Source organism: Paraburkholderia sp. XV (assembly GCF_020177535.1).
GTDB lineage: Bacteria > Pseudomonadota > Gammaproteobacteria > Burkholderiales > Burkholderiaceae > Paraburkholderia > Paraburkholderia caribensis.
Genome location: NZ_JAGUUD010000039.1, coordinates 1 through 57,671, shown reverse-complemented (window position 1 = coordinate 57,671; position 57,671 = coordinate 1). Strand labels below are relative to the sequence as shown.

General features: G+C 63.7%; 49 protein-coding genes (1 of these 49 running past the window's edge). 34 read left to right on the top strand and 15 right to left on the bottom strand.

Annotation, left to right across the window (positions count from 1 at the left end; all coding sequences use genetic code 11):
• Window positions 1–171, top strand: partial view of a septal ring lytic transglycosylase RlpA family protein gene (locus tag KFO72_RS19715; protein WP_225032807.1) — the end only. The gene continues 498 nt to the left of window position 1, outside the view; 171 of the gene's 669 nt are visible here — the last part of the coding sequence; its start codon lies beyond the left edge, outside the window; it ends in the stop codon at window positions 169–171.
• Window positions 172–204: 33 nt separating this feature from the next.
• Here the strand turns inward: KFO72_RS19715 and KFO72_RS19710 are convergent, their stop codons facing one another.
• Window positions 205–1,773, bottom strand: a complete 1,569-nt coding sequence (locus tag KFO72_RS19710) for a PLP-dependent aminotransferase family protein (RefSeq protein WP_054933404.1) — start codon at window positions 1,771–1,773, stop codon at window positions 205–207.
• A 152-nt stretch (window positions 1,774–1,925) separates the two neighbouring features.
• Between KFO72_RS19710 and KFO72_RS19705 the strand changes: the two genes are divergently transcribed.
• From KFO72_RS19705 to KFO72_RS19680, 6 genes are all read left to right on the top strand, one after another.
• Complete coding sequence (locus tag KFO72_RS19705; protein WP_062917473.1) at window positions 1,926–3,026, top strand: ABC transporter ATP-binding protein; 1,101 nt, start codon at window positions 1,926–1,928, stop codon at window positions 3,024–3,026.
• Between the two features lie 58 nt (window positions 3,027–3,084).
• Window positions 3,085–4,137 (top strand): ABC transporter substrate-binding protein, encoded by a 1,053-nt coding sequence (locus tag KFO72_RS19700; protein WP_035999232.1) that lies wholly within the window; start codon window positions 3,085–3,087, stop codon window positions 4,135–4,137.
• Between the two features lie 80 nt (window positions 4,138–4,217).
• Complete coding sequence (locus KFO72_RS19695; RefSeq protein WP_225032806.1) at window positions 4,218–5,489, top strand: ABC transporter permease; 1,272 nt, start codon at window positions 4,218–4,220, stop codon at window positions 5,487–5,489.
• 11 nt (window positions 5,490–5,500) lie between these two features.
• On the top strand, window positions 5,501–6,340 hold the full coding sequence (locus tag KFO72_RS19690) for an ABC transporter permease (RefSeq protein WP_035999235.1): 840 nt from the start codon (window positions 5,501–5,503) through the stop codon (window positions 6,338–6,340).
• 170 nt (window positions 6,341–6,510) lie between these two features.
• Window positions 6,511–7,044: a GNAT family N-acetyltransferase gene (locus KFO72_RS19685; RefSeq protein ID WP_225032805.1), complete on the top strand. Its 534-nt coding sequence runs from the start codon at window positions 6,511–6,513 to the stop codon at window positions 7,042–7,044.
• 106 nt (window positions 7,045–7,150) lie between these two features.
• Window positions 7,151–7,402, top strand: a complete 252-nt coding sequence (locus KFO72_RS19680; protein ID WP_060604927.1) for a GlsB/YeaQ/YmgE family stress response membrane protein — start codon at window positions 7,151–7,153, stop codon at window positions 7,400–7,402.
• 57 nt (window positions 7,403–7,459) lie between these two features.
• On the opposite strand, the gene KFO72_RS19675 is transcribed toward KFO72_RS19680, so the two are convergent.
• From KFO72_RS19675 to KFO72_RS19655, 5 genes are read right to left on the bottom strand one after another with little or no spacing between them, the layout of a single operon-like run.
• Window positions 7,460–8,914, bottom strand: coding sequence for an efflux transporter outer membrane subunit (locus KFO72_RS19675; protein ID WP_225032804.1), 1,455 nt, complete (start codon window positions 8,912–8,914; stop codon window positions 7,460–7,462).
• Between the two features lie 11 nt (window positions 8,915–8,925).
• Window positions 8,926–10,062 (bottom strand): ABC transporter permease, encoded by a 1,137-nt coding sequence (locus KFO72_RS19670; protein ID WP_060604932.1) that lies wholly within the window; start codon window positions 10,060–10,062, stop codon window positions 8,926–8,928.
• Window positions 10,059–11,024, bottom strand: a complete 966-nt coding sequence (locus KFO72_RS19665; protein ID WP_062917217.1) for an ABC transporter ATP-binding protein — start codon at window positions 11,022–11,024, stop codon at window positions 10,059–10,061. Before KFO72_RS19665 ends, KFO72_RS19670 begins: the two co-directional genes overlap by 4 nt.
• Window positions 11,021–11,995, bottom strand: coding sequence for an HlyD family secretion protein (locus tag KFO72_RS19660; protein ID WP_225032803.1), 975 nt, complete (start codon window positions 11,993–11,995; stop codon window positions 11,021–11,023). The genes KFO72_RS19665 and KFO72_RS19660 overlap by 4 nt, the downstream gene beginning before the upstream one ends.
• Window positions 11,992–12,723, bottom strand: coding sequence for a TetR/AcrR family transcriptional regulator (locus KFO72_RS19655; protein WP_225032802.1), 732 nt, complete (start codon window positions 12,721–12,723; stop codon window positions 11,992–11,994). Before KFO72_RS19655 ends, KFO72_RS19660 begins: the two co-directional genes overlap by 4 nt.
• Window positions 12,724–13,084: 361 nt before the next feature.
• Here KFO72_RS19655 and KFO72_RS19650 point away from each other — a divergent pair, with 361 nt between their 5' ends.
• Window positions 13,085–13,726 (top strand): response regulator transcription factor, encoded by a 642-nt coding sequence (locus tag KFO72_RS19650; protein WP_054933414.1) that lies wholly within the window; start codon window positions 13,085–13,087, stop codon window positions 13,724–13,726.
• Window positions 13,723–14,100 (top strand): Hpt domain-containing protein, encoded by a 378-nt coding sequence (locus tag KFO72_RS19645; protein WP_060604944.1) that lies wholly within the window; start codon window positions 13,723–13,725, stop codon window positions 14,098–14,100. Before KFO72_RS19650 ends, KFO72_RS19645 begins: the two co-directional genes overlap by 4 nt.
• Window positions 14,101–14,268: 168 nt before the next feature.
• On the opposite strand, the gene KFO72_RS19640 is transcribed toward KFO72_RS19645, so the two are convergent.
• Both KFO72_RS19640 and KFO72_RS19635 read right to left on the bottom strand, forming a co-directional pair.
• Window positions 14,269–16,446, bottom strand: a complete 2,178-nt coding sequence (locus tag KFO72_RS19640) for a hybrid sensor histidine kinase/response regulator (RefSeq protein ID WP_225032801.1) — start codon at window positions 16,444–16,446, stop codon at window positions 14,269–14,271.
• Window positions 16,447–16,455: 9 nt separating this feature from the next.
• Window positions 16,456–17,064, bottom strand: a complete 609-nt coding sequence (locus KFO72_RS19635) for a response regulator transcription factor (protein WP_054933416.1) — start codon at window positions 17,062–17,064, stop codon at window positions 16,456–16,458.
• 212 nt (window positions 17,065–17,276) lie between these two features.
• On the opposite strand from KFO72_RS19635, the gene KFO72_RS19630 reads away from it, so the two are divergent.
• Complete coding sequence (locus tag KFO72_RS19630; protein ID WP_225032800.1) at window positions 17,277–17,858, top strand: response regulator; 582 nt, start codon at window positions 17,277–17,279, stop codon at window positions 17,856–17,858.
• Between the two features lie 16 nt (window positions 17,859–17,874).
• Complete coding sequence (locus KFO72_RS19625; protein WP_054933418.1) at window positions 17,875–18,189, top strand: Hpt domain-containing protein; 315 nt, start codon at window positions 17,875–17,877, stop codon at window positions 18,187–18,189.
• A gap of 28 nt (window positions 18,190–18,217) precedes the next feature.
• On the opposite strand, the gene KFO72_RS19620 is transcribed toward KFO72_RS19625, so the two are convergent.
• Both KFO72_RS19620 and KFO72_RS19615 read right to left on the bottom strand, forming a co-directional pair.
• Window positions 18,218–19,294, bottom strand: a complete 1,077-nt coding sequence (locus KFO72_RS19620) for an OmpA family protein (protein WP_225032799.1) — start codon at window positions 19,292–19,294, stop codon at window positions 18,218–18,220.
• A gap of 68 nt (window positions 19,295–19,362) precedes the next feature.
• Window positions 19,363–28,734 carry an ESPR-type extended signal peptide-containing protein gene (locus KFO72_RS19615; protein WP_225032798.1) on the bottom strand — a complete coding sequence of 3,124 codons (9,372 nt, stop codon included), beginning with the start codon at window positions 28,732–28,734 and terminating at the stop codon, window positions 19,363–19,365.
• A gap of 432 nt (window positions 28,735–29,166) precedes the next feature.
• Between KFO72_RS19615 and KFO72_RS19610 the strand changes: the two genes are divergently transcribed.
• The 13 genes from KFO72_RS19610 to KFO72_RS19550 are packed head-to-tail and all read left to right on the top strand — an operon-like array spanning window position 29,167 to window position 40,380.
• On the top strand, window positions 29,167–29,457 hold the full coding sequence (locus KFO72_RS19610) for a Flp family type IVb pilin (protein WP_062917211.1): 291 nt from the start codon (window positions 29,167–29,169) through the stop codon (window positions 29,455–29,457).
• 22 nt (window positions 29,458–29,479) lie between these two features.
• On the top strand, window positions 29,480–31,000 hold the full coding sequence (locus KFO72_RS19605; RefSeq protein WP_225032797.1) for a pilus assembly protein TadG-related protein: 1,521 nt from the start codon (window positions 29,480–29,482) through the stop codon (window positions 30,998–31,000).
• Entirely contained in the window at window positions 30,997–31,860 is an 864-nt protein-coding gene (locus KFO72_RS19600) for a hypothetical protein (RefSeq protein ID WP_225032796.1), read from the top strand. The genes KFO72_RS19605 and KFO72_RS19600 overlap by 4 nt, the downstream gene beginning before the upstream one ends.
• On the top strand, window positions 31,857–32,561 hold the full coding sequence (locus KFO72_RS19595; protein WP_225032795.1) for a hypothetical protein: 705 nt from the start codon (window positions 31,857–31,859) through the stop codon (window positions 32,559–32,561). Before KFO72_RS19600 ends, KFO72_RS19595 begins: the two co-directional genes overlap by 4 nt.
• Complete coding sequence (locus KFO72_RS19590) at window positions 32,542–32,763, top strand: hypothetical protein (protein ID WP_156516716.1); 222 nt, start codon at window positions 32,542–32,544, stop codon at window positions 32,761–32,763. The genes KFO72_RS19595 and KFO72_RS19590 overlap by 20 nt, the downstream gene beginning before the upstream one ends.
• A 19-nt stretch (window positions 32,764–32,782) precedes the next feature.
• A complete protein-coding gene (gene cpaB, locus KFO72_RS19585) occupies window positions 32,783–33,841 on the top strand; it encodes a Flp pilus assembly protein CpaB (protein WP_225032794.1) in 1,059 nt (352 codons plus the stop codon).
• Window positions 33,842–33,866: 25 nt separating this feature from the next.
• Complete coding sequence (locus KFO72_RS19580) at window positions 33,867–35,249, top strand: type II and III secretion system protein family protein (protein ID WP_225032793.1); 1,383 nt, start codon at window positions 33,867–33,869, stop codon at window positions 35,247–35,249.
• Window positions 35,250–35,254: 5 nt separating this feature from the next.
• Window positions 35,255–36,937 (top strand): ATPase, T2SS/T4P/T4SS family, encoded by a 1,683-nt coding sequence (locus KFO72_RS19575; RefSeq protein ID WP_062917206.1) that lies wholly within the window; start codon window positions 35,255–35,257, stop codon window positions 36,935–36,937.
• A 10-nt stretch (window positions 36,938–36,947) separates the two neighbouring features.
• Window positions 36,948–37,790: a type II secretion system F family protein gene (locus KFO72_RS19570; RefSeq protein ID WP_225032792.1), complete on the top strand. Its 843-nt coding sequence runs from the start codon at window positions 36,948–36,950 to the stop codon at window positions 37,788–37,790.
• 7 nt (window positions 37,791–37,797) lie between these two features.
• A complete protein-coding gene (locus tag KFO72_RS19565; protein WP_225032791.1) occupies window positions 37,798–38,679 on the top strand; it encodes a type II secretion system F family protein in 882 nt (293 codons plus the stop codon).
• Window positions 38,676–39,026: a DUF192 domain-containing protein gene (locus KFO72_RS19560; RefSeq protein ID WP_060604945.1), complete on the top strand. Its 351-nt coding sequence runs from the start codon at window positions 38,676–38,678 to the stop codon at window positions 39,024–39,026. Before KFO72_RS19565 ends, KFO72_RS19560 begins: the two co-directional genes overlap by 4 nt.
• Window positions 39,008–39,805, top strand: coding sequence for a TadE family protein (locus KFO72_RS19555; protein ID WP_176055350.1), 798 nt, complete (start codon window positions 39,008–39,010; stop codon window positions 39,803–39,805). The genes KFO72_RS19560 and KFO72_RS19555 overlap by 19 nt, the downstream gene beginning before the upstream one ends.
• The gene (locus KFO72_RS19550; RefSeq protein WP_225032790.1) at window positions 39,805–40,380 is read left to right on the top strand and encodes a lytic transglycosylase domain-containing protein; all 576 of its coding nucleotides are present in this window, start codon (window positions 39,805–39,807) and stop codon (window positions 40,378–40,380) included. Before KFO72_RS19555 ends, KFO72_RS19550 begins: the two co-directional genes overlap by 1 nt.
• Before the next feature lie 166 nt (window positions 40,381–40,546).
• On the opposite strand, the gene KFO72_RS19545 is transcribed toward KFO72_RS19550, so the two are convergent.
• Window positions 40,547–41,272 carry an IclR family transcriptional regulator gene (locus KFO72_RS19545; RefSeq protein ID WP_054933445.1) on the bottom strand — a complete coding sequence of 242 codons (726 nt, stop codon included), beginning with the start codon at window positions 41,270–41,272 and terminating at the stop codon, window positions 40,547–40,549.
• 165 nt (window positions 41,273–41,437) lie between these two features.
• Between KFO72_RS19545 and KFO72_RS19540 the strand changes: the two genes are divergently transcribed.
• The 10 genes from KFO72_RS19540 (at window position 41,438) to KFO72_RS19495 (ending at window position 52,520) form a co-directional block, all read left to right on the top strand.
• On the top strand, window positions 41,438–42,136 hold the full coding sequence (locus KFO72_RS19540; protein WP_054933431.1) for an RraA family protein: 699 nt from the start codon (window positions 41,438–41,440) through the stop codon (window positions 42,134–42,136).
• Window positions 42,136–43,083: an NAD(P)-dependent oxidoreductase gene (locus KFO72_RS19535; protein ID WP_062917200.1), complete on the top strand. Its 948-nt coding sequence runs from the start codon at window positions 42,136–42,138 to the stop codon at window positions 43,081–43,083. Before KFO72_RS19540 ends, KFO72_RS19535 begins: the two co-directional genes overlap by 1 nt.
• Window positions 43,084–43,105: 22 nt before the next feature.
• On the top strand, window positions 43,106–44,035 hold the full coding sequence (locus KFO72_RS19530; RefSeq protein WP_225032789.1) for an SMP-30/gluconolactonase/LRE family protein: 930 nt from the start codon (window positions 43,106–43,108) through the stop codon (window positions 44,033–44,035).
• A 71-nt stretch (window positions 44,036–44,106) separates the two neighbouring features.
• Window positions 44,107–45,486 (top strand): MFS transporter, encoded by a 1,380-nt coding sequence (locus KFO72_RS19525; protein WP_107203461.1) that lies wholly within the window; start codon window positions 44,107–44,109, stop codon window positions 45,484–45,486.
• Window positions 45,487–45,530: 44 nt separating this feature from the next.
• Window positions 45,531–46,682 carry a porin gene (locus KFO72_RS19520; protein WP_062917198.1) on the top strand — a complete coding sequence of 384 codons (1,152 nt, stop codon included), beginning with the start codon at window positions 45,531–45,533 and terminating at the stop codon, window positions 46,680–46,682.
• A gap of 9 nt (window positions 46,683–46,691) precedes the next feature.
• The gene (locus KFO72_RS19515; protein ID WP_225032788.1) at window positions 46,692–47,738 is read left to right on the top strand and encodes an amidohydrolase family protein; all 1,047 of its coding nucleotides are present in this window, start codon (window positions 46,692–46,694) and stop codon (window positions 47,736–47,738) included.
• Entirely contained in the window at window positions 47,735–49,015 is a 1,281-nt protein-coding gene (locus KFO72_RS19510; protein WP_225032787.1) for an MFS transporter, read from the top strand. The genes KFO72_RS19515 and KFO72_RS19510 overlap by 4 nt, the downstream gene beginning before the upstream one ends.
• A 2-nt stretch (window positions 49,016–49,017) precedes the next feature.
• Window positions 49,018–50,250 carry an MFS transporter gene (locus KFO72_RS19505; RefSeq protein WP_176055356.1) on the top strand — a complete coding sequence of 411 codons (1,233 nt, stop codon included), beginning with the start codon at window positions 49,018–49,020 and terminating at the stop codon, window positions 50,248–50,250.
• A 12-nt stretch (window positions 50,251–50,262) separates the two neighbouring features.
• A complete protein-coding gene (locus KFO72_RS19500; RefSeq protein WP_225032786.1) occupies window positions 50,263–51,585 on the top strand; it encodes an MFS transporter in 1,323 nt (440 codons plus the stop codon).
• 2 nt (window positions 51,586–51,587) lie between these two features.
• Window positions 51,588–52,520, top strand: coding sequence for an amidohydrolase family protein (locus tag KFO72_RS19495; protein ID WP_107203457.1), 933 nt, complete (start codon window positions 51,588–51,590; stop codon window positions 52,518–52,520).
• A 176-nt stretch (window positions 52,521–52,696) separates the two neighbouring features.
• Here KFO72_RS19495 and acnA read toward each other — a convergent pair whose 3' ends face one another.
• From acnA to KFO72_RS19475, 4 genes are all read right to left on the bottom strand, one after another.
• Window positions 52,697–55,414, bottom strand: coding sequence for an aconitate hydratase AcnA (gene acnA / locus KFO72_RS19490; RefSeq protein WP_054933440.1), 2,718 nt, complete (start codon window positions 55,412–55,414; stop codon window positions 52,697–52,699).
• Between the two features lie 50 nt (window positions 55,415–55,464).
• Window positions 55,465–56,916 carry a bifunctional 2-methylcitrate dehydratase/aconitate hydratase gene (locus KFO72_RS19485; protein ID WP_062917193.1) on the bottom strand — a complete coding sequence of 484 codons (1,452 nt, stop codon included), beginning with the start codon at window positions 56,914–56,916 and terminating at the stop codon, window positions 55,465–55,467.
• A gap of 24 nt (window positions 56,917–56,940) precedes the next feature.
• The gene (locus KFO72_RS19480) at window positions 56,941–57,426 is read right to left on the bottom strand and encodes a hypothetical protein (RefSeq protein WP_054933442.1); all 486 of its coding nucleotides are present in this window, start codon (window positions 57,424–57,426) and stop codon (window positions 56,941–56,943) included.
• A gap of 102 nt (window positions 57,427–57,528) precedes the next feature.
• The coding region (locus KFO72_RS19475; RefSeq protein WP_318248510.1) for a citrate/2-methylcitrate synthase at window positions 57,529–57,671 on the bottom strand (143 nt) is incomplete at its 5' end.

Genomic DNA, 57,671 nt, shown 5'->3' with positions numbered 1-57,671 from the left:
AACGACCGTGGACCCTACGCGCGCGGTCGCGTGATCGATCTGTCGTATCTCGCCGCGTCGGCGCTCGGCATGCATCGCGCGGGCGTGGCGAAGGTGTCGATCGAGCGGGTGGAGAAGCCCGAAGCGGAGCGCATCGCGCATCGCCCGATGCATCTGACGACGAACGGCTAGCAACGCCTTCGACGCGCCGCGCGAAGTGTGGCGCTAAGCCGCCCGCGTAGGCGCGGCCGTCGTCTTCAACGCAGTCCTTTCGATCACGTTCGCAAGCGTATCGAACGCCGGCCCGATGCGCTCGTTCGGCACGCATGCGTAGCCGAGCAGCAGGCCGCGCCGCGCCGGCGTCTCGCTGTTGTAGTACGCGGCGAGCGGCCGCACGATCACGCCCGCGTCGTACGAGGCGGCCGTCACTTCGCGGTCGTTTGCATGATCGGGCAGGCCGAGCACCAGATGCAGGCCCGCTTCGTCGCCCATCACGGGCAGCGCGTCGCCGAAACGCGCGGTGATCGCGTCGATCAGAATCTGGCGGCGCTCGCCGTACAACGCCCGCATGCGCCGCACGTGCGAGGTCAGATAGCCGTCCATGATGAACTCGGTCAGCACGGCCTGCTGCATCAGTTGTCCTTCGCGATACAACTCGGCCACGCCCGTACGAAACGTGTCGACGAGATGTTCCGGCGCGATCATGTAGCCGATCCGCAAACCCGGAAACAGCATCTTTCCGAGACTGCCCACATAGATCACCTGGCCCGCATCGTCGAGCCCTTGCAGCGATGCGAGCGGCCGGCTGCCGTAGCGGAACTCGCTGTCGTAGTCGTCCTCGATGATCCACACGCCATGTTGGCGCGCGTATTCGAGCAGCGTGCGGCGGCGCGCGAGGCTCATCACCATGCCGAGCGGATACTGATGCGACGGCGTGACGAGCGCGATGCGCGGCGGCGCCTGCAAGTCGGATTCGCGCGGATTGAGGCCTTCTTCATCGACGGGCACGGGCGCGAGCGTCAGCCCCGACGACTGCAGCACGCTGCGCGCGCCCCAATAGCAGGGTTCCTCGACCCAAGCGCGGTCGCCGACGTCCGTGAGCAGCCGCACGGCGAGGTCGATCGACTGATGAATGCCCGTTGTGATGATGATCTGATCCGGCGTGCACTTCACCGAACGCGCGACGCGCAGATAGTCCGAGAGCGCACGCCGCAGCGGTCGATAGCCGCCGCCCGGCGCGTACGTCAGCAGATCGGGATTCGCTTCCTTCCAGAGCTTGGCCTGCAGGCGGCTCCATGTGCGCGCCGGAAACTCCGCGACATCCGGCACGCCGGGCATGAACGCGCCCCACTGCCGCGCCGATACGCCCGCCTGGCGAATCAGACGCGCGCCGCGCGTCGACAGGCTGCCGCGCGCGGGCACGGCGGGCGGCGCGACATTCGCGCCTGGCCCAGCGCCGCCGATCGCGCCGATAGGGCCACTCGCGGCGGGTGGCGCCTTGCGTGCGTTGACGGCGGCCGTATCCGGCCGCGTGTCGGCGACATAGGTGCCGCTGCCCGTGGTCGATAGCACATAGCCTTCCGCCGTGAGCTGGTCGTAGACGTGCAGCACCGTGTTGCGCGCAATGCCGAGGTCCGACGCGAGCGTGCGCGAACTGGGCAGCTTGGCGCCGGGCAGCAACTGGCCCGTCAGAATGGCCTGCTGCATCAGCCCGAGTACTTGTCGATAGACGGGTTCGCCAGCCGTCCGGTCGAGCCGCGCGGCGAGCCAGTCCGACAGGATCACCGTATCCAAGTGGTTCTATCCGGAATTATGAAATGGTTCCCTATTGTAGAACCGTAACGGGCTATAGTGGATCACGCAATCGATGCAAATCTTCGAAACGGGTGGAACCAAATGTGCGTAGAAACCCCTAGAGATGCATTCAAAGCATGGAGACCCACGCGATGAAAACCGAAGACGTAATCGTCAGCTTTCGGGGTGTGCGCAAGACGTATGACGGCGAAACGCTGGTCGTCAAGCAACTCGATCTCGACATCTATCAAGGCGAATTCCTCACGCTGCTCGGGCCTTCCGGCTCCGGCAAGACGACTTGCCTGATGATGCTCGCAGGCTTCGAATTTCCGACGGGCGGCGAGATCTGGCTCGATGGACAACTGCTCAACAACGTGCCGCCGCACAAGCGCAACATCGGCATGGTGTTTCAGAACTACGCGCTGTTTCCGCATCTCACGGTCGAGCAGAACGTCGCGTATCCGCTGACGGTGCGCAAGCTCCCCGCCGACGAACGCGCGCACAAGGTCAACAACGCGCTGAAGATGGTGCGCATGGAAGGCTTTGCGAAGCGCTACCCGGCGCAACTGTCGGGCGGCCAGCAGCAGCGCATCGCGCTGGCGCGCGCGCTCGTGTTCGAACCCAAGCTCGTGCTGATGGACGAGCCGCTTGGCGCGCTCGACAAGCAGTTGCGCGAGCACATGCAATACGAACTCAAATCGCTGCACGAAAAGCTCGGCGTCACCTTCGTCTACGTGACGCACGATCAGGGCGAAGCGCTGACCATGTCAGACCGCGTGGCGGTATTCGACAAGGGCATCGTGCAGCAGCTCGATACCGTCGACAGCCTCTACGAGGCGCCGTGCAACGAGTTCGTCGCGAACTTCATCGGCGACAGCAACCGGCTGCGCGGCACGATCGCGAATGTCGACGGCGACTACTGCGAGTTTCACCTGATCGACGGCACGCGCCTGGTCGGGCGGAATATCGGTGGGGCGCAAGCGGGCGCGCAAGGCGTCGCGTGCATCCGGCCGGAGCGGATGAAGCTCGCGGCGGGCGCGGCAGGCGGCGCGCGGCCCGGCGCGAATGCGGTGGCGGGCGAAGCGCGCGGGCTCATCTATTTCGGCGATCACGTGCGCATGCGCTGTGGTTTGCCGCAACAGGACGAGTGCTTCGTGAAGGTGCCGCTCGGCACGGAAGCACTCGAAGGCTTCGCGCCGGGCGCGCCCGTCGCACTCGAATTCGCGCCGGAGCATCTGCGCGTGTTCGCGTGAGCAGAAACACAACAACGTCCACGTCGTAAGCAGTTCATCACACCAAAGAGGAACCATCATGAAGAAGATCGTGCAATCGCGCTGTGCCGTGGCTGTCGGCGCTGTCGTCCTCGCGCTCAGCGCCGTTGCTCAGGCGAACGCGGCGGAACTGACGGTCGTGAACTTCGGCGGCGCGAATGGCGACGCGCAGAAGGCCGCATTCAACCAGCCGTTCGAGGCGCAAAGCGGCTCGAAAGTGACGGCTGTCGAATACAACGGCGAGCAGGCCAAAGTGAAGGCGATGGTCGAAGCGAAGCATGTGAACTGGGATGTCGTCGAAGTCGAATCGGGCGACCTCGGCCGAGGCTGCGACGAAGGCCTGTACGAAAAGCTCGACTGGTCGAAGCTCGGCAAGAAGTCGGATCTGATTCCCGAAGCGCCGCAAACGTGCGGCGTCGGTATTTTCGTGTGGTCGACGGCGATGGCATACAACGCCGACAAGCTCAAGACGGCGCCCGCCAGCTGGGCCGACTTCTGGGACACGAAGAAATTCCCGGGCAAGCGCGGCATGCGCAAGGGCGCGCGCTACAACCTGGAATTCGCGCTGATGGCCGACGGCGTCGCGCCGAAGGACGTCTACAAGGTGCTCGGCACGAAGGAAGGCCAGGACCGCGCGTTCAAGAAACTCGACGAGCTGAAGCCGAATATCCAGTGGTGGGAAGCGGGCGCACAGCCGCCGCAATTCCTCGTCGCGGGCGACGTGGTGATGTCGACGGCGTATAACGGCCGTATCGATGCCGCGCAGAAGGAAGGCAAGAACCTGAAGGTCGTGTGGAACGGCAGCATCTACGACCTCGACTACTGGGCAATGCCGAAGGGCACGCCGAACAAGGCGCTGGCCGAGAAGTACATCGCGTACACGATCTCGTCGAAGCCGCAGCAGGAATACGCGAAGCACATCGCGTACGGCCCGGTGAATGAATCGGCGATCAAGTCGCTCGATGCGAAGACGCTCGCCAACCTGCCGAACTCCCCCGCCAACGGCAAGAACGCAGTGCTGCAGAACCTGACGTTCTGGACCGATCACGGCGACGAGCTGGAGCAACGCTTCTCGTCGTGGGCGTCGAAGTAAGTGTGAGGTGAATGCGATGCGGTTTCCGCACCGGGAAGCCGCATCGCTGTAGCAAGGCTGCATTGACGCAGGAGAAACCCGTGACGACGATCACGATCGCCGCCGACCCGGCCCCCGAGTCGACCAACAAACTCAAGCGCGAGCTGAAGGCCGCCGAAGCGAAGAAGCGCGCGATGGCGCTGCTGCTGATTGCGCCGCTCGCGCTGTTTCTGCTGATGATTTTCGTCGTGCCGATCGGCGCGCTGTTGACGCGCGCGGTGCAGAACCCGGAGATCGCGACGGCGCTGCCGCATACGGTCACGGCCCTGCGCGACTGGGATCGCAAGTCGGCGCCGACAGACGCCGCGTACGCCGCGCTCGCCACGGATCTCACCGCCGTCGCCGACGGCGAAGCCATGGGCGCGCTTGCACGGCGCCTGAATACGGAGATTCCCGGCTATCGCTCGCTCGTCGCGAAGACGGCGCGCGCAATGCCGCTCAACGACGATGCGGGTCACGCGCTGCCGCCCGCCCAGGTGAAGGCAAAGATTCTCGAAATCGACGAACGTTGGGGCGATGCGAAGTACTGGCAGGCGATCGCGAAGAACGGCAGCACGGTTTCGCCTTTTTATCTGCTCGCCTCGCTCGATCACAAGCAGGATGCATTCGGCCACATCATTCCGACCGATCCCGAGCAGCAGATCTATCTCGCCGTGTTCAGCCGCACGTTCGTGATCGGTTTCGCGGTAACGGTCTTTGCGCTGCTGCTCGGCTATCCGCTCGCATACTGGATTTCGACGTTGAACGAACGGCGCGCGAATCTCGTGATGATCCTCGTGCTGATTCCGTTCTGGACGTCGGTCCTCGTACGCGTCGCCGCGTGGATCGTGATTTTGCAGAGCGAAGGTCTCGTCAACAAGGCGCTGATCGGCTCGGGGCTGATACACGATCCGCTGGCTTTGCTGTTCAATCGCGTCGGCGTGTATATCTCGATGACGCACATTCTGCTGCCGTTCATGATCCTGCCGCTTTACAGCGTGATGAAGTCGATTCCGCCGACCTACCAGCGCGCGGCCGTTTCGCTCGGCTCGCATCCGTTCGCGGCGTTCTGGCGCGTGTATGTGCCGCAGACTTATCCGGGCATCGGCGCGGGCGCGCTGCTCGTATTCATTCTTGCGATCGGTTACTACATCACGCCGGCGCTGCTCGGCGGACCGAACGACCAGATGGTCAGCTACTACGTCGCGTACTTCACCAACGTGACGATCAACTGGGGCATGACGTGCGCGCTCGGCGGGCTGCTGCTCGCGGCGACGCTCGTGCTGTATGTGATCTACGGACGCTTCACGCGTTCGAACGTGAGCCTCGGTTGAGGAGCGACGCGATGAAATTTGCCAAACCCATGTTCGCGCCGCACACGTCGATGATCGAGCGCGTGTGGTACTTCACGCTGCGCGGACTTGCCGTGCTGACGCTGCTGTATCTGATCCTGCCCGTGCTCGCGATCGTGCCGCTGTCGTTTTCGTCGAGCACGTTTCTCGTTTATCCGATTCCCGGCTGGTCGTTGCGCTGGTATCAGAACCTGATTGCCTCCGACGAATGGCGGATGGCTGCGAAGAACAGCTTTATCGTCGCACCGTCGGCGACCGTGCTGGCGACGGTGCTCGGCACGCTCGCGGCGATCGGTTTGACGAAGGCGAACTTCAAGGGCAAAGCGCTGCTAATGGCGATCCTGATCTCGCCGATGATCGTGCCCGTCGTCGTGGTCGGTGTCGGCATGTATCTGTTTTTTGCGCCGCTCGGACTGGCCAACACGTATATCGGCCTGATCATGGCGCATGCGTCGCTGGGCGTGCCGTTCGTCGTGACGACGGTGGCGGCTACGTTGCAGGGCTTCAATTACAACCTCGTGCGAGCGAGCCTGTCGCTCGGCGCGAACCCTGTGAAGACGTTTTTCAGCATCACGCTGCCGGTGATCGCGCCGGGCGTGATCTCGGGTGCGCTGTTCGCATTCGCGACGTCGTTCGACGAAGTGGTCGTCACGCTGTTTCTCGCGGGCGCCGATCAGACCACTTTGCCCCGGCAGATGTTCACGGGCATTCGCGAGAACATCAGCCCGACCATTGCCGCGCTGGCGACGATTCTTATCGTGTTCTCGACTTGCCTGCTGCTCGCGCTCGAATGGCTGCGTGGAAGGAATGCGGCGCGGGCGGTGGCGGCGTAGGCGGGTTTGTTTGCGCTATCTCGTTGCGGTCACACGTTTATCTGCCCTGTGACCGTTCGCGCGATGACGTTTTATTGCGCGCATCTGTCATAAATTGTCACGGCTTCATTAGTTAACCTGAAAGTTCCTGTATAGCTCGCTTTCTGGAAACTTTCTGGAAACATGAAGCAATGCTTTGCGAGGCTCTAACACTTCGGCCTTTGAACGAAAACGACGCCGCTGCGTTTGCGAAACTGCGGCTCAAGGCCATCGACGATTCCCCGTCTGCAATCTGGCCGACTCTCGACGAGGAGCGCGCACGCCCGCTCGACATCGTTGCCGCACAAATACGGCCGACGCCTGAACAGATCGTGTTTGGCGTGTTTGATCAGCACATGCTGATTGGAATCGCCGGTCTCAAACAGGAACCATACGCGCAGTTGCGGCATAAGGGCATGCTGTGGGGTGTGTTCGTTCATCCTCTGTATCGGAATGTGGGCGTCGCGCGCGAGTTGCTCGGGGCTGCGTTGACGCATGCGCGCAATATGCAGCTGCGGCAGGTTCATCTTCGCGTCAATACCGAAAACCATCGCGCGCGGCAGCTCTATGTGACGAGCGGCTTTACGGGCTATGGCACCGAACGCCGCGCGATGTGCGTGAATGGCCGCTACTTCGACGAAGAGAACATGGTGCTGTATCTGGATGGTGAGCGTGCCGCTCCATAGTCTCGATACTCGCCCGCTCCCACCTTTGACAAACCTTGACAACTCAAGTCGCCCACTGCGTTAAAACTACAGCCCTCTTAATTCACAGTGAAGACCTGAGAAAACTATGGAACACGGAATCATCGCCTGGCTGATCATCGGCTGTATCGCGGGTTGGCTTGCGAGCGTGCTGGTGTCGGGCAGCGGCTACGGGGTGCTGCTCGATATCGTCGTCGGCATTGCGGGCGCGTTTATCGGCGGCTGGCTGTCGGGCGTGCTGCATGTCTCGCCTGGCAGCGGATGGATCGGCTCGACAATCACGGCGTTCGTCGGCGCTGTGATCCTGCTGTTCGTCATCCGGCTTTTCAGGCGCGCTTGACCCGGCTTCGACGCGCAACGAACAACCCGGCTACGGCCGGGTTTTTCGTTTCCGCGACTATCGCTTCGCTGTCTGATCGGCCGACGTCCCCGGCGTCATCCCACCCAGCGCCTGAAATAGCGCCGCCGTATCCGCGAGACGATCGGCCTGCGCGCGCGTCCTGTCGAGCGCAGTCTGCAACGCCTGGCGCTGCGTATCGATCAGGCTGAACTGACTGACGCCGCCCGCCGCATACTGCGCCTGCGCGATCGTCACGCTTGCTTGCGCTTCCGACGCCGCGTCATCGCGAGCCTGCAATTCGCGCGCGTCATCATTCAATGCGTGCAGCGTATCGGCGACTTGCTGAAGCGCCTGCAATACCGTCTGCCGATACGACGCGAACGCCGCATCATAGGCAGCCTGCGCAGCGCGCTTCTTCGCGCGCAGTTCGCCGCCGTGAAAGATCGGCTGCGTCAGATTCAGACCGAGGTTCCAGACGTTCAGGCTGTTGACGACATCTTGGATGCGCGTGCGCTCCGAGCCGATTCCCGCCGACACGCTGAACTGCGGATACAGGTTCGCCGTCGCGACGCCGACGTTCGCGCTCGCCCGATGCAACAGCGCCTCCGATGCGCGAATGTCGGGCCGCTCGCGCGCGAGTGTCGACGGCAGCGTGACGGGCACGGTGTCGGGCAGATGCAGTGCATCGAGCGTGATGTCGTTGAAGTCGGCTTGCGACGGCGCGACGCCGAGCAGAATTGCAAGCTGATGGTCGGCTTGCGCGAGTTGCGTCGTCAGCGGCGGAATTTGCGCGCGCGTCTGCGCGAGGAGCGTGCGCTGCGTGCGCACATCGAGTTGCGCCACGCCGCCCGCCGCGTAGCGTCCTTCGACGATCGTCAGTTGATGCGCCTGTGCGTCCGCGAGTTGCTGTGTCAGCGCGAGCTGCTGTTGCAGCGACGCGCGCCGGATCGCCGTCGACACCACATTGCCCGCCAGCGACAGGCGCGCGGCATCGAGCTCGTAGGTCTGGTAATCGGTTTGCGCGAGCAAGGCTTCGAGCGCGCGCCGGTTGCCGCCGAAAACATCGAGCGCATACGACACGCTCACCGACGCATTGAACAGCGTGAACGGCCCCGGGTTCGGCACGTTCGGAATGCCGAACGCGGCGGGGTTCACCTTTTGCCGCGTGCCGGACAGCTTGGCATCGATGGCGGGAAACTCGGTCGCGCCGGCTTGCGCGATGTAGTTCTCGCGCGCCTCGACGAGTTTCGCGCGTGCTTCGTCGAGTGTCGGGCTGTGTTGCAGCGCCGTGTCGACGAGACGGTTCAGCGCGTCGGAGCGAAACTGCGTCCACCATGCGGGCAGCGCGGCGCTTGCGGCGACGAGCGTTTGCGTGACGCCTGCGGCCTGCGTCGCGGCGGGCAGCGCTTCCCGCGTGTAGGACGGCGCATCGGGTGCGGCGGGCGAGTGAAAGTCAGGGCCGACGGCGCAGCCGCACAGCGCGAGCGCGGACAACAGCACGGAGTGGTTCATCGTCGAGCCTCCTAATCCAGCGTGCGCCGATAGAAGCGCACGGCAATGGCTAACACGACGGCGGTGAAGATCGCGACGGGCCACACCGACGGCCACAGTTCGACCCAGCCATTGCCCTTGAGCAGAATGCCGCGCACGAGCCGGTTGAAGTACGTGAGCGGCAGCAGATTGCCGATCCATTGCGCCCACACGGGCATGCCCGCGAACGGAAACATGAAGCCCGACAGCAGCAGGCTCGGCAGAAAGTAGAAGATGGTGAGCTGCATTGCCTGCAACTGGTTCTGCGCAATCGACGACAACGTGATGCCGACCGTCAGGTTCGCCGCGATGAAGAGCAGCGCAGCGACATACAGCGCGATCAGACTGCCGACGAACGGCACATTGAAGACATAGCGCGCCGCCGCCAGAATGATCGACGACTGCACGAGCCCGATCGCGATATACGGCACCAGCTTGCCCGCGATCACCTCGATCGGCAGCACGGGGGTGGCGAGCAGGTTTTCCATCGTGCCGCGCTCGCGTTCGCGGGTCATCGCGAGGCCCGTCATCATGACCATCGTCAGTGTGAGGATCGTGCCCATCAGGCCCGGCACGACGTTGTATTGGGTGATGCCTTCGGGGTTGTACAGCTTGTGGATCTGCACCTCGAACGCGGCGGGCGCGCCGTTCAGATGCTTGAGCGGCCCGGTGATGTCCTTGTCCGCCACCGCTTGCACGAGGCCGGGCAGCGCGGCGAGCGGTGCCTGCGTCGCGGTCGGATCGGTGGCGTCGGCTTCGACCAGCAGCGCGGGCCGTTCGCCGCGCAAGAGCCGCCGCGAAAAATCGACGGGAATCGACACGACGAAGGTCACGTCGCCGCGCGCCAGCGCCTCGCGGGCCGCGTTGTCGTCGGGCAGCGTGTCGACGATATGAAAATAGTCCGAGTTCTTCATCGCCGCGACGAAGCTGCGCGAGAACTGGCTCTGCTCGCTGATGACGACGGCCGTGCGCAGATGCTTCGGGTCAGTATTGATCGCGAAGCCGAACAGCGCAAGCTGAAGAATCGGCAGACCGACGATCATGCCGAACGTGATGCGGTCGCGCCGCAACTGGATGAACTCCTTGAGGACGATGCCCCACCAGCGCGTCACGGAGAATAGACGACTCACGATGGCTTTCCGTAGTTGTCGGCCGAGCCGCTCATCATGTAGATGAAGACGTCCTCGAGGCCGGTTTCGATCCGCTCGATTCGCACGGGCAGGCCGGACGTGACCTGTCTGATCGCCTTTTCGAGCGCGTGGTGATCGTGGCCGCTCGCGTGCAGCGCGGAGCCGAATACGACGGTTTGATCGACGCCCGGCGTCTTGCGCAACTGTTCGGACAGTTGCGTCAGACGCTCGCCGTGAATGGACCATGTGGCGAGCGCCTGCGACTCGATCACCTGTTGCGCGGTGCCTTGCGCCAGCAGCTTGCCGTACGCGATGTACGCGAGCTTGTGGCAGCGCTCCGCTTCGTCCATGTAGTGCGTGCTGACCAGCACCGAAATGCCTTGCGCGGCGAGCCGGTGCAGCTCTTCCCAGAAGTCGCGGCGCGCCGTGGGATCGACGCCCGCAGTCGGCTCGTCGAGCAGCAGCAGCTTCGGCTCGTGCAGCATGCACGCGGCAAGCGCGAGCCGCTGCTTCCAGCCGCCCGACAGCGCGCCCGTCAACTGGTCGGCGCGCGTCTGCAAGCCGAGCGTTTCGAGCGCGCGATCCACCTTTTCCTTGCGGTCGCGCATCTGATAGATGCGCGCGACGAAATCGAGATTCTCGCGGATCGTCATGTCTTCCCAGTACGAGAAGCGCTGCGTCATGTAGCCGACGTTGCGCTTGATCTGCGCGCTGTCACGCACGATGTCGTAGCCGAGGCACGTGCCGCTGCCGGAATCGGGCGTGAGCAGGCCGCACATCAGGCGGATCGACGTCGTCTTGCCGCTGCCGTTCGGGCCGAGAAAGCCGAAAATCTCGCCATGCGCGACCTGCAGCGTGACGTCGTTGACGACGTGCTTGTCGCCGAAATGCTTGTTGAGGTTGTGCACGTCGATGGCAAGCGAACCTTGCGCCGGATTGTGCCCGCCGTTCTGCGTGCTCATCGCAAGGTCACCGAAACAGGCTGGCCGGGATGCAGGCGCGGCGCGTCGCCGACGGAAGGATGCGCTTCGACCATGAAGACGAGCTTCGCGCGGCTCTCGTTGCTATAAATGACGGGTGGCGTGTATTCCGCCGAGTTCGACACGTAGGTGATCTTCGCCTCGATAGCCGACGCGCAGCCGTCGCAATGGACCGTCAGTGCGCGGCCGGGGGCGAGCGCGCCGACCACGGTCTCGGGCACGAAGAAGCGCACCTTCACGTTTTGCGGCGGCAGCATCTGCACGACGGGGCTACCCGCCTGCACCCATTCGCCGACGCGGTACAGCGTGTCGTAGACGCGGCCCCTGGCGGGCGCGTTCACGCGCTTCTGGTCGAGCTTCCATTGCGCCTGCGCCACGGCTGCCTGCGCTGCTTCGACCTGCGCGGTCTGCGCGAGCAGTTGCTGCGAACGGCCGGGCAGACGCGCGACCTGGACTTCGTGCGTCAACTCGCGCACCTGCGCATTGGCGGCATCGGCGGCGGCGCGCGTGTCGTCGAGTTGTCCCTTCGGAATGCCGCCCGCGCGATACTGCGCTTCGTCGCGCGTCAATTGCAGCGCGGCCTTGCGCGCGTTCGCCACGGCCTGCGCGAGCTGCGCCCTCGTCACGTCGATTTCCGGCGGGCGCTTGCCTGTCTGGATGTCCGCCAGTTGCGCGCGGGCGGCGGCGAGCTGTTGTTGCGCCTGTTGCAGCGCGGCCGTTTCGTCGACGGATTCGAGCGCGAAAACGGGTGCATTCGCCGTGAGCTGATCGCCGCGCGCGACGTCGAGTTGCGTCAGCTTGCCCGATTGCGACGAGCCGAGATACACGAATTCGCCTTCGACGTAGCCTTGCCACGTATTGTCGGCGCGATGCGAGCACGCGCCGAGCACGCCGCATGCAAGGAGCGCGGCAACAATCCGTACGGCGCGCGCCGATGAAGGTGAATGGTTCATGAACTGGACCTCGTGGATGGGCGGCGCGTCGCGTTGGCCGTTTTTTTCGCAGCCGGCCTGCGCGCGGCGCGCCCCGCTGGCGGATTCATGCCGCCGAGCAGCAGGGCCGTGACGTGCCGCTGCAACGTCTCACGTTCGATAGCCGGAAAGCCGCGAATGCTCTGCCACATCCTGGCGGCCGCTTGCGGCAGCATTACCAGCGCGAAGAGCGAGTTGAACATCAACAGCGCATCGAGCTCCGGATTCACTGCGCCTGCGTGTTGCGCTTTCTTGATACGGGCGCCGAACCGCTTGATGTTGTCGAACGGAATGCGCGTGACCATGCGCTCGCGCAGCATCCCGCCTTCGTTGACGACCTCGCGCAGCCAGAGCGGCGGCAGCCACGGCATGCGTCCCGTCACGTCGAACAGCCGCTTGACGAACTCGGCCACCATCACGAACGGATCGTCGCTCGAATCCTCTCCGGCGGCGCTCCAGACAAAACCGACGGACGGCGCGAGCCGCTCCTCGACGATCGCGTCGAGCAGCATCTCGCGATTCGTGAAGTAGTAGTGGACGAGTGCGGACGTGACTTCCGCGGCGGCGGCGATCTGCGCGACGGTGGTGGCCGAGATGCCGCGTTCGGAGAAAAGGCGCGTGGCGGTATCGAGCAGATGCTCGCGCACGTCGAAGTTCTCCACCACGGGCCGGCGACCGCGCGGTTTGGCCGGTTGACGTTTGGTGTTCATGGGTTGCTAGCTTAATTGACGAGTTAGTTAAATTCAACCGGGTTTACCTCGATTGGGGGTAACTTGCCCCGCGCCGAAGGTTGCAAGTCAGGCGCACGGAGACCTCGTCGCACACTTAGCCAGCAGAAGCGGGTTTTCGCCCGCTGGATATCCCCTTTTATGCCGCCGGCACTATCGGAAATTGAATAACAAATAAACTCGAAAAAAAGCGGCGAGAAAGATATGGAATGCAGAATATTCCACAGAATAAAGGCGTCGATAATGACTTAGAATAATCGCCGCAGAAACGCGTGTGGTAATAAGCACGCCATATGAGCAGCGCGACAGCACGTGAATCAAAAGAGAAACTGGAGAACGGCAGTTGGCTTCTATATTAATAGTGGACGATCACCCAGCGTTTCGGCTGGTTATCAAGACGCATCTGCTGCAATTGCTCGGTACGCAGGAAGTATTTGAAGCAGACAACGGCCAGTCCGCAATGGAAATGGCGCGTCAATTCGCGCCCGACCTTACCATTCTCGATCTGGATATTCCGCGCATAAATGGCCTCGATGTACTTTCACGTCTGAAAACTGCACATCCGTCCATGCGCGTACTGATCCTGTCGAGCCACGATGCGTCGACTTTCGTGTCCCGCGCCATGCGCGCGGGTGCGCAAGGCTTCGTCAGCAAGGCGCAGGACGTGAAGGAGATCATGCGCAGTGTCGAGGCCGTCATGTCGGGCTACAGCGTATTTCCCGTCGCGCCGTCCGCGAGCATTGGCGCGGCGGCGCAGGGCGTCGTCGAGGAGCGCAAGCTCGAATTGCTTTCCGACAAGGAACTGGTGATCCTGCAGATGCTCGCCAAAGGCATGTCCAACAAGACGATCGGCGACGCGCTTTTCATCAGCAACAAGACGGTCAGCAGTCACAAGACACGGTTGATGACCAAGGTGGGCGTCGCAACGCTCGTCGATCTGGTCGATTTCGCGCGGCGCTGCGGTATCGCCGCCGCCCGGCAATGACGGCGGCATGCTGGCGCCGCGTGTTCGGCGGCGCGGCGGACATGCGTGTGCTGCAACAACGCATCGATGCGCTCGCCCTCGGCGATCGCACTGTTGCGCGCGACGTGACGAGCGCGCTCATTGAAACGAACCGCGCAACGCTTCTCTACATGTCGGCGGCTCGTCGCAGCGAATCATGGAACGAATTGGGTCACGCCGCGCATCGTCTGGCGGGTTCGTTGCGAATGTTGCAATGCAGGCGGGAAACCGCGCTGGCGCTGCGATTGGAGCGTGCCGCGCTGGAGCATGACGCGCTGACGGCCGTCGCGTTGCTGTCGGGCGTGACGCAAGCCATCACTGCCTTGAACGAGAAGCTCGACGCGCTGCTCGGCTGACAGACGGACGGGCGCAAGGTGTGCCGCTGTATCTATCGGCGGCTTTGCGGCAATTAATACTTACTAGCGCCGAAGCAGGCATTTTCTTCTGCCACGACGAATCTGCACTCTATACTGGTCAATAGCGTGTCTGAGCAGCCTTCCCCGGGGCTACATCGACCAGCCGCGCTAACCGCGCACGGTTCTCAGATCGTCTCCATCGTGTCTCGCGGTATTTGGGCCCGCGTTCTGCGGGCTTTTTGTCGTCATGGGCGTGCCGTGTCGCGGTCCGAATCTTCGCCGCGAACCGTGATCATCGAGCTCCGTCATCAGCGTTCTCATCCTTGCGACGAGTCCGTCGAACAACACACTGTCGACAGGTTCCCGCGCGTCGCTCGCCCGCTGCAGCGCGCTCATCAGGCCGCGATTGCCGACCACCCCGAGCGCGCCTGCGAGCTTATGCAGCATGCCGCGGACGCCTTGCTCGTCGCCCGCTGCGCGGCGCTCTAGCAGGTGCGTGAGGTCGCTTTCCATCGACTGCTGCCAGTCGCGCAACAGGCCGCCGACGTCCACGCCTTGCGCGGCGAGCGAATCGAGCACGGTGAAGTCGTACCGCTCGAGACGCGCCGCGCGATGCTCTGACCTGGCGGGAAGCAGACGTCTGAGGGCGGAGTCGAGCGCGCTCAATCCAGCCGTCTTGACGAGCGTCGCGCCGAACAATGCGCGCTCCATGTCGGTCATTTTCGCGTCGGCATTCGCCGACAGCAGGATCATCGGCACGGCATATTCCGAACCGCCAGACGACGCGCGAACGTGACGGGCGAGTTCTATGCCGCTCATGCCGGGCATCTGCAGGTCGGTGACGAGCAGATCGACGGTTTCGCGGCTCAGCACATCGAGTGCTTCGTCGCCGGAGCTGGCGACGAGGCAGCGATATCCGAGCACGTCGAGCTGCCGGGCGAGCACTTTGCGATTGACTTCGTTGTCGTCGGTGACGAGGATCGTGGGTTGTCCCGATGCCGGACGGGTGGGCGCCTGGACAGGCTCGGGACGCACGGCAGGCGCGTCGCCGCGTTCGCCGCAGATGCGTCTGAGCGCCGTCCACGACAATGGATTGACCGACAACCCGGTCACGCCGCCGCGTTCGCGCATGCCGCCAGGCAAAGCGTCGCGCGTGACGGCGATGGCGCGCTTCTCGCCATGCAGCGACGGCGGCTGCCCGGTTTCGGCAAAGCGAAAGTCGATGCGCACGGGCGGCGGCACATCGGACGGCAGCGTCGTGATGCCCAGCTTTTTCAGCAGTTCGCAAATCGCCACGCGATCTTCATACGCAGCGACGTCGACGACGGCAAAGCGACGTTCGTGCTCCGGCACGGGCCAGTCGTGACGCTCGATCGTGAACGGCGCATGCAGCGCGACACAGACGCCAACGCTCTTGCCTTCGAGGATCGTGATGTCGCCGCCCATTTTTCGCGCGATCACGCGGGCTAGCACGAGGTCCGGGTGCTCGCGCACGTCAGCAGGTTCTTCCATCGCCTGATGCGCGCGCGCGTGCGTGTCGTTCGCCGCCGATGCCGCGCCGCTGATGCCGATCACGATCCGCTGGGCGCCTGCGTTCAGCGACTCCGCGCGTGCGGCGAGCGTGACGACGCCCGCGCCTGCCGTTTCGATTGCGTAGGCAAGCAGGTTGTGCACGAGCTGGCCGAGCCGCGCGCGGTCGGCGAGTACGCACGCCGCAACCGATCGGTCGATACACGCTTGCAGCCGCGATGGCTTGCGTGCCGCGACCGGCGCGACGAGCAGCGCGACCCCGTCGATCAGTTCGCGCAGATCGACGGGGTCTTCATCGAAGACGATATCGCGATCGGCGGGAGGCATGTCGTCGAGCAAGTCCTGCGCGACGAGCGCGAGCGTTTCGGCCGCGCACCGAAGCGCACCGGCTCCGACGTTCGCAAGGCCTGCATCAGGATCGAGACGCTCGCACAGTGCCTGTACGCACGGCACGATCCGGTGCCGCGCCAGTCGCAACGTAGCGAGGTGTTCTTCGAGTGCCGCCGCGCGCGCGGCCTGAGTGGCTTCGTCCAGCGAGCGGGCGGATTGCGCCGCGTGCGCCGCGTTGTCACGGTGCGCCGCGCGCAGCGACGCGTCCAGAGCTTCGATATCGAGCTTCAGTACGCGCCGGTCCTCTTCGTCCCGTATGGCGGCGCGCACGCTGCGCGCCAGCAGAAGCAACACCGCCGCCGTGCCGCCCGCAAGCGGTTCGTGCCACGCGGCAAGCGAGCCGAACAGCACAAGTGCCCCGATTGGCGCGCGCCAGCCAAACGTGCGGGCGAGCAACGATGCGATGCCAGACGGACGCGGGTTCATGCCGGCGCGTCAATCGATCAGCTTGTTCAGCGTCGCAAACTCGATCAACGCGGCCAGCGAAGACAGCCCCAGCTTTTCGCACAGCCGCGTCTTGTACGTGCTGACGGTCTTGTCGCTGAGGAACAGGCGGCTCGCGATTTCCTTGTTGCTGATGCCGCGCGCGAGATACTGCAGCACTTCCATCTCACGCGGCGACAGCACATCGAGGCCGCCCGCTTTGCCCGTATGCGGCGCTTGCGCGGGAAAGCAGTCGAAACCGAGCAGCACCGTGCGTGCCGCCGTCAACATTTCCGTCAGTTCACGGCCCTTGCTCACGTAGCCGTTCGCGCCCGCTTGCTGCGTGTGCAGCGACATCACGTGATCCGGTTTCGCGGACAGCACGAGTATGTGCATGCCGTCGTCTTGCGCGCGGATGCGGCGGAGCATCGATAGTCCATCGAGGCTGGGCAAGTCAAGATCGAGCACGACCAGATCCGGATTCAGCGATAGGATCATTCTCAATCCTTCCTCGCCATCGCCGGACTCTCCTACGATCTGCAGTTCCGGGTCCGATCGAAACACACTTGCGATTGCGCCGCGAATCATCGGGTGGTCATCAACGATGACAATTCTTTTCATCTTTGGCCCATTTCTTATCATCGTGAACCGAAAACATGCTGTCTTCTGAGAGATCGCTGCATGGAAATTCATGTACGATTCTATCAAAGCGGTGAACTATGGATTACTGATTAAGTATAGAGACCGCTCACTTTATATCGTAAGACAGGTCCTACATTCTTACTTTGAATCCAATCGATACCTCTAATAATCCCAAGCGTTTTAGGACGCTGGTGGTCGACGATCATCCGGTGATGCGGCGCGCGCTGCGACACGTCCTCGATGAATCGAACGACTTCGATCTGGTTGCCGAGGCAGGTTCCGTGGCGGAAGCGCTGGCGTCTGCGGCCACGACGGAGCCTGCGCTCGCGATCGTCGACCTGCGCCTGCCCGATGGCGACGGGCTCGATCTGATCGCACGGTTGCTCGACGCGCGCCCCGAGTTGCGAGTGCTGGTCTTCTCGTCGGTCGATGAGCGGCTCAACGCTATTCACGTTCGCAGAGTCGGTGCGCACGGTTTCGTCAGCAAGATTCGTGATCCCGATGAACTGATCGCCAGCTTGAGGCTGGTCATGATCGGCTACACCTGCTTTTCCTCCGATCTGGTCGAGCCAGCGGGCGCCGCCTTATCGCGGCGCGAAACGTCGGTGCTGCACCGGCTGATTCGCGGTCAGAGCAATGTCGATATCGCAGCGTCGATGAATCTGAGTCCCAAGACAGTCAGCACGTACAAGGTACGTCTGATGCAAAAGCTCGAATTGCAGAACGTCGTCGATCTGCTCGAGTACGCGAAGACAAACGGCCTCACGAACTAGCGACGGGTGAACGTCGATGACAGACGGATGGAAGCATGTGCTCGCCGAAGGGCCGGGCGATCTACAGGCGATTCTGCGGGAAAGCGTGTGCGCGGACCTGAGCGCGGCATTCGATGCCGTCGATCTCGACGACGTGGCGCGCGTTGCCTATCTCGCGCACCGGCTGAAGGGCTCGGCGCGGCTCGCGGGCGACGAGCCTGCCTTGACGTTGTGCGCGTCGCTGGAAATGGCGGCGCAGGCGGGCGATATCGCACGCGTCCGCTTGCTGCTGATGTCGGCCGGGCGCGCCTTCGATATTGCGTTGCGCGCGCGCGGGTGCGCGACGAGCTAAGCCGCGCGTCGCGTCGGTAGTTGGCGGGTTATCGCGCGGGCGTGGTGGAGGCCGAACCACCGCGCGTAAAGCTCAGTTCGACCCGGCGGTTGGGTGCGAGGCAGCGGATCAATTGCTGCCGGTCGCGCTGGTCGCATTGCACGAGCGGATTCGCGCTGCCCATACCTTGCGCGCTGACGGGCGCATCGATGCCGTTTGCCGCCAGGTAGCGCCTCACCGTCTCCGCACGCGCCGCGGAGAGCCGCCGGTTAAGCGCATCGCCGCCCAGCCGGTCCGTATATCCTTCGACGCGAATGGCCGTCACGTCGCCGGCCTGCTTCATGTCGCGGATCAGCTGTTCGAGCCTGGCTTTGCCTGCGGGCGACAACCCCGCGATGTCGCCGCGATCGAACGCGAACGTCGCGTCGCCTTCCAGCGTGAGTTTCGGCGCAAGCCCGACGGGTTGCACGGCGACGGGCGGTATGCACGCGGCAAGCGCCGCGTCGATCTGCGGCAAGGTCTTCGTCACGTCGTCCACACGTTGCGCACTGGCCGTGAAATTGCGCGTCCACGCCTCGTGCCCCGCGTGGATCATGCCGACTTCGCCGCACGCGGTCAGCTGCTGTGCCGGCACGCAGGACGCAAACGCGGGCGATGCCTTCGCCGTCAGGATCTGCTTCCACACGTCGGGCCGTATCACGGCCGAGGTGCGCAAATCCGGATTGTCGGCCACGAGGCCGCCGCCCGTTTCGAGTCCCGACGCGAGACGGCTGGCTTCGCGCAACGCTTCTTCGACGAAGCCCCAGTGGTTCCAGTGCGAGCGCTCGTCGCGCGCCGCGTCGAGCCAGCATTGCGCCTTGAAGCCGAAATAGTTGTCCTTGCGCGGGCCGAGTGCGTCGAGACGCTTCTGGATCGGATCGATCGCGCTTGCGTTGCCGGCGGTGCGATAGGTCTCGAGCCATGCCGGCGTGGCCGCGCCCGCCATGTTGTCCTGCGTCGTGCCGATCCCGCGTTGCAGGACGGTCGGGTTCTGCACCTGCAGCGCGTCGCGTGAGGCCGTCGACGCGCAGCCGGCGACGAGCGCCGACAACGCGACGCACGCCCCCGTCATCAATGAATGCTTCATGTGTGATTCCATCAGGAAGGGGCTGCGCGGCGCTTTGTCGAGCCGCGCAGCCCGGTCAGGTCAACGGATCAGTTGCCGAATACGATGCCGACACCTGCGCGGACGATCGTGCTGTTGCCGCCCGCGCTCGACACGCCGAGGTTGTAGTTCACCGAGCCTTTCTCGTTCCAGCGCGATACGCCGACCCCGAGCGCCGCCGTGCCGCGATACCCGGCTACGCCCGCATTGAGCGTCGTGCGGCCCGGCAGATACGGCGTGACGATGTTGAGTGCCGACGCGGCCGCGATGCCGCGTTTGTTGTCGCGATCCATGTCCTGCATGCTCTTGTAGACGCCGCTGATCGCGCTGTTCATCTGGCCGAGATTGACGGCGTCCGTCGCCGCCGTGCCTGCCGCGACATTGGTGATCTGCCGCTCGGAGCCGGCCGCGCCCACGGAGACGCTGTTGTCCCGATCGGCCACCGAATTTGCGCCGAGCGCCACGGCATTGGTCGCGGGCGCCGATGCCGCCACGCCGAGCGCGACCGACTGATCGCCCGCTGTCGCCGTGCGCGCGCCGATCGCAATCGCGCCGCTGCCCGACGCGTTCGCGCCGTTGCCGATCGCAATCGCGTCCGAACCCGTCGCGGTGCCCACGGGCAGATCGTTGACCACGGGCGCCGGCGCGGGTGCTGGCGTGTAGTTCGTGACCTGCGTGGACACATAGCTCTGCATTTGCCGCAGATTCACGGCATCGAGCGCATCCACGGCATCCGCGACGTTCTTCAACTGCGTCGGCGAGCCGCCCGCGTTGAACGTGACGCTCGACTTCAACGCGCCGTCATAGGCGACGAGCGCGTTGGTCACGTGACCCGTGGACGGATCGACGGTGATGCCCGCTGCCTTCAGTTGCTTCAGGTTGACGGCATCGCTGTCGGTCTTCGCGTCGGCGAGGTTGGTCAGCGTGACGGGCGTGCTCGCGCCCGCGCCGCCGAGTGTGACCTGGGTGCGCGCAGACGAGTCATACACCACGCCGTTCGGGTTGCCGCCCGTGGCGAGCGCGGAGTCGACGGCGGAGAGGGCCGTGCCGACGTTGTTGTACGTCGAGCCGCCGATCGTGTAGGCCGGTGCCTTGATCTTGCCGTCCGCGCCGGCTGTTGCGCCGCTGCCCAGCGCGCCTGCCACGGTACTCGCCGTGTTGTACAGCTGCGCGCCGTTAATGGCTTCCGTGCTGTTGGGCGCGAGCAGGCCGGGCGCGACGTTCGCCAGCGTGACGGGTGCGCCCGTCGCGCCGCCGAATGTGACGCGGGCATGCGCGGCCGTGTCGTACAGAACGGCATTGGGCGAAGCGCCGCCACCCGAGGCGGCCGCGGCGTTGAGCGCCGCGCCGACGTCGCTGTAGGTCTGTCCGCCGATCGTATAGACCGGTTTCGTGACCGAGCCGTCGCTTGCGATGCCCGCGCCGCCGCCGAGAACCGTCGTGATGCCCTTGAGTTGCGACACGTTGACGGCGTCGGTGTTCGACGTGCCTGCCGCGACGTTGACGATCTGACGCTGCAGCGTGTCGTTGCCGACGGAGATCGTGTTGGCGCGGGCTGCGACGGAGTTCGCGCCGAGGGCGACGGAATTCGTGGCGGGTGTGAGTGTCATCGAGCCGTTGCCGAAGGCGATCGATCCCGTGCCGTTGGCGTCGGAGTTCGCCCCGAAACCCATCGAACCTGCGCCGATCGCAGATGACATGTAGCCGAGCGCCACGGCGTTGTCGGCGCCGAAGCCCGTCGATGCGCCCGTGCCGATGACAGTGGCGTTGATGCCGAGTGCGGCCGTGCCTTGACCGACGGCGGTGGCGCCTTCGCGCGCGGCCCCCGCGCCTGCCCCGACCGCCGTGGACTTGTCGCCGCCTGCCGTTGCCATCGTGCCGACGCTGGTCGTATTGGCCGCTGTCGACGTGGCGCCTGGCCCGATCGCCAGTGCGTTCGGGTCGTTGGACGTCATCGTCATGTTGGTCGTCGTCGTGGTCGGGCTGACGGCGATGAAGTCGAGCGGGTTGGGGGCGCCCAGCAGCATCGAGCGCGGCGTGTTCGTCGCCTGCAGCATCTGGTCCTGCAGTTCGGAGAACTGGTGCATCGTGACGGCGTCGGTCGAGTCGGTGCCGTCCGCGACGTTCGTAATACGGCGCTGCAGCTGAACCGTGCCGACTGACACGGTATTTTCCGCCGTGGTTTGAGACCCGTTGCCCAACGCGACCGAGTTGGCGAAAGTCGCTCGCGCGTTATAGCCAATGGCGACGCCGAATTGCGCTCCCGCGAACGATCCGGACCCAAGCGCCATGGTGTAGGGGCCATTGGCGGCGGCACCGGCGCCCAGCGCCATCGCGAAGGCGCCGGTAGCGACGGCTGGTGCATCGAGCTGGGGATCGGTTGGCGGAACGACCTTGAAGTACTTCATGTACGTTGTGGCGCCGTCGACTGCCGTGCCAATTGCCGAAAGCGCATTGCCGACATCGTTATACGAATTGCCGCTGATCACGTACGTCGGCGCCGCGATCTTGCCATCGCTGCCGACTGCCGCACCGCCGCCCAGCGCCGCCGCCGCCGTGCTGGCGACGTTGTAGAGCTGCGAGCCGTTGATCGCGTCGCGGCTCGTCGAGGCGATCGCGCCCGGCGCGACGTTCTTCAGCGCGACAGGCGAAGTCGCCGTCGTGCCGCCCAGCGTCACGCTGTTGTGCTGCGCGTTGTCGTAGAGCACTGCCCCGGCGAGCACGCCGCTCGACGACGCATCGACGGCAGATTTGAGCTGGCTCACGTTGACGGCATCGGTGTCCGCCGCGCCCGCTGCGACGTTCGTGACGCGCCGCTCGTTGCCCGTCGATCCGACGGACACTTCGCCGACGGGTGTCGTGCCCGCAAGCTGCGTGGTTCCCGGCTGATAAGCGGGTGTCGTCAGCGTCGCGGTGGTCGACGAACCGGCGCCGAGCGCCACTGAATTCGCCGCACTTGCCTGCGCGTTCTGGCCGATCGCAATCGAGTCGGAACGATCGGCGAGCGCACCCGCGCCGATCGAAACCGCGCCTGTGTCGTTTGCCTGCGCGTTGCCGCCGATCGCGATCGCATCCTGACCGCTCGCGAGCGAATCGTCGAGCGCCGAATTGGCGTGGAAATACTTGATGCCGCCGCCTTCGACGAGGGTGTTGTAGTAGATCGCGACGTTGTTGACGCTCGCGCCGATGTTCGCGACGTTCTGGTTCGTCTGATACAACTGCGAGCCGTTGACGGCATCGGTGCTGTTGGCATTCAGCGCGCCCGCAATCAGGTTGGTGATCTTCGAGCCGCTTGCGCCCTTGAGCGTCACCGACGCTTTCGATGCATCGTCATACGCGACGAAGCCGTTCGTTACGTTGCCGTTGGTATCGACGGTCGCGCCGAGGTCTTTCAGCTGCTTCACGTTCACGGCATCCGTGTTCGCGCTGCCTGCCGCGACGTTCGACAGCTTTACGGCGGATGTCGCCCCCACGCCGCCGAACGTGACCTTGTTCTTCGCCGTGGTGTCGTACGCGACGAAGGCGCTTGTCACGTTGCCGTTGTTGTCGAATGAAGCGCCGAGGTCTTTCAACTGCTTCAGGTTCACGGCATCCGTATTCTGCGAGCCCGCCGCGACATTGACGATCTGCCGCTCCGCGCCGCCTGCGCCAACCGACACGCTATTCGCGCGATCGGCCAGCGAGCCGCTGCCGAGCGCGACAGAGTTAGCCGCCGTCGTGCGCGCGTTGCTGCCGAGCGCGACGGAGTCGTTCGTAGCGGCCTGCGCGTTGCCGCCGATCGCCACCGAGTTCGCGCCGCCCGCCTGCGAATCGGCGAGCGCCGAGTTCGCGTGGAAGTACTTCAGTCCGCCGCCGTCGTGCAGATTGTTGAGCGTGTCGCTCATGTTGTTGACGTTGCCCGCCAGGTTCGCCAGATTGTTCGTGACATTCGCGACATTCTGGTTCGTCTGGTAGAGCTGCGAGCCGTTGACGGCATCGGTGCTGTTGGCATTCAGCGCGCCCGCAATCAGGTTGGTGATCTTCGAGCCGCTTGCGCCCTTGAGCGTCACCGACGCTTTCGATGCATCGTCATACGCGACGAAGGCGCTCGTCACGTTGCCATTGTTGTCGAATGAAGCGCCGAGGTCCTTCAGTTGCTTCACGTTCACGGCATCCGTGTTTGCGCTGCCTGCCGCGACGTTCGACAGCTTCACGGTCGATGTCGCGCCCACGCCGCCGAACGTGACCTTGTTCTTCGCCGTGGTGTCATACGCGACGAAGGCGCTCGTCGCGTTGCCGTTGTTGTCGAACGAGGCACCGAGGTCTTTCAGCTGCTTCAGGTTCACGGCATCCGTATTCTGCGAGCCCGCCGCGACATTGACGATCTGCCGCTCCGCGCCGCCTGCGCCAACCGACACGCTATTCGCGCGATCGGCCAGCGAGCCGCTGCCGAGCGCGACAGAGTTAGCCGCCGTCGTGCGCGCGTTGCTGCCGAGCGCGACGGAGTCGTTCGTAGCGGCCTGCGCGTTGCCGCCAATCGCCACCGAGTTCGCGCCGCCCGCCTGAGCATCGGCGAGCGCCGAGTTCGCGTGGAAGTATTTCAGTCCGCCGCCGTCGTTCAGATTGTTGAGCGTGTCGCTCATATTGTTGACGTTGCCCGCGAGGTTCGCGACATCCTGATTCGTCTGATAGAGCTGCGAACCGTTGACGGCTTCCGTGCTCGCTGCGTCCAGCATGCCCGCCATGACGTTTTTGATCTTCGTGCCGCTCGCCCCCTTGAGCGTGACGCTGGCACCGGTCGAATCGTCGTAGGCGACGAAGCCGTTCGTCACGTTGCCGTTGGTGTCGATGGCCGCGCCGAGGTCTTTCAGCTGCTTCACGTTCACGGCGTCGCTGTTGGCACTGCCTGCCGCGAGGTTGGTCAGCTTCACAGGCGCGGTGGCGCCCACACCGCCCAAGGTCACCTTGTTGTGCGCGCTGGTGTCGTACTTGACGGCATCGACGGCGGTGCCGCCCGATTGTGCCGCTGCATCGATCGCCATGCCGACGTCGTTGTACGTCGTGCCGTTGATCACGTATTGCGGCTTGACCACCGAACCGTCGGCGGCGACGCCGGCACCGCCGCCGAGCACCGTCGTGACGCCCTTGAGTTGCGACACGTTGACGGCATCGGTATTTGCCGTGCCTGCCGCGACGTTGACAATCTGCCGTTCGGCGCCGCTCGCGCCCACGGAAATCGTATTCGCGCGATCCGCCACCGATCCACTGCCCAACGCAACGGCATTCGCCGCTGTCGCGTGGGTGTTGGCGCCAAGTGCAATCGAAGCCGATGCTGCCGCCTGTGCATTGCCGCCGATGGCAATTGCGTCGTCGGCGCTCGCGAGCGAATCGGCGAGTGCCGAATTGGCGTGGAAATACTTGATGCCGCCGCCTTCGACCAGCGTGTTGTAGTAGTTCGTCACGTTGTTGACGCTCGCGCCGATGTTCGCGACGTTCTGGTTCGTCTGATACAGCTGCGAACCGTTGACGGCGTCCTTGCTCGCGGACGTGATCGCACCCGGCGCGACATTGGCGATCTTCGTGCCGCTCGCGCCCTTGAGCGTGACGGAATTTTTCGATGCATCGTCATAGGCGACGAAGCTGTTCGTCACGTTGCCGCTCGTATCGACGGTCGCGCCGAGGTCCTTCAACTGCTTCACGTTCACCGCGTCGTTGTTCGCGCTGCCCGCCGCGACGTTCGAGACCTTCACAGGTGTCGTCGCGGCAACGCCGCCCAGCGTGACCTTTGATTTCGTCGCATCGTCGTAGGCAACGAAGCCGTTCGTCACGTTGCCGTTCGGATCGACGGTCGCGCCGAGGTCCTTCAGTTGCTTGAGGTTGACGGCATCGGTGTTGGCCGAACCCGCCGCGACGTTGACGATCTGCCGCTCCGCGCCGCTCGCGCCAACCGAGATGGTATTGGCGCGGTCTGCCACTGCGTTGTAGCCGATCGCGACCGCATTGTTCGCCGTGACGCGCGCATTGCTGCCAAGCGCGACGGAACCCGTCGTTGCTGCCTGCGCGTTGCCGCCGATCGCCACCGAATCGGTGCCGCCCGCCTGCGAATCGGCGAGCGTCGAGCTCGCGTGGAAGTACTTGATGCCGCCGCCTTCGGCGATGTTGTTGACGATGGTGTTGATGTTGCCGACGTTCGCGCTCACGTTCGCGACGTTCTGGTTCGTCTGATATAGCTGCGAGCCATTGACGGCGTCCATGCTGGCGGCGCTCAGCGTGCCGGCTGCAACGTTTTTGATCTTCGTGCCGCTCGCGCCCTTGAGGGTGACGTTCGCGTTCGTCGTGTCGTCGTAGGCGACGAAGCCGTTCGTCACGTTGCCGTTCGTATCGACGGTCGCGCCGAGATCCTTCAGTTGCTTCACGTTGACGGCATCGCTGTTCGCGCTGCCCGCGGCGACGTTGGTCAGCTTGACGGGAGACGTGGCGCCCACACCGCCGAGCGTCACCTTGTTGTGCGCGGCGGTGTCGTATTTGACGGCGTCGGTCGAGCCCGGACCCGCGGCGGCATCGAGCGCCGATCCGACATCGTGATACGTCGTTCCGCCGATCACGTAGGAAGGCTTCGCAATCGAACCATCCGTTGCCACGCTCGCACCGCCGCCGAGCGAACCCGTCACGCCTTTGAGCTGCGACACGTTGACGGCATCCGTATTGGCCGTGCCCGCCGCGACGTTGACGATCTGGCGCTGCTCCGTGGCGTTGCCCACGGAAATCGTGTTCGCGCGGTCCGCGATCGAACCCGTGCCCAATGCAATCGAGCCTGCCGTGGTCGCCGTCGCGCCCGTGCCGAGCGCCATCGCATTGGTCGCAGCGTTGAACACCAGCGCGTTATAGCCGAGCGCGACGGAACCTGCACCGCCCGCGATCGAGAACGAGCCGAAGCCCAGCGAGTTGGCGTTTTCGGCATCGGCCATATAACCGATCGACACGCCGTTCAGCGCATTGAAGCCCGTCGATGCGCCCTGGCCGATCACCGTCGAATTGACGGCGAGCGCGGCGGCGCCCGAGCCGACGGCCGTCGATCCCGTGCGTGCCGCGCCCGCGCCTGCGCCGACGGCCAAAGCGTTAGTCCCCGACGCGTTCGCGGACGGTCCGACTGCCATCGCATTCAGATCGTTCGAGACCGAGGTTGGCGCGCCCGTCATCACGTTCGGGCTGACCTTGATGTAGTCGAGCACCGAGGTGTCGCTGAGCAACATCGAGTGCAACGTGGGCGAGGTCGTCGTCATCGCCTTTTGCAGTGCGGTCAACTGGCCCACTGTGGCGGCGTCCGTTGCGTCGACGCCGTCGGCGACGTTGGTCACGCGTTTCTCGCCGCCCTTGCGGCCCACCGAAATCGTGTTGGATTCGTACACCTGCGCGTTCGAGCCGATCGCCACCGAGTCTTCGTACTGCGCGCGTGCGCCCGTGCCGATTGCCACCGAGCGGTCACCCGATGCATACGCCGCGCCGCCGATAGCCGTCGTCTCGACGCCGTTCGAAAGCGCCTGCGATGCTGTCGACGAGACCTTCACGTACTTGGCCGTGACCTGCACGTCCTGTCCGACCGCGCCGATTGCGTTGAGCGCGCTGCCCATGTCGTTGTATGTGACGCCGGCAATCACATAGGACGGCGCCGCCAGCGTGCCGTCCGCCTTGACCGTTGCGCCCGCGCCGATTGCACTGGCTACGCTGCTGGTCGTCGCGTACATCTGCTTGCCGTTGATCGCGTCGCTGCTGCTTGCGTTGATTGCGCCGTTTGCGACGTTGGTCAGTGCGACGGGTGCATGCGCGAGCGTGCCGCCCAACGTCACGACGTTATGCGCCGCCGTGTCGTAGTTCACGCTGTTGGCGGAACCGCCGCCGCCGCCATTGGCCGCGAGCGCGTCGAGTGCTTCGCCGACGTTGTGATAGGTCTGGTCGCCGATCTTGTAGCTCGGCGGCGTGATCGAGCCGTCGGGCGTATTGGCGCTTGAACTGCCGCCGAATGCCTGCGCGGTGCTCTGCGCCAGCGCGCTCATGCCGCTGCCGACGTCGTTGAAACCCTGCTGCGTCGCCTGGGCCAGCTGGAACATCTGCGATCCGTTGATCGCGTCGGTGCTGGATTGCGTGATCGCGCCGGGCGCCACGTTCATCAATCGCACGGGTTGCGTCGCGCCCACGCCGCCCAGCGTCAACGCGTCATGCGCGGCCGAGTCGTAGACGACGAGATTCGGCAGCGCGCCGCCCGTTATCGCGTTCTGCACCGTTGTGTTCAACTGGCCGACGTTGACGGCGTCGGTATCGGCCGTGCCGGCCGCGAGATGCGTGATCTGGCGGTTGGTGAGATCGTTGCCCACGGACACCGTGTTCGCGCGATCGGCCACCGAGTTCGAGCCGAGCGCCACCGAGTTCGCCGCAAGCGCCGTCGCATTGCCGCCGACAGCGACCGTCTCCTGCGCTGCCGCCGACGCATCGGCGAGGACCGAACTCGCGTGGAAATACTTCAGGTCCGGCGGGAGATTGATGGTGTTTCCACCGCCGCCGCCCCCACCGCCGCCGCCTCCGCCAGCGGCAATGGCTGCATTCAACTGGTCCACATTGACGGCGTCAGTCCCGGCGCTGCCAGCGGCGACGTTCGTGATCTGCCGCTCGCCGCCCTGCTTGCCGACGGATACCGTGTTGCTGCGCGTCGCAACCGACCCCTCGCCGAGCGCGACCGAGCTGGCCGCGAGTGCCGATGCGTGCGAGCCGAGCGCCGTCGATGTGGATGCCGCCGCAAGCGAATGTCCGCCCAGGGCTACCGTATAAACGTCGGCTGCGTCGGCGTCCCCGCCGACTGCGATTGCGTGATACAGACCATCTGCGACCGCGTTCACGCCGACCGCGATGTTCGTCGCGCCTTGCGCAAGCGACGCGCCGCCAATTGCGATCGGACCGTTGCCTGTATTCGCTCCTTCGGAGCCGTATGTCGTGCCGTTCTTGCTGACGCCATTGGCTTGCGCACCGCCGCCGATGGCAATCGCATCGCCGCCCGACGCGGACGAATCACTCAGGCTGGACTGGACGTGAAAGTACTTCAGGTTGTTCCGGTCGTAGGTGTACGCGTACGCGTCCTGCGCGTTGACGCCGTTATACGTGATGTTGGTCGTGCTGCCACTGCCGCCGCACCAGAACAGGAAACAGAACCATTCGCTGCTGGGCGCGGGTGTCGAGAGATTGGCGGCGCTCGATGTCGGCTTGGGCGTGAGGCTAGGATCAGCCGCCCAGGCCGTGCCGTACGAGCCAAACGTGACAGCCGATGCAATCGCCGCCGAAGCGATGTTCAACGCGCAGCGGCTCGACTTCTTGCCTTGCGCGCGGGTGTTTTCCGCTGCGGCGACATAGGTGCCGGCCACTTCGTTCCACACGGATTTATAGGTTCTGTTCATGCTTCGCGTTTTTCCTTTTAATGGACGAATATTCGAATGGAACCGGAATGCCGTTAAAAGGCAGCCAACGGTTCTTATCCGCGAGGGGAATCTATTCGCACGCGATGCTTCTAAATAGCAGTTGAAAAGATAGGCTGTGTAGGATTTTGCCGCGTATTTGAAAGGCAAACGGAAAGACTCAATGCCGCCGCGAATTTGGCTCTTGTTGCGGATTGAGCGCCTGTTTCAATGTGTTTGTGGCATAAATTTGACGCAGGATTGATCGACCGCCTGATTAGGAAAGTAGATGTTGTGGTTGAAGAAATCTCTCAATCCAATTTCAGTAGGGAATTCTTATACTGATTCCCTGCCTGGTTGATGAATTTGAATAACCGGGTAATGAATTCAGGTTCATCTGCATTCTTCCATTAAGTTAATTATGGTTTGTTTTCTATGAAAATCTCTTTCAAGCGTCATCTACACAGGCAGGCCGGTCAGGGCATGACCGAATACATCATCATCGTCGCGCTGATCGCGGTGTCGGCGATTGCGGTGTACGCATCGTTCGGCAAGACGATCCGTCAGCAGACGGCGGGTCTCACGCACGAAATGTCAGGCACGGACAGCACGGCTGACATCAACGACGCCCGCGCTGCAGCGACGGACGGCAAGAGCCAGGCCGACAAGAACAAGGGCATGGGCGCATACGGCAGCGACGGTGCGCTTTCGACAGGCAACAAGTAAGCCTCACGCACGGCTCGTCATCATGGAACGCAACGTCCGCCAGCGAAGAGGCGCGCATGCCGGCCAGGCGATGGTGCCTGCGCTGCTGTTCCTGCTGATCGGCGGCATTGGCCTGTATGTCGCCTTCGGATCGTTCCAGATGACGAGCGCAAAGATGAAGCTGCAGAACACGGCTGATGCCGCCGCTTACAGCGCGGCCGTGCTGCAAGCCCGCGACTACAACTTCTCCGCCTATGCGAACCGCGCGATGGTCGCCAACCAGGTGAGCGCCGCGCAGGTCGTCGCGTTGAAGTCGTGGATCGACGAACTCGACAACACGTATATGGGCAACCCCGACACCGAGGCACTCGTTACGACCTTTGCCGATCATCCGGCGTTGTGGCGTACGCCCAAGGAGCGCGCGCGCGTCGACATCGCGCCCGTGCGCGCGACACTCGACGCGCTGTTGCCCGCTGTCGCCACAGGCGTGGGCGGCATCACGCGCGCGCTCAGCGACGCACAGACGAACTATCACGCAGCGATGTTCGTGGCCGTGCCCGATATCGCCAACGACGTCGCGCAACGCAACCAGTCCGATACGAACGTGACTTCTGGCTATTTCACGAGTCCGCGCAATGCCGCGCAACTGGCTGCCTGGCAGACGTACACGAGCGTCGTGAACCCGGCGGGCGATCTCGACGCCGATCATTTCGCCGACGTCGTCACCGATCCCGAGACGCTCGACGGCTTCGTCAAGGCACGGGTGTCGTCACGCAGTATCGCGCCCGACTATCAGCAGATCGACGACACGAGCGCGCGCTGCCGGGGCGGCGGCCGGATCGCGATTCGGGTCGCGCATGCGGGCGGCACGCAGTTGCGCAGCGACAAGAAGGGCTGGCAATCGATGGACGCGAGCACAGCGCACATCACGATCACCTGCGTCGATACGTTCGACGCGATTGCCGGGCATGGCGGCAGCACGAACGGTGAGGTGGGCAGCTACATGACGCATCCGCCGTTCGTGGCGTGGAGCGACTGGAAAGGATATGGCGGCTACATGAATTTCGGCGACCCGGACAGCACGCAGCCTGGATTGAACGTGCCCGCCGCGATGGCGGAGCAGTTCTCACAGGGGCCTGGCGCTTCGCTCGATGCAGCCAATGGCGGCCTGCTGCCGTATCAGGACATTGCGAACGCGCCGCTAGCAAGCGAGGCGCCGCGCATCACGATCGAAGTGGAGCGTTTGGCGGGAACGCTCGTCAAAACGCCGGGGCTGGGCGGCGCGGGCCGCATGCGCGTCGGCAACGGCAGCGCGGGCGGTGCGATGCGCGCGCTGGCAAGCGCGCATGCGTACTTCGTGCGGCCGTCTGCGGACGCGCTGGGCGACAGGCTCGCGGGTGCGTTGCTCGATGCAGGGGCGTGGCGGCGCGCGGACGGCAGGACCGAATATCCCAGCACCTTCAGCCCGTACTGGCAGGCATCGCTGGCACCTGTCAGCGCAGCTGAGCGTGCCGCTGCGCAGGCCGCGCAAATCGACACGGATGCGAGCGCGGCCCAACCATGAACCGGTTTATCGAAAGGCGCGTTTGCGCGCAGTCCGGCCAGGCGCTGGTGGAGTTTCTCGTTGCCACGATGCTTGCTGCGAGCGTGCTGTTGCTCGCGGTCGTGATGCTCGGCAAGTTCAACGATATCCGCAACCACACGCTGATGGGTTCGCGTTACGCGGCGTGGGAACGCACTGTGTGGATCGACAGCGAAGCGGGCGGTTCGACGAATCGCGACTGGTACGCACGCAATGGCAGCGACGCGTTGCAGCTTCACAAGAGCGATCAGGAGATCCAGCGCGAATTGCTCGCGCGTGTGGTGGCGGGCAACGGCGCGCCCATTGCGGGCACGGACCGTAGCGCGGACCCGGGCACGGCCGGGCAGGGCGTCGCGCAACCTGCGATGTGGAAAGACCCTGGCGGCGCGGCGCTGCTGGACGACGCACGCGACGTCTCCGTCAGCACGGGCGAAACCGGCATGCCGACACAACTCGACGCCTATACATCGAACGGCTTCGGCTCGATGCCCACGGCAAGCGGTGCGCCATTCCCCGCGACGCTCGATCTGCCGTCGCGTGCGCTGCAAACCGCGAGCTTGCGGATCGCGACGGGCATGCACAGTGACGCGTTGCGGCGTCTGTGGCCAGATTTCGGCGGCTTTGCGATCGACGACACGAACGCGTTGCTGACCAATGCGTGGTTGCCCGAAGGCGCGGCGCGCGCGAAAGCGCTGTTCGCGCAGGCGGTGCCGGCGGCGCATGCGCCGTTGATCGCGCCTTCGCTTTACCGGGGGTTGCGTGTTTATGCGCCTGAAATCGATACGTTCGAATCTGGCCGCATCCGCGACGAGGTCGTTCCTGCTGACCGGCTCGCGCGATGAACGTCCTGTCGATGGGCGCGATCGTGTTGTCGTTGATGCCGCTGCAAGTGCTCGCGGCCGGGCAGAGCTGCGACCGTCAGCCGGTGCACGCCGAACGTGTGCAGATGATTGGCCGCGACATGCTCGTCAACGGTGTGCCGGCGTCCGTGTATGGCCTGGAGTTCGATGGCACGCCAGATGACGTGTCGAACGCATTCCGCGCCTTCTGGACGCGCTCGCATGTGCCCGCGACGGGACGCCGCGATGCTTCGGGGATGCTGCTCGCCGCGCTCGATGGCAAGTGCCACTACGTGCTCGTTATTGCGCCGCGCGTCGAAGGCTCGCGCACGAAAGGGCTGATGAGCGTGATGCGTCTGGACGGCACGGGCGCCGCGCATCGTATCGGCGCTTCGACGGTCCCGCTGCCGGAAGGCGCGAGCGCCGTGTCCGATGTCGAGAGCCGCGATGGTCGGCAGACAGGGCGCACGTGGCTGCTCGAAGTGAGCGGCGCAACACAGGACAACGCGCAGCGCTACGCGCGCCGGTTGCAGGAAGCGGGTTGGCGCGTCGTCGCGCAGGCACCCGCGCTGCGGCTCGACGGCTCGCAGCGTGCGATGGGCGATGTGCTCGCCATGCAGCGCGGCAGCGAACGCATCGACGCCGTGTTTTCCAACCGAAACGGACGTACGGAGGCCGTGATCCATGCAACGACGGGTCCTTGAAAACATGCTGCCGCTTATGCCGCCGCGCATGCCGCCACTCAGGCAGCGGCAGCGCGGTCAGGCAGCCGTCGAATACCTCGTCGTGACGTCTGTGATCGTATTCGCGCTGGTCGCGGGCGGCGATGCGTCCGTCATCGACCGGTTTTGCGCGGCGTTCAGGTCGCTCTATCGCGCGTACAGCTTCGCGCTCTCTCTGGCGTAACTATCCGGCTTTGAATCAGATGTTCAGGAAGATCAAGTTTCATTCGATGCTCGGCAACGCGTGGTTTCTGCTGCTCGTTGCCGTGCTGACGGCGGGCGCGCTGACGTGGTTCGTGTATCGCTATCTCGGCGAGCGAGAGGCGCACGTGCGCGCCGAAGTGACGGGCAAGCTCATGCAGCGCGGTATCGAAGTCGTCGTGCCGCGCCGCGACGTGGCGGCGGGCACGCCGTTGTCGAGCGGCGATTTCGTGTCGCGCGAAATCGCCGCCGATCTCGTCTACGACGACATGGTGCGTGTCGACAGATTCGACGCGTTGCGCAGCGCCAAGCTCGTGCGCGCCGTCCTGCATGGACGGCCGCTGCGCATGAGCGATATCGACGCGCTGCGCGGCCGCGATTTCTCCGACATGCTGCCCGCCGGCCAACGCGCGCTGACGCTCGAGATCGACGCGGTGAACTCGACGGCGTCGATGCTGCGGCCGGGCAATCGCGTCGATATGTACTGGGTCGGCGCGCAGGCCGAACCGGGCGCTGGCGACGGAAGGACCGTGCGTCTGCTGCTGCCCGATGTGCTGGTGCTGGCGACGGGCCAAAGCGTCAAGCCGCGTGATGCAGGCGACGCCGACGAAACGAAGAGCATCGGCAATGCGTCGCGCTACGACACCGTGACGATGCAGCTTCCTGCCGCCGACGCGCCGCGCGTCGTGCTCGCGCAAAAGATGGGCGCGCTGCGCCTCATTCTCAGGAACGCCGACGATAGCGCCGCTGCGCCGCCCGTCGCGTTGACGGAAAGCGATGTGTTTCCGGCGGAGCGCGTGGCGAAGCAGGTATCCGTCGAGGTGATCGCGGGCGGCGGCGCGGGTGCGGGCGTGGCGAACGTCGCGCAAGTCGCGCAAGTCGCGCAAGTCGCGCAAGTCGCGCAAGTGGCGCCGATATCCTCGGCGTCCAGCGACGCGCAGCCGCGCGACGTCAAAGCCGGCGCAATCGAACCAGCGAGCGCATCGCTGTTCGACAGCGCTGCCGCCATTGCAAAGCAGTGGCAGCAACGCGACACGTACCGCATCAGCGGCCAGAACTAGAAGAACAAGACGCTTCCTACCATTCATGAAAGCAGGTTTCCACTCAATGGCGTTGCGACGCGTGGCAAGCGTGTCGTTCATCATCTGCGCGCTCTCTTTAGACGCAACGGGCGCGGTGCAGGCAACGGGCATGCAGCACGGGAGCAGCGCGAACGCTGCGCAGAACGGCGACGTGTTCGATCTGTACAAAGGCGAAGTGCGCATGCTCGACGTGCCGGGCACGATCAAACGTATCGCGATAGGCAACGGCAAGCTCGTGACGGCGAACGTCGTCGATGGGCGCGTGATGCTGTTGGCCGAAAGCGCGGGCATCACGTCGCTCGTCGTGTGGAACGAACGCGGTATCGCGTTGCAGACGACCGTGCGCATTGCGAAGGGCGACGTCGGCATGTCGGCGGCGCAATTGCGCAGCGTGCTGGCGTCGGTGCCCGGCGTGCGCGTGCAGGAGGTCGGGCCGAACATCGTGTTGTCGGGCAGCGTGCATCGCGACAAGGCTGCCGCCGTGAAAGCGGCCATCGCCGACATGAGCAACGTGATCGACACCACGACCATCGACGAAGGCGATGCGCTCAAGAAAACGCTGCATTTCAAGGTGCAGATCATGGAAGTCACGCGCACGGGGCAGAAGGATATCGGCATAGCGTGGGACAGCCAGTTCGCGGGCCCGCAGGTGTCGGGGCAGGGGTTCGTCGGCTCCGGCGCCACCAGCGGCGCAAACTTCTTTCTGGCGGGCATTGCATCGACGATAACTTCGCGCATCAACTTCGCGATCAACAACGGCGACGCGTACATTCTCGCCGCGCCCGAGCTGAGCACGAAGAGCGGCGGCACCGCGTCGTTTCTCGCGGGCGGCGAGGTGCCGATTCCGAAGGCGGGCGCGCTCGGCACCACCGACGTCGAGTACAAGCCGTACGGCATCCGGCTGAACATCAAGCCCGTCGTCGATGCGAACGACATCATCTCGGCCACCGTGCAGACCGAAATCAGCCAGCTCGATCCTTCCGTGTCGTACGGTGGATTTCCGGGCTTCCTCACGCGCAGCGCGAGTTCGGACATTTCGCTGCGCGCGGGCGAGACGATCGCAATCTCCGGCCTCGTCAGCGCCGACGCGCTCAATGCGTCGACGGGGATGCCGTATCTCGCGCGTCTGCCCATCATCGGGCAGCTGTTTCGCTCGGACAGCTTTCGCGCGAAGAACAGCGACCTCGTGATTTTCGTCACGCCGGTGATCTCGGACCCGTCTGGCGAGACCAATGCCGCGCTGCTGGCGCGCGCGCAAGAGGCCGCGCGGCGCTATGCGGACCAGTATGGTGCGCGCAGTCCGCTTGCGCCGCCATTCGTACCCGTGGCACCGCTATCCGCCGATCCCGCGGCGCCTCAGAACGCGACGCTCTACCCCGCTCATTGACGACCATGCTGAAACTGCAAGTGCAATCGCGCAATGCGCCCGCGCGCACCTTCCACGTCGATCGCGTGTGCACGATCGGCCGTGACGCGACCTGCGATATCGTCATCAAAGGGATGCTGGTTGGCCGCACGCATGCGCGTATCGTGAAGGACTTCCATGCGTGGTATGTCGAAGACCAGGGCGGGATTGTCGCGACCACGGTGAACGGCTCACCCGTCGTGCGGTATGGGCCGCTTGCGGAAGGCGATCAGATCGAAATCGGCATGACCGTGTTGAAGGTCGACGCGATGCAGGTCGTACCCGCGGAGGCTGCGAATGCGGCGCGGCCAGACGTCGAGAAGACTATGCCACGTCCAGCCGTGCTGGAAGAAGCCATGCACGCAGCCGCACCACCGCTTATCGCGCCGATCAACAGCGCTGAAGGCATCGAGCTTCGCAAGCTGCTGCACATGAAGGTGATTGCCGCGCTCGACTTGCGCCGCCTGAATGTCGCGCGGATGGCCGACGACGAACTGCGCACGACGGTGAGCGACGCGCTCGACGATATCCTCGCGCGTGACGCGGGCTTCAATCGCCCGGGCATCCCATTGCCGGTGCTCAAGAAAAGCGTGTTCGACGAAATCATCGGACTCGGGCCGCTCGAAGCGCTGATCGCCGATCCGACCGTCTCCGAAATCATGGTCAACCGGCACGATGAGATTTTCGTCGAGCAGCAAGGGCGGCTGGTGCGCTCGTCTGTGATCTTCACCGACGAGCGCGCGGTGCTCGGCGCGATCGAGCGGATCGTCGCGCCGATCGGGCGACGCATCGACGAAAGCTCGCCGATGGTCGATGCGCGCCTGAAAGACGGCTCGCGCGTGAATGCGGTGATTCCGCCGCTCGCGCTGAAAGGACCGAGCATGACGGTCCGCAAGTTTCCACAGCACAAGCTGCGCGGCGACGATCTGCAGACGTTCGGCTCGCTGTCGCACGCGATGCTCGCGTTCTTGCGCACGGCTGTCGAGCATCGTGCGAACATCGTCATATCGGGCGGCACGGGTTCGGGCAAGACCACGCTGCTCAACGTGCTGTCGGACTACATCCCCGACGCGGAGCGCATCGTGACCGTCGAAGATGCCGCCGAACTGCAACTGTCGCAGCCGAATCTCGTCGCGCTCGAAACGCGGCCCGCGAATCTGGAGGGCAAAGGTGCCGTGACGATACGCGAACTGGTGCGTAACTGCTTGCGCATGCGCCCCGACCGGATCGTGGTCGGCGAGTGCCGCGGTGGCGAAGCGCTCGACATGCTGCAGGCGATGAACACGGGCCACGACGGATCGCTGACCACGGCGCATGCGAACTCACCGCGCGACTGCATCGCGCGTCTTGAAGTGATGACGCTGATGGCGGGACTCGATCTGCCCGTGCAGGCGATTCGCGAGCAGGTGTGCGCCGCTGTCGACATCATCGTGCAGCAGACGCGCTTTTCGTGCGGCTCGCGGCGCGTGACGCACATTACGGAAGTGAGCGGCATCGAGTCGGGCGTGATCCAGTTGCAGGACGTGTTCGTGTTCAGGGAAGCGGGGCTCGACGACAACGGCAAGATTCGCGGGCAATTCGTGCCGACATCGTATATCCCCGACTTCTATCAGGATCTGATACGCCGCCGCATTCCCGTCGATACGTCGATTTTCACGCGCAACGAGTGAGGTTTCCGCGATGATGCTTATTCTTGTATCGGTGTTTTGCGGCGCGTCGATATCGCTCTGGCTGGCGACGCGCGCGGTCCGGCTCGCGCTGGCGAACGGCACGCGCCATCTGGCAAGCGAAGTCGAGCAGTCGCTTGCCGATGTCTTCGTGTTCGTGAACCGTCAGAAGGCGGCCGCTGCGACGTTGAGCGCGCTGGTCGTGTTGCCCGTGCTCGCGTTCGCGTTGAGCGGCAGCGTTCTGGTCTCGCTCGCGTCGTTGCCGCTCGTATGGTTCGTGCCGCGCAAGGTGCTTGCATGGATGCGCATGCGCCGCATCCGGATGCTGGAGCGCCAGTTGCCCGACATGCTGCTGATGATCGCGGGCGCATTGCGCGCGGGTGCAAGCCTGCCGATCGCCCTCGAAAGCGGCGTGCAGGAATCGGCGCCGCCGATCTCACAGGAGTTCGATCTGCTGCTGCGCGAAATCCGGCTTGGCATCGATCTCGACATCGCGATGCGCAACATCGAAAAACGCATACCTGTACCCGACTTCATGATGGTGACGGCAGCCGTGACCATTTCGCGCGAGGTGGGCGGCAATCTCGCGGAAGCGCTCGAATCCGTCGCGCGCACGTTGCGCGACAAGCTGCAGATGGAGGGCAAGATTCGCGCGCTGACTTCGCAGGGACGCATGCAGGGCATCGTGATGACGTGTCTGCCGCTCTTCTTGATGATGGTGCTGCGCGCGATGGAGCCTGTCGCGATGGCACCGCTCTTCACGACGCCGATCGGCTGGGGCACGCTCGCCGTGATCGCGGTGATGGAGTTTCTCGGCTATCAGTCGATTGCGCGCATCGTGCGTATCGACGTGTAGGTCTGCCATGCGACTGGTTCTGTCGTTTGCGATTGGTGCGGGATCGATGGCGCTGTGCGTGCTCGCGCTGCACGCGGTGCGCAGATTGATACGCGATGTGCCGAAGGAAGACCGCACGTGGCTCGATCCGTTGCCAGCGCTGCTGCGCTTCGTGTGGCCGGCCGTCAACTTTGCTGCGCACTACGGCGCTCGCCGGTTCGGCGCGCGGCTGATCGAACGTACCGATGCGCAATTGCGTCTCACGTCGCTCAACTTTCTGATGAACGCGCGGCAGTTTCTTGCGTTGTCGATGGTGTCGTCAGTGAGCGCGGTGCTGACTGCCTTGGCGGTGATGGGCGCGAGCGGTCTGTTTTCGGGGACGGTGCTGGTGCTGGTGATGTGCGTCGGCTATGTCTATCCGCGTATCTGGATGCGTGACGTGCGGCGGCGTCACGTCGCGATGGTGCTGCGCCAGTTGCCCGTGTATCTGGACTTTCTGACGCTTGCTGTCGAAGCGGGGCTCAATATCAACGGCGCGCTTCAGAAGGCGGTCGAGAAGGGCCCCGATGGGCCACTGCGGCGCGAGTTCGAACACGTGCTGCGCGACCTGAAATCAGGCTTGAATCGCACCGATGCGCTACGGCGTCTCGACGAACGTCAGCGGATCGGTGAAGTGTCGAACCTGATCCGCACGATTGCGCAAGCGGAACGGATGGGTTCGGGGCTCGCGAAGACGTTGCGCTTCCAGTCGGAGCAGCGACGCGCGGAACGCTTCCAGCGCGCGGAGAAGCAGGCGATGGAAGCGCCCGTCAAACTGGTGTTTCCGTTGCTGATGTTCATCTTTCCTGTGACGTTCATCGTGCTTGGTTTTCCGATTGCGATGAAGTTCATGCAGGAGGGCTTGCTGTGAGTCATGCGCGGCTGGTTCATCGCGGTGAGCCGACTCGTATCGTCGTCGAAGTCGCCGACAGGTCGATCGAGCGGATGCGCGGATTGCTCGGGCGCTCGCGGCTCGATGATGATCGCGCGCTGTGGCTCGAACCGTGCAATGCCGTGCATACGTTCGGTATGCGCTTTCCGATCGACGTGCTGTTTATCGACAGGCGTGGAGGCGTGCTGTCGATTCATAGAAATGTTGGCCGTGGGCGTGTGCTGTTTTGTTGGCGTGCGCGAGCGGCGCTGGAGTTGTGCGCGGATGCGGCGCAGGCGTTGCGTATCGAAGTTGGCGACAAGCTTGAATGGAGGGCTTCGACGTGAAGCGACGGCGTATGAGCAAACGCCGGATGACGGGGCAAGGGATGACGGAGTTTCTCGTCGTCGTGCCGCTGTTGCTGTTCTTCGGCTTCGTGACCGTGCAGTTCGTGCTGCTGTATCAGGCGAAATCGACCCTCGATGTCGCCGTGCTCGAAGCCGCGCGCGAAGGGTCCGTTAATCACGGATCGATGGATGCGATGCAAGCGGGACTTGCGCGTGGACTTGCGCCCTTGTACGCGCGGAGTGCCGATGCAGCGGGCGTGCAGTCGGCGCTGCTTGCCGCGCGGCGTGCCGTGGGCGAGGCGGCATCGATTGAGATCGTCAGTCCGACGCCGGCAATGATGCGCGACTTCGCGCGTCCGCGTCTTTATCCCGCTGAAGGCGCCGCGCATGATGAAATTCCCAACGACATGCTGATGTATCGCGACATCGAACACGGTGCGGAATCGGATGTGAATGTGCAGGACGCTAATGTGCTGAAGCTGCGCGTGCACTATTGCTTTGATCTGATCGTGCCCGTTGCGAACAAGGTGCTGTACTACGCGACGAATGTGATCGGCGATATTGCGGCGAACGGTGTGTTTTCGCGTGAGCCTGCGCAGGCGAATGTCGATGCGTATGGCTCGCCTAAGCGGGCTGATCGTTTGTGCAGGACGACGCTTGTCGATGGTTGGCAGAGCCAGCGTTGGCCCGTCGCGCTGGAATCCGAGGCGCTTGTGCGGATGCAGTCGCCGTTTCGCATGGATGCGGCGAACGAAGTGCATGCGACGGCGGGGCATTGATGCGCGGCCTCATCTGTCTCGTGGCAGTGGTGTGCATTGCCAGCGATGCGCACGGTGCCGGGCGTGCGGAGATGATGATCGGCGGGTTGAAGGGCGTCGATGCGGATGCGGGTGTCGCTGCCGTTTCGGATCAGCCGGTGATCGTCGAGTTCGGTGTGCCATTGGAGGCTCGGCACGCGCGTTCGAAAGTTCTCGCGTGGACGGCGCTGGTTGATGATGTTGCGAAGCATAGTGGTGTCGATAGAGCGCTGCTGATGGCTGTCATCGATGTCGAGTCGGGAGGTGATCCATTTGCGGTGTCGTCGAAGGGCGCAAGAGGGTTGATGCAGTTGATGCCGCAAACAGGCGCGCAGCAAGGCGCGGGCGATTTGTTCGATCCTTACCAGAATGTAGTCGCAGGTACGCGCTTGCTCGATACGCTGCTTGCGACGTTCGGTGATGTGCCGCTCGCGCTCGCAGCGTATAACGCGGGGGAAGGGGCGGTGCGTAAGTTCGGCGGTACGGTTCCGCCGTATGCGGAAACGCAGAAGTATGTGCGGCGGGTGATGGAGCGGGCGGTGGTTTATCGGCGATGAAGGGTAGTGATGGAAACTGGGTATCCGTATGCCGCAGTTGATTTGTCATTGTGCGCATAGCGGAGCCAGCCCGATGCGACCTGTCGCGTCGGCTCGGCGCCAGCGCGACATTCCGCCAGCGCATCTGAAGCCAACCACGAATGACACGTTGAACCGAACACTGGCCTTACGGAAGCGCCGATCGCGCGCGGTAGACGTTCTCGCAGAATCCAGCACTCGCCCCCAGCTTCCGCGATAGATCAGCGGCCGCGTCCAGTTGCGGTCGGTCCAGTTCGCCCGACGCGTGTGCGGCGCTCAGCCGGGAGGCAGGGCCCGAAAGCGTGAGTGCCGCCATGAACTTGTCGCCCGCGCCAAAAACCGGAACGGCGAATGCGGCCGTGTGCACGTCGCGTGCGCCCGCCGTGAAGACCGGCAGCGCAGGCGGTTTGTCGTATATCGGCTCGCCAAGGCCCCAGAAACGGATCACCTGGCTGATAGCCGTGTCGTCGAGCGGCAGTGTCGTTCCCGCGAGCCGCGTTTCGCGCAGACCTTCGGACGGCTCGACGCGGAACAGGCAAAGCCGCTGACCTTTGTCGTGAACGTAGTACGATGCGCTTTCTTTCGTCAGCGCCGCCAGCGCATGCAGCGCCGGTTCCACGACTGTGGATAGATGGAACGACTGCTCGTACAGCTTGCCCAGGTAAAGCACGCGATGCCCGAGCGAATAGTTGCCGGATTGCGCGCGCACGACATAACCCATTCGCTCCAGCGAGTTCATCAGTCGATAAACCGTCGTCTTGTGCATACCGGACGCTTGCGACAGCATCGCGAGCGACTGCGACTCGGCCCCCGGCTTGAAGCAATCCAGCAGCGATAGCGCTTTTTCGACTGCCACAACTCCCTCATTTCCCATTCCCGCCTCCCGTCGTTCGTTCGGTATCATTGTACACAGTAAAACGATGGTTTACACCGTAAAAGGGTAAACGCTAGTGGCCGCACGTGTTCCCGATGGCTATAGTGATTTCACATCGTACACTATGGTTGTACACAGTAAAACTCTCGAACTGAGGTGAAATCCATGAGCACTGCGTCCGCAGGTACTTCCGCCATCAATCGCAACGTTGAACGCGTGTCGCCGGAACTGGTTGAGGCAGCCGCCCGATATCAGGCTGCCATCCTCGCCGACGTTGCGGGCCGTCGCGGCACGCTACATGGCCGGGTCAAGCCGCTGTCTCCGAAAATGAAAGTCGCAGGTCCCGCCGTTACGGTCGAAGTCCGTCCCGGCGACAACCTCGCCATCCACGCCGCGCTTTCGATCGCGAAGCCGGGCGACGTGATCGTCGTCGACGGGAAGGGCGATCTTTCCTGCGCGCTGATCGGCGAGATCATGGCGACCCAGGCGAAGGCAAGCGGCATCGCCGGGATCATCATCGACGGCGCCGTGCGCGACGCGCACGAGCTTGCCAACGGCGACTATCCGATCTTCGCGGCGGGTCTCAATCCCTGCGGCCCAACCAAAAGCGTCGCGGGCCTCGTGAACGCGCCGATTTCGGCCGGCGACACGGCCATCAACCCCGGCGATCTGATCGTCGGCGACACGGACGGCGTGGTCGTCATTCCGCGCAACGATGTCGCGCGCATCATCGAACTCGCGCAGAAAAAGCTCGACATGGAGACGGCGCGTATTGCGGCGATTCACAAGGGTGACGTGCGGCCGGGATGGATCGAGAAGGAACTGCGCGCGGTCGGCATGCTGGCGGAAGGCGAGGCACTGTGATGCAAACGGCTTCGCATAAACCCGTCGTCCTCGTGACAGCCGCGGATCTCGCGCCGCAAGCGCTCGACATGCTCACCCAGTTCGACGTCGTGTTCGCGGGCAAACAGCCTACGGAAGACGACATCGTCGCGCTGTGCGCCGCGCACAAGCCGGTCGCGATCATCGTTCGATACGGCAAGGTCAACGCCCGCATCATGGATGCCGCCGAAAACCTGCAGGTTATTTCGAAGCACGGCAGCGGCATCGACGTGATCGATCAGGCAGCCGCGGCCGCGCGCGGTATCGCGGTGCGCGCAGCCGTCGGCGCCAACGCCGCGGCCGTGGCCGAGCACGCCTGGGCGTTGATTCTCGCGTGTGCAAAATCGGTGCCGCAACTGGATGCGCGCATGCGCGCGGGTCACTGGGATAAATCCACGCACAAGTCCGTTGAACTGGATGGAAGCACGCTCGGCCTGGTCGGATTGGGCGCGATCGGCCGACGCGTGGCGGCGATCGGCGCTGCGTTCGGCATGAACGTGCTTGCGTTTGATCCGTACGCGAAAGAAGTGCCAGCTGGCGTAAAGCTCGTCGCACTCGACGACCTGTACGCCGCATCGGACGTCATCTCGTTGCATTGTCCACTGACGGCCGAGAACCGGCAGATGCTCAACCGCGACACGTTCGCGCGTTTCAAGCGCGGTGCGATTCTCGTCAACACGGCGCGTGGCGGTCTGATCGACGAAGCCGCGCTCGCCGACGCACTCGCAAGCGGCCAGTTGCGCTCGGCAGGTCTCGACAGCTTCGACGTCGAACCGATGACGAATCCGCATCCGTTCCAGCAGATCGCAAACGCGATCCTGTCGCCGCACATCGGCGGCGTGAGCGATGCCGCATACGTGAACATGGGCAAGGGCGCTGCCGCCAATGTTCTTGCCGTCATCGACGAACGCGCCCGCAACGCAGCCTGACGTTCGCACGAGAAGGTCCACCATGTTCTATCTCATCTCGCCCGAAGTACGCACAGCCGAAGTCTTCACGCGTATGCCGGACAAATTCCGCAAACCCGATGTGCAGACCGATTGGGCACGCGCGAATCGCGGCGGCCTTGCTACGGATTCCTTCCTCGAAGGCCCGGTGTGGGACCCGGAAGGCTATCTGTTCGTGACCGACATCCCGCACGGCCGCGTTTTCAGGATTTCGCCTTCGGGCGAGTGGGAACTCGTCGTGCAATACGACGGCGAGCCGAACGGCATGAAGCGTTACGACGAAGCGCGTCTGCTCATCACCGACTATCGAAATGGTCTGATGCTGCTCGACATCGCTAGTGGCGAAGTGCGCCCGCTTCTCGAGCGGCGCAATTCCGAGCGCTTCAGAGGCGTGAACGATCTCACGTTCGATTCGAACGGCAACCTGTATTTCACCGATCAGGGCCAAACCGGTCTGCACGATCCGACCGGCCGCGTGTACCGGCTGTCGGTGGACGGCAAGCTCGACATGCTGCTCGGCAATTGCCCGAGCCCCAACGGACTCGTGCTGTCGCCCGACGAGAAGGTCCTGTTCGTCGGCATGACGCGCGGGAACTGCGTGTGGCGCGTGCCGCTTCAGGCCGATGGTTCCGTCAGCAAGGTCGGGCAGTTCTTCACCTCCTACGGTCCGAGCGGTCCGGACGGTCTGACCATCGATACCGAAGGTCGGCTCTTCGTCGCGAACCCGGGGCTCGGTCGCGCGTGGGTGCTGAACCATCGTGCCGAACCCGTCGAGATACTGACGAGCCCCGCAGGCGCTTCGCTCACGAACCTCTGCTTCGGCGGCCCAGAGATGAAGACGCTCTTCATGACCGAATCTGTTTCTGGGACGGTTCTTAAAGCCGAAATGACGATTGCCGGTCCATTGCCCAACAGGGCGAAGCAGGCCGTCTGAGGCGCGGCGGGCGCTGCGCCCGCCAACTATCGATACATCGCGCCGACAGCAGCGCGTTGGAGGAGGCAAGCATGACGATTTCGCACACCTTGAGCGCCGAGGGCGCCGCGCGGCGCGCTGACGCAGCACCCGTCCAGGGCATTGCGCACGAAGACTACGCAGCCAGCGAGCGCACGCTCGCCAAGGCGTTCCGGCGAATTCTGCCGTTCATTTTCATCTGCTACGTCATCAGCTACCTCGATCGGACGAACGTCGGGTTCGCCGCGCTGACGATGAACAAGGATCTCGGTCTGACAGCCGAGCAGTTCGGCTTCGGTGCGGGGCTGTTCTTCGTCGGCTATTTTCTCTTCGAGATTCCAAGCAACCTGATCATGCAGAAGGTTGGGGCGCGCGTGTGGATCGCGCGCATCATGATCACGTGGGGTCTCTTTTCGATGGCGACGGCGTTCGTCGTCGGCCCGAAGAGTTTCGCCGCCGCACGGTTCCTGCTCGGTCTCGCCGAAGCGGGCTTCACGCCCGGCATCTATCTGTACTTCACGCACTGGTTTCCGGGCAAGTGGCGCGCGAAGGTGACGGCTGCGTTTCTCGTCGGCATTCCCGTGGCGAACATGATCGGTTCCCCCGTCTCGGGTGCCTTGCTCGAACTGGGCGGTCTGCACGGGCTGCGTAGCTGGCAGTGGTTGCTGCTGATCGAGGGCGTGCCGGCTGTGGTCCTTGGCATTGCCTGTCTGTTCGTGCTGGCCGACCGTCCCGAAAAGGCGAAGTGGCTGAGCGACGCAGAGAAGTCGTCGCTTGCGAAGCGTCTCGCGCTCGAACAGGGCGACATCGGCGCGCGTCACGGCAGCACGCTGCGCGATGCGATGACCAACTGGCGCGTGTTCGTGCTTGCGTTCGTCAATTTCTGCGGCATCGTCGGCTCGCTTGGCGTCGGTCTGTGGATGCCGCAAATCATCAAGCAGTTCGGCGTCGAGCACGCGGTCGTCGGCTGGCTCACGGCGATTCCGTATGCGATCGGCGCGGTCGGGATGGTGTGGTGGGCGCGCGTCGCCAATCGCGCGGCGAACCGCATTCCGTATGTGGCCGGCGCGCTGGTCGTGGCGGCCGTCGCGCTGTGCGCAAGTACGTTCGTCGACACGCCCGTGCTCAAGCTGATTGCACTCTGCTTCACGGTGAGCGGCATCCTCGCGTTTCAGGCGACGTACTGGGCTATTCCGTCGGGCTTCCTTACGGGCCGAGCCGCTGCCGGCGGCCTCGCGCTGATCGTCTCGGTGGGCAATCTCGGCGGCTTCGTCGGTCCGTCGATGATCGGCGCGCTCAAGCAGGTCTCAGGCGGCTTCACCGTGCCGTTGCTCGCCGTCTCAGGTGTGCTGCTGCTCGGTGCCTTGACCATCGCCTGGCTCGGTGATCCAGGCGCCGACGCAGGCGAGGCGCCTTTGGCAAACAAGGTGTGATCCACGCTCTCAAAACCAATCCATAAACACTTTCAGGAGACTCCATGCTGTTCAATAAAGCCAGCCACAACGTCAACACGAACGCCCGCCTGATGCTCGGCGCACTCGCAGCCGCAGGGGTGAGCCTGACCTGCGGCACCGCGCATGCGCAAAGCAGCGTCACGCTGTACGGCATCGCAGACGTTGGCATCGAGCACATCAACAATACAAGTGCTGGCGGCGCACAGACGCGCGAAGTGTCGGGCAACCTGTCCGGCTCGCGCTGGGGACTGAAGGGCGCCGAAGACCTTGGCGGCGGCATGAAGGCAATCTTCCAGTTGGAGAATGGCTTCAACATCAATGACGGCACGACCGCGCAATCGACCAAAGGTCTGGGCGCGAACGCGACGACGACGGCGCGGCTGTTCGGCCGTCAGGCATGGGTCGGCCTTTCGTATAAAGGCCAGCAGTTGACCTTCGGCCGGCAGAACGCACTGCTCTACGAACAGGCGGTGGCGTTCGATCCGATGGGTGCATCGTCGCGCTACTCGGTGTTGTCGCTCGACTACGCGATGGCCGCGCGAATCGACAACTCAGCAAAATACACGGGTGTATTCGGCCCGTTGACGGCACAGGCGATGTACAGCACGCGCTACGACACAGGTTACGGCGCCGAAGTGCCGGGCGCCGAAATCACCGGGCGCTTTTTCAGCGGCGCGCTGACGTTCGCGCAAGGTCCGCTCGCGGCAAGCGTCTCCTATGAGCAGCGCAACAGCAACACGCTCGCAAGCAACACGGGGACTGAGCGTCGCGCGACAGCAGCCGCTTCGTATCAGATTGGACGGGTGAAGGGCTTCGCGGGCTACCGCTATCTGCGTGCGTCGAATGCGTTCCTGCCTGCGAACCCGATCGTCGTTGCGAACGGCTCCGAAGCGAGCGCTGCGAATCTCTACTGGGCGGGCGCGCAGTACTTCGTCACGCCGGCGTTTGTCCTGACGGCTACCGGCTACTACCAGGACGTGCACTCGACGGGTGCCGATCCATGGCTCGCTGTGCTTTGCGCCGACTACCTGCTGTCCAAGCGCACCGATGTCTACGCGACGGCGGGCTTCGCGCGCAACAAGGACGGCTCCGCGCTCGGCGTGAACGGTTATGGAACGGTCGCGGCCGGACACAACCAGACGGGCGTGGTCATCGGCATGCGCCAGAAATTCTGAGGAGAAGCCATGCAGATCGTGCACGCGCCTCATTTGCCTGTCCGACCCGAGTGGCTCGTGCTGCGCGACGAGCCGGTGCTCGAACCGGCGCTTGCCATCGTCGATGCGCATCATCATCTGTGGGACCGTCAGACCGGACGGTATCTCGCGGATGAGTTCGGCAGGGATCTGGCGAGTGGGCATCGGGTCGTCTCGACGGTCTACGTGCAATGCCGCTCGATGTTGCGACAGGACGGTCCGGAAGCCATGAAGCCGCTTGGCGAGGTCGAGTTCGCCACGGGCGTCGCTGCGATGTTCGCAAGCGGCGCGTATGGGCAGGCGCGGTGCTGCGAGGCGATCGTCGGTGGCGCGGATCTGACGCTGGGCGCAGAACTCGATGGCGTGCTTGAAGCGATGCTGCAGGTATCGGGCGGACGTCTGCGAGGCATACGCAATCCGCTCGCGTGGCATGCGAGTCCCGAGGTGAGTTCGAGCCCGGTGACGCCGCCGCGTGACCAGATGACGAATCCGGCGTTCCGGCAGGGTGTCAGGGCACTCGGCCGCTTCGGTCTGTCGCTCGATGCGTGGGTCTACCACACGCAACTCGACGATCTGTATGAACTCGCGCGTGCTGCACAAGACGTGACTGTCGTCATCGACCATTTTGGCGGTCCGCTCGGCGTGGGTCCGCACGCCGGACAGCGCGCGGCTGTGCTTGCCGAATGGAAGCAAAAACTTGCACGGCTTGCGAGCCTGCCCAACACCCGCATCAAGCTCGGCGGCGCAGGGATGAACGTGTTCGGCTTCGACTTCGCCACGCGCGCGCTGCCGCCTTCATCCGAGCAACTGGCCGCCGCGTGGCGCCCGTATTTCGATGTTTGCGTCGAACTGTTCGGTGTGGACCGCTGCATGTTCGAAAGCAATTTTCCCGTCGACAAAGGGATGTTCAGTTACGGCGTGCTGTGGAACGCCTTCAAACGGCTCGCGTCCGCGATGTCCGCCGATGACAAGACCGCGCTCTTCAGCCGGACTGCGGCGACGACCTATCGCCTGGCGATTGCAGGAGACAACACATGAAGACGAGCGCAACGGTTGCGGCCACCGAATTCCCGGAGGGATCGCAAGCCAAGGGATTAAAGAACATCACGGGTACCGAGTGGCGCTCGTTGTCACTCGCGGGACTCGGCTGGACGTTCGAGAGCTATGACTCGTTCCTGCTTTCGCTTCTTCTGCCGACGTTGGCCCTTCAGTTCGGCTTGAGCAAGGCGCAGCTCGGCCTTTTTACGAGCATCACGGCGGCCGGACAGATCATCGGCGGCATTCTGTTCGGTTATGTGTCGGACCGCTTGGGGCGCGTGCGTACCGCGTTGCTGTGCGTCGGCATCTATTCGCTGTTCTCCGGCCTGATCGCGTTTGCGCCGAACGAACACTGGTTCGCTACATTGCGGTTTTTCGGCGCTTTGGGCATGGGCGGCACGTGGACGGCGGGTGCAGCGCTCATTGCCGAGACATGGCACGCGAGCCGGCGCGGCAAGGGCGGGGCACTGATGCAGATGGGTTTGCCCATCGGCGCGATTCTCGCCATCACGATCTCGGGAATCGTCAGCGGCGTGAACGACGGACTCGGCGGAAACAGCTGGCGTCTACTGTTTCTGATCGGTGCGTCACCGTTTTTCATTCTGTTCTGGGTCGCGAGAAAAACGCCTGAATCGCCGATCTGGTTGGAGCGCAGGCAGGCGAGGTCGTCAGTTCAGCGCGTGGCCGCAGCAAGCGGTGACAAGCTCAATGTGCGGGGACTGGTGACGGCGTTTGGCTTCATCTTTTTCCTGCAGTATCTGTACTGGGGCGTCTTTACGTGGACGCCAACGTTCCTTGTCACGGTGAAGCATCTCGACTTCGTACATAGCCTGAAGTTTGTGCTCGCGCTGCAATTCGGTGCGATCAGCGGGTTCCTGCTGTTCTCGGCATTCGTCGACCGGCTCGGCCGGCGGCCAATGTTCCTTGCCTATCTGCTCGTCGGGGCGGCCGCGGTCGGCGTGTACATCCTGTCATCGGATGCGCTGCTGCTGATGGTCGCGATTTTCCTGACTGGCTTCAGCGTGAACGGTATCTTCGCCGGCGCAGGCCCGTTTCTCGCGGAGATCATCGGCGATACGGCATCGCGCGGATTTCTGATGGGCCTCGCATATAACGGTGGCCGGCTCGGCGGCTTTATCGCACCGTTGATCATCGGCGCACTCGCGTCGACCTCGGGCGGTTTCGTGCTGGGCCTCGCGACGACGATCGTCGCATTCATCGCCGCTGCCGTGGTGGTGTTTTTCGCGCCGGAAACGCGCGGCAAGGCGCTGTCGTGACGATGACTGCACAAACGGGCTTCGTCAGCAGGCTGTTTCCGGCCCTTGCGGAAGCATCGTTGCGTCGGTATCTGAGCGGACAGGTCGCGTCCGTGCTGGGAAGCTGGACGCAGAACGTCACGCTGAACCTGCTCGTGTATCACCTGTCGGGGTCGGCGGCGATTCTCGCGCTGCTTAACTTCCTGCTGTACGGACCGCAACTGATCGTCGCACCGGTTGCAGGCTCGCGGATCAGTTCGGCCAATGCGAAGCGCGCGACCTTGTGCGTGCTCACGACCTCGCTGATACTCACGGCCAGTCTCTTCACGCTGTCGCTGCTCGGTGTGCTCGGTGTGAAACTGATCCTCGCGCATGCGCTCGCCATCGGCGTGTCGAGTGCGATCGAAACACCCGCGCGCCAGGTTCTGCTGCTCACGAGCCTGGAAGATCCCGCTCATACGTCGAATGCCGTCGCGATGAACACGATGGTCTACAACGTCGGCCGCATGGTGGGGCCGACGATTGCAGGCTTTGTCTATCCGACGCTCGGACCCAGAACATCGTTTGTGATCTACGCGTTCGCGCTCTGCTTCATGGCGACGTGCGTGCGTTCGATCAGAACGGCCTCTGCCGCGCGGCCCGCGCGGGCGGAGAGCAGCCTGCGCGACGCGGTGGGCTATGTGATGTCCGATATGTTCTCCGCGCGCTATCTGCCGATCCTCGCGTGCATCGGTTTGTTCGCCGGCAGCTATCAGACGCTCGTGCCGCTGCTCGCTGATCAGGGGTTTCATGACGCGGCGCGCTTTACGGGCGTGTTCTTCGCTTGCGCCGGTGCGGGTTCGTTGAGCGCGGCGATCCTGCTTTCCTCGGCGATTGGTCCGACGGCCTCGCGACGATTCATCGCGTGGGCGCCGTGGACAGCTGTCGGCGCGCTTGCGTCGCTCGCCGCGACGTCGGAAGCGGCAGCAACGATCCCGGCTTTCTACGCGCTCGGCTTCAGCCTCACTTTTGCGGCCACGTCGACGAACGCGACCATCCAGCGGCAGTGTCCCGAACACGTGCGCGGCGGGCTCGTCGGCATGTATGGGATGGCCTACAACGGCACGATGCCGTTCGGCTATCTGCTCGTCGGGACCGCGTCCGAAGCGCTTGGTGTCCGACATACCTTTGCAGCAATGGCAGCGGTGCTTGCCAGCGGCGTCATCGCCGTCATTGCGTGGCAGCGATTCACGAATCAGCGCATAGGCGCACAATAAACGGAGACGACGATGCAAACCGGTTTCATGGACAGGTCCGCGATCGAGCGCCGGACGATACGAAAGGTCGTCTGGCGACTCATTCCCTTTCTGATGGTGTGCTACCTGCTTGCCTTTATCGACCGGGGCAACGTGGGCATGGCGTCTCTGCAGATGAATCATGACCTTGGCATGTCGGCGAAGGTCTTCGGATTCGGCAGCAGTCTGTTCTTCATTTCGTACTTCTTTTGTGAAGTGCCGAGCAATCTCGCGCTGCAAAAGTACGGTGCGCGCATCTGGATCGCGCGCATCATGATCACGTGGGGCATCGTGTCAGCGGCGACCGCGCTCGTGCATAACGCGACGACGTTCTACATCCTGCGCTTTCTGCTTGGCGCCGCCGAAGCGGGCTTCTTTCCCGGCGTGCTGCTGTATCTGTCGTACTGGATTCCGGCGTCGTACCGCGCGCGCATCGTGGCGACCTTCATGGTCGCGATTCCGGCCGCGAGTTTCATCGGCTCGCCGATTTCGGCGCTGCTCCTGCAGATGGACGGATTCGGGGGACTGCGCGGGTGGCACTGGCTGTTCATTCTCGAAGGCATTCCGACCGTGCTGCTCGGCATCGCCTGTCTGTTCATGCTGACCAACAAGCCTGAGAACGCGAGATGGCTCGACGACGACGAGCGTACGTGGCTCGTCAACGCGCTCGTCAGCGAACACAAGGCGCCGAAGAAGGTGCCGTCGCTGCCGCTCGCGCAACTGTTCCGCAATCGCTATGTGTTGTGTCTCGCGCTCGTCGATACCTGCGCGTCGGCGGCGGGCAGCACGCTGTCGGTATGGCAGCCGCAACTGCTCAAGTCGTTTGGGCTTTCCGTCATGCAGACGGGCTTGCTGAACTCGGTTCCGTACGCGGTGGCTTCCGTCCTGATGGTCTACTGGGGGCGCCGCTCCGACCGGCTGGGCGAGCGCCGCTGGCACACCGTCGTGCCGATGCTGCTGATCGGTGCGGGCCTGTTCGCGACGTCGCTAAGCGGCTCGCTCCTGCCGACGATCTGCATGCTGTGCGGGGTGCTCGTCGGCGCGTATTCCTTCAAGGGCCCGTTCTGGGCACTGGCCACGGACATGCTGTCGAACAGCGCCGTGGCAGCAGGCCTTGCGACTGTCAACGCGATCGCGAACCTGCTCGGCGGCGGCCTGATGGTGAACGTCTATGGATGGGTGAAGGACGCGACGGGTAGCTACGCGCTGGCATTGATGCCGCTCGCCATTCTTACACTCGTGAGCGTCGCGACGCTGTTGCTCCTGACGCGCAACGGTTCGGCAAGCCGTCTTGCCGGGAAGACGGGGACCATCTGAGCATGAGGTCCAGAACGAGGCGCGAATTTCTCCAGGTTGCTGGCGCGGCGCTTGCGTCGGCAGCGCTGCCCAGCCTGGCAGGTGCAGAAGAAACATGGTCGAGCGGCACGCAGCAGCCGGTGTTCAGGCTGCCGGCAGGCGCCATCGACTGTCACATGCATATCTACGACGACCGGTTCCCGGTTGCGCCGGGCACGACGCTTCGCCCACCGAATGCCACGGTCGGCCAGTATCGGCTCCTGCAGTCGCGGCTCGGCGTGAAGCGGAACGTGGTCGTCACGCCGTCGACGTACGGAACGGATAACCGCTGCACGCTGGAAGCACTCAGGCAATTCGGCGATCAGGCACGGGGCGTCGCCGTCATCGATACTTCAGTAAGCGATGACGAATTGCAGACACTGCATCGGGGCGGCATTCGCGCGATTCGCTTCAACCTGAGTTATCCGGGCGCGACGACGCTGGACATGCTCGCGCCACTTGCCGCACGTATCTCCAATCTCGGCTGGCATATCGAGCTTGTCGTGCAGGGCGCGCGGCTGCCGCAGCTCGAACCTCATCTGGCGGCGCTGCCTTGTCCGCTAGTCATCGACCATATCGCGCACGTTCCGCAACCGGGCGGGCTCTCGTCGGATGCCTTGCGTGCCGCGCAACGTCTCGTCGAAAGGGGCAATACGTGGATCACGTTGTCGGGGCCGTACGTCGATAGCAAGACGGGTGCGCCTGCCTATGAAGACGTTGCACCCGTTGCGAAAGCGCTGATCGATATGGCGCCGGAGCGGATGCTATGGGGTACCGACTGGCCTCATCCGACGGCAAAGGCTCGAAAGCCGGACGATGCGAACCTGTTGGACATCATCGCGGGTTGGATTGGGCGTGCGGACTGGCAGCAACGGATATTCGTCGACAATCCCGTGAAGCTGTACCAGTTCGCCTAGCGGTTCTTGCGGCGTTGGAGAGACGACGTGGTCCAGTGGTTTTTCGGATGCTCGTCGCCAGAAACGCACGGCTACTGCGACGAACCAAAGCGACGAACAAAAAAAAGCCCGGATAAACCGGGCTTCTAAAAGTCACTGCGTCCTCAACGAGAACGCAGCACCTGCAAAGCGATAACTTACGCCGCGAGCAGCGAGCGCAGCACGAACGGCAGAATACCGCCGTGCTTGTAATAATCGACTTCGATCGGCGTATCGATACGCAGCAGAACCTGCACGCGCTGCTCCGACCCATCCTTGCGATGAATCACCAGCGTGACTTCCTGTTGCGGCTTGAAGTCGTCGCCGAGACCTTCGATGTCGTACGTTTCTTCGCCCGTGATGTTCAGCGACTGCACACTGTCCGTGCCCTTGAACTGCAGCGGCAGAACGCCCATGCCGACCAGGTTCGAACGGTGGATACGCTCGAAGCTGCGCGCGACCACAGCCTTGACGCCCAGCAGTTGCGTGCCCTTCGCCGCCCAGTCACGCGACGAGCCCGTGCCGTACTCTTCGCCCGCGAAGATGACCGTCTGCGTGCCGGCGTCGATGTACTTCATCGCTGCGTCGTAGATGGACAGCTGTTCGCCGCTCGGCTGGTGAATCGTCAGGCCGCCTTCGACGCGCGTGCCATCGGCCTTCGCCGGGATCATCAGGTTCTTGATGCGGACGTTCGCGAACGTGCCGCGCATCATCACGTCGTGGTTGCCGCGGCGCGAGCCGTAGCTGTTGAAGTCGGCCTTCTGCACGCCGTTTTCCTTCAGCCACTTGCCTGCGGGCGAATCTTCCTTGATCGAGCCTGCCGGCGAGATGTGGTCGGTCGTGACCGAGTCACCGAAGATGCCCAGTGCGCGCGCACCCTTCACGGCGGCGATGCTCGAAGCCGGCTCCATCGAGAAGTTGCTGCCGAAGAACGGCGGCTCCGCGATGTAGGTCGACTTCGGCCAGTCGTAGACCTGGCCTTCTTCGCCTTCGATCTTGCTCCACAGGTCGCCCTTCTTGGTGAGCTGCGCGTAGTTCGTGCGGAACGCGTCGGCGTCCAGCGCGAACTTGAGCAGCGCGTTGACTTCCTCGCTCGTCGGCCAGATGTCGCCGAGGTAGATGTCGCGGCCGCCCTTGCCCTTGCCGACGGGTTCCGTCATCAGGTCGCGCGTGATGTTGCCCGCGATCGCGTAAGCGACGACCAGCGGCGGCGAAGCCAGGAAGTTCGCGCGGATGTTCGGATGAATACGCGCTTCGAAGTTACGGTTGCCCGACAGCACGGCCGCCGCGACGATGTCGTTCTTCGTGATCGCTTCGTTCAGTTCCGGCGTCAGGTCGCCCGCATTGCCGATACAGGTCGTGCAGCCATAAGCAGCCAGCGTGAAGCCGAGCTTGTCGAGGTACGGCAGCAGGCCCGTCTTCGTCAGGTACTCGGTGACGATACGCGATCCCGGCGCCAGCGACGTCTTGATGTGCGGCGCCACTTCCAGGCCGGCTTCGACCGCCTTCTTTGCCAGCAGGCCCGCCGCGAGCAGCACGCTCGGGTTCGACGTGTTCGTGCACGACGTGATCGCGGCGATCAGGATGTCGCCGTTCTTCACGTTGACGCCGTTGCTCGTCGTGTATTGCGTGTCGAGGTCGGCGGCCTTCTTCGCAAAGCCGTTTTCGCCGACCGGCTTCGAGAACAGGTCCGTGAAGGTCGACTTGACGTGGGTGATCTCGATGCGGTCTTGCGGACGCTTCGGGCCGGCCAGCGACGGCGCAACCGTGCCCAGGTCCAGCGTGACGACCTTCGTGTAGTCGATATCGCCGGCGTCGGGGATGCCGAACAGATCCTGCGCCTTGAAGTAGTTTTCGAAGGCGGAGATTTCGGCGTCCGTGCGGCCCGTGCCCTTGAAGTAGTCGATCGTCTTTTCGTCGACCGGGAAGAAGCCCATCGTCGCGCCGTATTCCGGCGCCATGTTGCCGATCGTCGCGCGGTCCGGCAGCGACAGCGAGCGCGTGCCTTCGCCGAAGAATTCGACGAACTTGCCGACCACCTTTTCTTTACGCAGCAGTTCGGTGATGGTCAGCACCAGGTCGGTCGCCGTCACGCCTTCGCGCAGCTTGCCCTTCAGGTGCACGCCGACCACGTCCGGCGTCAGGAAGTACACCGGCTGGCCGAGCATGCCCGCTTCCGCTTCGATGCCGCCCACGCCCCAGCCGACCACGCCGATGCCGTTGATCATCGTCGTGTGGCTGTCCGTGCCGACCAGCGTGTCCGGGTAATAGACGGTGTCGCCGTTTTCAGCCTTCTTGTGCACGCCACGTGCGAGGTATTCCAGGTTCACCTGGTGAACGATGCCGACGCCCGGCGGCACGACCTTGAACGTGTCGAACGCCTGCATGCCCCACTTCATGAACTGGTAGCGCTCGTTATTGCGCTTGAACTCCAGCTTCATGTTCAGGTCGAGCGCGTCCTTTTCGCGGAAGTGGTCGATCTGCACCGAGTGATCGACGACGAGATCGACGGGGACCAGCGGCTCGATCGACTTCGGGTTCTTGCCCGCGCGCTGCGCGACGCCGCGCATGGCTGCGATGTCGGCCAGCAGCGGCACGCCCGTGAAGTCCTGCAGCACGACACGTGCAACGACGAACGGAATTTCGTCGACGCGCGAAGCCGTCGGCTTCCAGTTCGCGAGCTGCTCGATGTGTTCTTCCGAGATCTTCTTGCCGTCGTAGTTACGCAGCACCGATTCCAGCACGAGGCGGATCGACACGGGCAGCCGGTCGATCTTGACGTTCAGCGCCTTACCAAGCTGCGGCAGCGAATAGAACTTGCCTTTGCCGGAACCGCTGTCGAATTCCTTGAGTGTTTTGTGGAGATTGTGGGCCATGGTAATTTTCCTGGGGTTTTCGAGGAAATGACGTTGCTACGTTTCTGAACTCACATGACGTACAGATCGACGTATTCATTGACAGGCATCGCTTCTAACTTTGCCTGATCCAGCGACACATCGAGGATCGCTTGTTGTTGCTTCGCCGCAAAGCGCCGCGCGAGATTCGTCCTGAACTTCTCGACCAGCAGCGGGATGCCTTCGGCGCGGCGACGCTTGTGACCGAGCGGGTACTCAACGACTACCTCGTCGAACGTCGATCCGTCGGTGAACGCGATTGTCAGCCCATTTGCGATCGAGCGCTTGTCCGGGTCGTGATAATCCTTCGTGAACTGCGGATCTTCCACGCATTCCATCTTGTCGCGCAGCGCGTCGATGCGCGGGTCGCGCGCGACGGCGTCTTCGTAATCGGCAGCCGTCAGGCGCCCGAAAATCAGCGGCACGGCGATCATGTACTGGATACAGTGATCGCGGTCGGCCGGATTGTTCAGCGGGCCTTTTTTATCGATGATGCGGATGGCCGCTTCGTGCGTGCGGATCGTGATCTTCGCGATGTCTTCGATACGCCTGCCGCTCGCGCCCAACTGCTGATGCAGCGACATCGCCGCTTCAGCAGCCGTTTGCGCATGGAATTCCGCGGGGAACGAAATCTTGAAGAGCACGTTCTCCATCACGTACGTGCCGTACGGACGCTGGAACCGGAACGGCTGTCCTCTGAACAGCACGTCGTAGAAGCCCCACGTTTTCGCGGTCAGCACGGACGGATAGCCCATTTCGCCCGTCTTCGCGATCAGCGCGAGACGCACCGCGCGCGACGTGGCGTCGCCTGCTGCCCAGGACTTGCGCGAGCCCGTGTTCGGCGCATGGCGGTAAGTGCGCAGCGCGTGTCCATCGACCAGCGCCTGCGAGACTGCGTTGATCAGCTCATCGCGCGACAGTCCGAGCAACTGGCCAACCACGGCTGTGGAAGCAAGCTTCACGAGCAGCACATGATCGAGGCCGACCTTGTTGAACGAGTTTTCGAGCGCGATGCAGCCTTGAATTTCGTGCGCCTTGATCATGGCGATCAGGACGTCTTTCATCGCGAGCGGCTTTTTGCCGTTGGCGACAGCGGTGCGCGAGAGCCAGTCGGCCGTCGCGAGAATGCCGCCGAGGTTATCGGACGGATGGCCCCATTCGGCCGCAAGCCAGGTGTCGTTGAAGTCGAGCCAGCGGATCATGGCGCCGATGTTGAACGCGGCTTGCACAGGGTCCAGCTGGAACGGCGTGCCCGGCACCCTGGCGCCGTTCGGGACGATCGTGCCGGGCACGATCGGTCCCATCAGCTTGGTGCAGGCAGGGTAGGACAGGGCTTCGAGTCCGCAGCCGAGCGTGTCGATCAGGCAATTGCGCGCCGTCTCCAGCGCAAGATCGCTCTCGAGCTTGTAATCCAGCACATAGTCGACGATATCGACCAGTACTGTATCCGGATCGGGCCGGACGTTGGAGATCGGTGCGGACATCGAGGTTTCCCTGTCAGGCCCGTGTTACTGGGCCTTGTTGATGGCGTTCGACTGCGTCGGCGCCGGCGCGCCTTGGGACATGGCGGCCGTCACGCATTCGTCGGCCAGACGCGAGCTGTCCTTGTCCGAGAACAGCATCGCCTTGGTCGGGATCACGACGAGGTCCATGCCGCTTGCGGCGTCGTGGAAGCGATCTGCGCCCGTCGTCGTGTTTTCACGCGGCAGGTTGTAGTTCTTGTTGCCCCAGTGGACAGTGACGATCTGGTCGCGCTTCATGTCGCCCTTCAGTTCGAACGACAGACCTTCCTTGCACGACCACTTTTCCGCACCCTCCGGAACCGGATCGACCTTGGCTTCCTTGGCCGGATTCGGCTTGCGCTTGATCAGGCGCTTGGGCTGCGGCGCCTTCGGCTTGGCCGTGGTGGTCGATTGTGCGAACGCGCTGGGCGCCGTCACCAGCAGTGTCGAAGACAGAGCGCCAATAACGGTAGCGATCAGCAGTTTTTTCATGGGAGAGAACCTTTCTATCTAATTTCAGAGTTTAAACAGTGCACGATTGCAATTTCACAACCGCCGGGGTACTGCACGCGCCCCGAGAGCGCACAGCGGACGCTATTTTCTCCTATTTAGCGCCACGAACTTCAAATTCTCCGGTCCGGTGTAATTTGCGCTGGGTCGAATGATCTTGTTGTCGACGCGTTGCTCGATGATGTGCGCGGCCCAGCCGGACGTGCGCGAGATCACGAAGAGCGGCG

Coding starts and splice junctions, on each gene's coding strand:
- KFO72_RS19705 (WP_062917473.1), top strand. CDS start 1,926: ATGAAAACCGAAGACGTAATCGTCAGCTTTCGGGGTGTGCGCAAGACG.
- KFO72_RS19700 (WP_035999232.1), top strand. CDS start 3,085: ATGAAGAAGATCGTGCAATCGCGCTGTGCCGTGGCTGTCGGCGCTGTC.
- KFO72_RS19690 (WP_035999235.1), top strand. CDS start 5,501: ATGAAATTTGCCAAACCCATGTTCGCGCCGCACACGTCGATGATCGAG.
- KFO72_RS19685 (WP_225032805.1), top strand. CDS start 6,511: ATGCTTTGCGAGGCTCTAACACTTCGGCCTTTGAACGAAAACGACGCC.
- KFO72_RS19680 (WP_060604927.1), top strand. CDS start 7,151: ATGGAACACGGAATCATCGCCTGGCTGATCATCGGCTGTATCGCGGGT.
- KFO72_RS19675 (WP_225032804.1), bottom strand. CDS start 8,914: ATGAACCACTCCGTGCTGTTGTCCGCGCTCGCGCTGTGCGGCTGCGCC.
- KFO72_RS19665 (WP_062917217.1), bottom strand. CDS start 11,024: ATGAGCACGCAGAACGGCGGGCACAATCCGGCGCAAGGTTCGCTTGCC.
- KFO72_RS19660 (WP_225032803.1), bottom strand. CDS start 11,995: ATGAACCATTCACCTTCATCGGCGCGCGCCGTACGGATTGTTGCCGCG.
- KFO72_RS19655 (WP_225032802.1), bottom strand. CDS start 12,723: ATGAACACCAAACGTCAACCGGCCAAACCGCGCGGTCGCCGGCCCGTG.
- KFO72_RS19645 (WP_060604944.1), top strand. CDS start 13,723: ATGACGGCGGCATGCTGGCGCCGCGTGTTCGGCGGCGCGGCGGACATG.
- KFO72_RS19640 (WP_225032801.1), bottom strand. CDS start 16,446: ATGAACCCGCGTCCGTCTGGCATCGCATCGTTGCTCGCCCGCACGTTT.
- KFO72_RS19635 (WP_054933416.1), bottom strand. CDS start 17,064: ATGAAAAGAATTGTCATCGTTGATGACCACCCGATGATTCGCGGCGCA.
- KFO72_RS19625 (WP_054933418.1), top strand. CDS start 17,875: ATGACAGACGGATGGAAGCATGTGCTCGCCGAAGGGCCGGGCGATCTA.
- KFO72_RS19620 (WP_225032799.1), bottom strand. CDS start 19,294: ATGAAGCATTCATTGATGACGGGGGCGTGCGTCGCGTTGTCGGCGCTC.
- KFO72_RS19615 (WP_225032798.1), bottom strand. CDS start 28,734: ATGAACAGAACCTATAAATCCGTGTGGAACGAAGTGGCCGGCACCTAT.
- KFO72_RS19610 (WP_062917211.1), top strand. CDS start 29,167: ATGAAAATCTCTTTCAAGCGTCATCTACACAGGCAGGCCGGTCAGGGC.
- KFO72_RS19605 (WP_225032797.1), top strand. CDS start 29,480: ATGGAACGCAACGTCCGCCAGCGAAGAGGCGCGCATGCCGGCCAGGCG.
- KFO72_RS19600 (WP_225032796.1), top strand. CDS start 30,997: ATGAACCGGTTTATCGAAAGGCGCGTTTGCGCGCAGTCCGGCCAGGCG.
- KFO72_RS19595 (WP_225032795.1), top strand. CDS start 31,857: ATGAACGTCCTGTCGATGGGCGCGATCGTGTTGTCGTTGATGCCGCTG.
- KFO72_RS19590 (WP_156516716.1), top strand. CDS start 32,542: ATGCAACGACGGGTCCTTGAAAACATGCTGCCGCTTATGCCGCCGCGC.
- cpaB (WP_225032794.1), top strand. CDS start 32,783: ATGTTCAGGAAGATCAAGTTTCATTCGATGCTCGGCAACGCGTGGTTT.
- KFO72_RS19580 (WP_225032793.1), top strand. CDS start 33,867: ATGAAAGCAGGTTTCCACTCAATGGCGTTGCGACGCGTGGCAAGCGTG.
- KFO72_RS19575 (WP_062917206.1), top strand. CDS start 35,255: ATGCTGAAACTGCAAGTGCAATCGCGCAATGCGCCCGCGCGCACCTTC.
- KFO72_RS19570 (WP_225032792.1), top strand. CDS start 36,948: ATGATGCTTATTCTTGTATCGGTGTTTTGCGGCGCGTCGATATCGCTC.
- KFO72_RS19565 (WP_225032791.1), top strand. CDS start 37,798: ATGCGACTGGTTCTGTCGTTTGCGATTGGTGCGGGATCGATGGCGCTG.
- KFO72_RS19555 (WP_176055350.1), top strand. CDS start 39,008: ATGGAGGGCTTCGACGTGAAGCGACGGCGTATGAGCAAACGCCGGATG.
- KFO72_RS19550 (WP_225032790.1), top strand. CDS start 39,805: ATGCGCGGCCTCATCTGTCTCGTGGCAGTGGTGTGCATTGCCAGCGAT.
- KFO72_RS19545 (WP_054933445.1), bottom strand. CDS start 41,272: ATGGGAAATGAGGGAGTTGTGGCAGTCGAAAAAGCGCTATCGCTGCTG.
- KFO72_RS19540 (WP_054933431.1), top strand. CDS start 41,438: ATGAGCACTGCGTCCGCAGGTACTTCCGCCATCAATCGCAACGTTGAA.
- KFO72_RS19535 (WP_062917200.1), top strand. CDS start 42,136: ATGCAAACGGCTTCGCATAAACCCGTCGTCCTCGTGACAGCCGCGGAT.
- KFO72_RS19530 (WP_225032789.1), top strand. CDS start 43,106: ATGTTCTATCTCATCTCGCCCGAAGTACGCACAGCCGAAGTCTTCACG.
- KFO72_RS19525 (WP_107203461.1), top strand. CDS start 44,107: ATGACGATTTCGCACACCTTGAGCGCCGAGGGCGCCGCGCGGCGCGCT.
- KFO72_RS19520 (WP_062917198.1), top strand. CDS start 45,531: ATGCTGTTCAATAAAGCCAGCCACAACGTCAACACGAACGCCCGCCTG.
- KFO72_RS19515 (WP_225032788.1), top strand. CDS start 46,692: ATGCAGATCGTGCACGCGCCTCATTTGCCTGTCCGACCCGAGTGGCTC.
- KFO72_RS19510 (WP_225032787.1), top strand. CDS start 47,735: ATGAAGACGAGCGCAACGGTTGCGGCCACCGAATTCCCGGAGGGATCG.
- KFO72_RS19505 (WP_176055356.1), top strand. CDS start 49,018: ATGACTGCACAAACGGGCTTCGTCAGCAGGCTGTTTCCGGCCCTTGCG.
- KFO72_RS19500 (WP_225032786.1), top strand. CDS start 50,263: ATGCAAACCGGTTTCATGGACAGGTCCGCGATCGAGCGCCGGACGATA.
- KFO72_RS19495 (WP_107203457.1), top strand. CDS start 51,588: ATGAGGTCCAGAACGAGGCGCGAATTTCTCCAGGTTGCTGGCGCGGCG.
- acnA (WP_054933440.1), bottom strand. CDS start 55,414: ATGGCCCACAATCTCCACAAAACACTCAAGGAATTCGACAGCGGTTCC.
- KFO72_RS19485 (WP_062917193.1), bottom strand. CDS start 56,916: ATGTCCGCACCGATCTCCAACGTCCGGCCCGATCCGGATACAGTACTG.
- KFO72_RS19480 (WP_054933442.1), bottom strand. CDS start 57,426: ATGAAAAAACTGCTGATCGCTACCGTTATTGGCGCTCTGTCTTCGACA.